The organism is Bradyrhizobium sp. CCBAU 21365 (assembly GCF_015291305.1).
Classification (GTDB): Bacteria; Pseudomonadota; Alphaproteobacteria; order Rhizobiales; family Xanthobacteraceae; genus Bradyrhizobium; species Bradyrhizobium elkanii.
The window spans coordinates 5,950,744-6,007,244 of the sequence record NZ_CP030036.1 but is presented as its reverse complement, the minus strand read 5'-3'; the positions used below and the strand labels follow the sequence as shown (position 1 = coordinate 6,007,244).

At 64.2% G+C, this 56,501-nt stretch carries 53 protein-coding genes, 1 tRNA gene, 1 pseudogene and 2 riboswitches (2 of these 57 only partly in view); of the genes and pseudogenes, 23 read left to right on the top strand and 32 right to left on the bottom strand.

Translation table 11 applies throughout. The features are described from left to right. On the top strand, positions 1-728 hold the end of the coding sequence (locus XI02_RS28255; RefSeq protein WP_018272381.1) for an AMP nucleosidase. Its footprint begins 769 nt before the window's first position; the window shows 728 of its 1,497 coding nt (coding positions 770-1,497); its start codon lies beyond the left edge, outside the window; the stop codon is at positions 726-728. A 23-nt stretch (positions 729-751) separates the two neighbouring features. On the opposite strand, the gene XI02_RS28250 is transcribed toward XI02_RS28255, so the two are convergent. After that, on the bottom strand, positions 752-1,345 hold the full coding sequence (locus XI02_RS28250) for a cysteine hydrolase family protein (RefSeq protein ID WP_018272380.1): 594 nt from the start codon (positions 1,343-1,345) through the stop codon (positions 752-754). Positions 1,346-1,468: 123 nt separating this feature from the next. On the opposite strand from XI02_RS28250, the gene XI02_RS28245 reads away from it, so the two are divergent. From XI02_RS28245 to XI02_RS28235, 3 genes are all read left to right on the top strand, one after another. After that, the gene (locus XI02_RS28245; RefSeq protein WP_172647712.1) at positions 1,469-2,308 is read left to right on the top strand and encodes a LysR family transcriptional regulator; all 840 of its coding nucleotides are present in this window, start codon (positions 1,469-1,471) and stop codon (positions 2,306-2,308) included. A 125-nt stretch (positions 2,309-2,433) separates the two neighbouring features. Further along, a complete protein-coding gene (locus XI02_RS28240; RefSeq protein ID WP_194483234.1) occupies positions 2,434-6,393 on the top strand; it encodes an adenylate/guanylate cyclase domain-containing protein in 3,960 nt (1,319 codons plus the stop codon). A gap of 337 nt (positions 6,394-6,730) precedes the next feature. Continuing rightward, the gene (locus tag XI02_RS28235) at positions 6,731-7,468 is read left to right on the top strand and encodes a Crp/Fnr family transcriptional regulator (protein WP_016840462.1); all 738 of its coding nucleotides are present in this window, start codon (positions 6,731-6,733) and stop codon (positions 7,466-7,468) included. A 17-nt stretch (positions 7,469-7,485) separates the two neighbouring features. On the opposite strand, the gene XI02_RS28230 is transcribed toward XI02_RS28235, so the two are convergent. The 4 genes from XI02_RS28230 to XI02_RS28215 form a co-directional block, all read right to left on the bottom strand. Beyond that, a complete protein-coding gene (locus tag XI02_RS28230) occupies positions 7,486-7,683 on the bottom strand; it encodes a hypothetical protein (protein WP_016840463.1) in 198 nt (65 codons plus the stop codon). Between the two features lie 40 nt (positions 7,684-7,723). Next, complete coding sequence (locus XI02_RS28225) at positions 7,724-7,939, bottom strand: hypothetical protein (protein WP_016840464.1); 216 nt, start codon at positions 7,937-7,939, stop codon at positions 7,724-7,726. Positions 7,940-8,640: 701 nt separating this feature from the next. Next, a complete protein-coding gene (groL, locus tag XI02_RS28220; protein WP_018272374.1) occupies positions 8,641-10,281 on the bottom strand; it encodes a chaperonin GroEL in 1,641 nt (546 codons plus the stop codon). Positions 10,282-10,326: 45 nt separating this feature from the next. Further along, positions 10,327-10,641: a co-chaperone GroES gene (locus XI02_RS28215; RefSeq protein WP_018272373.1), complete on the bottom strand. Its 315-nt coding sequence runs from the start codon at positions 10,639-10,641 to the stop codon at positions 10,327-10,329. A 395-nt stretch (positions 10,642-11,036) separates the two neighbouring features. On the opposite strand from XI02_RS28215, the gene XI02_RS28210 reads away from it, so the two are divergent. Together XI02_RS28210 and XI02_RS28205 are read left to right on the top strand one after the other, a co-directional pair. Continuing rightward, positions 11,037-11,327, top strand: a complete 291-nt coding sequence (locus XI02_RS28210) for an usg protein (RefSeq protein ID WP_026192965.1) — start codon at positions 11,037-11,039, stop codon at positions 11,325-11,327. A gap of 99 nt (positions 11,328-11,426) precedes the next feature. Then, entirely contained in the window at positions 11,427-11,993 is a 567-nt protein-coding gene (locus XI02_RS28205) for a cupin domain-containing protein (protein ID WP_018272372.1), read from the top strand. 304 nt (positions 11,994-12,297) lie between these two features. Here the strand turns inward: XI02_RS28205 and XI02_RS28200 are convergent, their stop codons facing one another. Next, positions 12,298-12,897 carry a hypothetical protein gene (locus tag XI02_RS28200; RefSeq protein WP_018272371.1) on the bottom strand — a complete coding sequence of 200 codons (600 nt, stop codon included), beginning with the start codon at positions 12,895-12,897 and terminating at the stop codon, positions 12,298-12,300. Between the two features lie 60 nt (positions 12,898-12,957). Between XI02_RS28200 and XI02_RS46445 the strand changes: the two genes are divergently transcribed. Next, a complete protein-coding gene (locus XI02_RS46445) occupies positions 12,958-13,506 on the top strand; it encodes an MGMT family protein (protein ID WP_085964837.1) in 549 nt (182 codons plus the stop codon). A gap of 380 nt (positions 13,507-13,886) precedes the next feature. Here the strand turns inward: XI02_RS46445 and XI02_RS28190 are convergent, their stop codons facing one another. The 3 genes from XI02_RS28190 to XI02_RS28180 all read right to left on the bottom strand — a co-directional run bounded on the left by XI02_RS28190 (position 13,887) and on the right by XI02_RS28180 (position 18,068). Continuing rightward, positions 13,887-15,377: a gamma-glutamylcyclotransferase family protein gene (locus tag XI02_RS28190; RefSeq protein ID WP_018272370.1), complete on the bottom strand. Its 1,491-nt coding sequence runs from the start codon at positions 15,375-15,377 to the stop codon at positions 13,887-13,889. A 234-nt stretch (positions 15,378-15,611) separates the two neighbouring features. Further along, positions 15,612-16,412: a hypothetical protein gene (locus tag XI02_RS28185; protein WP_198390637.1), complete on the bottom strand. Its 801-nt coding sequence runs from the start codon at positions 16,410-16,412 to the stop codon at positions 15,612-15,614. A 399-nt stretch (positions 16,413-16,811) separates the two neighbouring features. Further along, entirely contained in the window at positions 16,812-18,068 is a 1,257-nt protein-coding gene (locus XI02_RS28180; protein WP_018272368.1) for a NupC/NupG family nucleoside CNT transporter, read from the bottom strand. Positions 18,069-18,184: 116 nt separating this feature from the next. On the opposite strand from XI02_RS28180, the gene XI02_RS28175 reads away from it, so the two are divergent. Then, positions 18,185-19,408, top strand: a complete 1,224-nt coding sequence (locus tag XI02_RS28175; protein WP_018272367.1) for an MFS transporter — start codon at positions 18,185-18,187, stop codon at positions 19,406-19,408. Positions 19,409-19,814: 406 nt separating this feature from the next. Here the strand turns inward: XI02_RS28175 and XI02_RS28170 are convergent, their stop codons facing one another. Both XI02_RS28170 and XI02_RS28165 read right to left on the bottom strand, forming a co-directional pair. Beyond that, a complete protein-coding gene (locus XI02_RS28170) occupies positions 19,815-20,576 on the bottom strand; it encodes an SDR family oxidoreductase (RefSeq protein WP_016846385.1) in 762 nt (253 codons plus the stop codon). Between the two features lie 12 nt (positions 20,577-20,588). Continuing rightward, positions 20,589-21,350 (bottom strand): peptidase, encoded by a 762-nt coding sequence (locus XI02_RS28165; protein ID WP_018272366.1) that lies wholly within the window; start codon positions 21,348-21,350, stop codon positions 20,589-20,591. A gap of 310 nt (positions 21,351-21,660) precedes the next feature. On the opposite strand from XI02_RS28165, the gene XI02_RS28160 reads away from it, so the two are divergent. After that, complete coding sequence (locus XI02_RS28160; RefSeq protein ID WP_018272365.1) at positions 21,661-23,256, top strand: ABC transporter substrate-binding protein; 1,596 nt, start codon at positions 21,661-21,663, stop codon at positions 23,254-23,256. Between the two features lie 111 nt (positions 23,257-23,367). Here XI02_RS28160 and XI02_RS28155 read toward each other — a convergent pair whose 3' ends face one another. After that, positions 23,368-23,661, bottom strand: a complete 294-nt coding sequence (locus tag XI02_RS28155; RefSeq protein ID WP_026192964.1) for a GYD domain-containing protein — start codon at positions 23,659-23,661, stop codon at positions 23,368-23,370. A 349-nt stretch (positions 23,662-24,010) separates the two neighbouring features. Then, complete coding sequence (locus tag XI02_RS28150; protein WP_016846381.1) at positions 24,011-24,229, bottom strand: hypothetical protein; 219 nt, start codon at positions 24,227-24,229, stop codon at positions 24,011-24,013. A gap of 169 nt (positions 24,230-24,398) precedes the next feature. Here XI02_RS28150 and pdhA point away from each other — a divergent pair, with 169 nt between their 5' ends. The 3 genes from pdhA to XI02_RS28135 are packed head-to-tail and all read left to right on the top strand — an operon-like array spanning position 24,399 to position 27,587. Next, on the top strand, positions 24,399-25,496 hold the full coding sequence (pdhA, locus tag XI02_RS28145) for a pyruvate dehydrogenase (acetyl-transferring) E1 component subunit alpha (protein ID WP_129965125.1): 1,098 nt from the start codon (positions 24,399-24,401) through the stop codon (positions 25,494-25,496). Continuing rightward, on the top strand, positions 25,489-26,469 hold the full coding sequence (locus XI02_RS28140; protein ID WP_026192963.1) for an alpha-ketoacid dehydrogenase subunit beta: 981 nt from the start codon (positions 25,489-25,491) through the stop codon (positions 26,467-26,469). Before pdhA ends, XI02_RS28140 begins: the two co-directional genes overlap by 8 nt. A 20-nt stretch (positions 26,470-26,489) precedes the next feature. Beyond that, positions 26,490-27,587, top strand: a complete 1,098-nt coding sequence (locus XI02_RS28135) for a dihydrolipoamide acetyltransferase family protein (RefSeq protein ID WP_018272362.1) — start codon at positions 26,490-26,492, stop codon at positions 27,585-27,587. Between the two features lie 30 nt (positions 27,588-27,617). Here XI02_RS28135 and XI02_RS28130 read toward each other — a convergent pair whose 3' ends face one another. The 4 genes from XI02_RS28130 to XI02_RS28115 all read right to left on the bottom strand — a co-directional run bounded on the left by XI02_RS28130 (position 27,618) and on the right by XI02_RS28115 (position 31,773). Further along, positions 27,618-28,043, bottom strand: a complete 426-nt coding sequence (locus XI02_RS28130; RefSeq protein WP_018272361.1) for a carboxymuconolactone decarboxylase family protein — start codon at positions 28,041-28,043, stop codon at positions 27,618-27,620. Positions 28,044-28,230: 187 nt separating this feature from the next. Next, positions 28,231-29,076, bottom strand: coding sequence for a transglutaminase family protein (locus XI02_RS28125; protein ID WP_018272360.1), 846 nt, complete (start codon positions 29,074-29,076; stop codon positions 28,231-28,233). A 158-nt stretch (positions 29,077-29,234) separates the two neighbouring features. Further along, positions 29,235-30,179 carry an alpha-E domain-containing protein gene (locus tag XI02_RS28120; protein ID WP_018272359.1) on the bottom strand — a complete coding sequence of 315 codons (945 nt, stop codon included), beginning with the start codon at positions 30,177-30,179 and terminating at the stop codon, positions 29,235-29,237. 175 nt (positions 30,180-30,354) lie between these two features. Further along, positions 30,355-31,773: a circularly permuted type 2 ATP-grasp protein gene (locus tag XI02_RS28115; RefSeq protein ID WP_018272358.1), complete on the bottom strand. Its 1,419-nt coding sequence runs from the start codon at positions 31,771-31,773 to the stop codon at positions 30,355-30,357. A 225-nt stretch (positions 31,774-31,998) separates the two neighbouring features. On the opposite strand from XI02_RS28115, the gene XI02_RS28110 reads away from it, so the two are divergent. From XI02_RS28110 to XI02_RS28100, 3 genes are all read left to right on the top strand, one after another. Continuing rightward, entirely contained in the window at positions 31,999-32,751 is a 753-nt protein-coding gene (locus tag XI02_RS28110; protein ID WP_018272357.1) for a molybdopterin-binding protein, read from the top strand. Positions 32,752-32,757: 6 nt separating this feature from the next. Beyond that, positions 32,758-33,285: a xanthine phosphoribosyltransferase gene (gene gpt, locus XI02_RS28105; RefSeq protein ID WP_018272356.1), complete on the top strand. Its 528-nt coding sequence runs from the start codon at positions 32,758-32,760 to the stop codon at positions 33,283-33,285. A 177-nt stretch (positions 33,286-33,462) separates the two neighbouring features. Next, positions 33,463-34,086 carry a hypothetical protein gene (locus XI02_RS28100; RefSeq protein WP_172647714.1) on the top strand — a complete coding sequence of 208 codons (624 nt, stop codon included), beginning with the start codon at positions 33,463-33,465 and terminating at the stop codon, positions 34,084-34,086. A gap of 16 nt (positions 34,087-34,102) precedes the next feature. Here XI02_RS28100 and XI02_RS28095 read toward each other — a convergent pair whose 3' ends face one another. Next, positions 34,103-35,125, bottom strand: coding sequence for a methionine synthase (locus XI02_RS28095; RefSeq protein ID WP_069279979.1), 1,023 nt, complete (start codon positions 35,123-35,125; stop codon positions 34,103-34,105). 99 nt (positions 35,126-35,224) lie between these two features. Between XI02_RS28095 and XI02_RS28090 the strand changes: the two genes are divergently transcribed. The 5 genes and pseudogenes from XI02_RS28090 (at position 35,225) to XI02_RS46435 (ending at position 38,672) form a co-directional block, all read left to right on the top strand. After that, positions 35,225-35,929, top strand: a complete 705-nt coding sequence (locus XI02_RS28090; RefSeq protein ID WP_069279978.1) for a glutathione binding-like protein — start codon at positions 35,225-35,227, stop codon at positions 35,927-35,929. Between the two features lie 99 nt (positions 35,930-36,028). Then, a complete protein-coding gene (locus tag XI02_RS28085) occupies positions 36,029-36,640 on the top strand; it encodes a 2-hydroxychromene-2-carboxylate isomerase (RefSeq protein ID WP_038376289.1) in 612 nt (203 codons plus the stop codon). Then, a complete protein-coding gene (locus XI02_RS28080) occupies positions 36,640-37,617 on the top strand; it encodes an NADPH:quinone oxidoreductase family protein (protein ID WP_172647715.1) in 978 nt (325 codons plus the stop codon). Before XI02_RS28085 ends, XI02_RS28080 begins: the two co-directional genes overlap by 1 nt. Before the next feature lie 127 nt (positions 37,618-37,744). Then, positions 37,745-38,299 (top strand): annotated as a pseudogene (locus XI02_RS46440) (ketopantoate reductase family protein); the annotation flags it as partial. Then, positions 38,211-38,672, top strand: a complete 462-nt coding sequence (locus tag XI02_RS46435; protein ID WP_370144254.1) for a ketopantoate reductase family protein — start codon at positions 38,211-38,213, stop codon at positions 38,670-38,672. The pseudogene XI02_RS46440 and the gene XI02_RS46435, both read left to right, overlap by 89 nt. A 97-nt stretch (positions 38,673-38,769) precedes the next feature. Here the strand turns inward: XI02_RS46435 and XI02_RS28070 are convergent, their stop codons facing one another. The 10 genes from XI02_RS28070 to XI02_RS28025 all read right to left on the bottom strand — a co-directional run bounded on the left by XI02_RS28070 (position 38,770) and on the right by XI02_RS28025 (position 51,368). Then, on the bottom strand, positions 38,770-39,456 hold the full coding sequence (locus XI02_RS28070) for a triacylglycerol lipase (protein WP_172647716.1): 687 nt from the start codon (positions 39,454-39,456) through the stop codon (positions 38,770-38,772). Beyond that, a complete protein-coding gene (locus XI02_RS28065) occupies positions 39,453-40,343 on the bottom strand; it encodes a crotonase/enoyl-CoA hydratase family protein (RefSeq protein WP_172647717.1) in 891 nt (296 codons plus the stop codon). The genes XI02_RS28070 and XI02_RS28065 overlap by 4 nt, the downstream gene beginning before the upstream one ends. A gap of 142 nt (positions 40,344-40,485) precedes the next feature. Then, complete coding sequence (locus tag XI02_RS28060) at positions 40,486-41,904, bottom strand: amidase (RefSeq protein ID WP_172647718.1); 1,419 nt, start codon at positions 41,902-41,904, stop codon at positions 40,486-40,488. Further along, positions 41,897-43,069 carry a M20 aminoacylase family protein gene (locus tag XI02_RS28055; RefSeq protein ID WP_018272346.1) on the bottom strand — a complete coding sequence of 391 codons (1,173 nt, stop codon included), beginning with the start codon at positions 43,067-43,069 and terminating at the stop codon, positions 41,897-41,899. The genes XI02_RS28060 and XI02_RS28055 overlap by 8 nt, the downstream gene beginning before the upstream one ends. Before the next feature lie 7 nt (positions 43,070-43,076). Continuing rightward, a complete protein-coding gene (locus XI02_RS28050; protein ID WP_016846359.1) occupies positions 43,077-44,597 on the bottom strand; it encodes a M81 family metallopeptidase in 1,521 nt (506 codons plus the stop codon). A 245-nt stretch (positions 44,598-44,842) separates the two neighbouring features. Further along, entirely contained in the window at positions 44,843-46,507 is a 1,665-nt protein-coding gene (locus tag XI02_RS28045) for an ABC transporter ATP-binding protein (protein WP_018272345.1), read from the bottom strand. Then, positions 46,504-47,391, bottom strand: coding sequence for an ABC transporter permease (locus XI02_RS28040; RefSeq protein ID WP_018272344.1), 888 nt, complete (start codon positions 47,389-47,391; stop codon positions 46,504-46,506). The genes XI02_RS28045 and XI02_RS28040 overlap by 4 nt, the downstream gene beginning before the upstream one ends. Positions 47,392-47,394: 3 nt before the next feature. Then, positions 47,395-48,336: an ABC transporter permease gene (locus XI02_RS28035; protein WP_018272343.1), complete on the bottom strand. Its 942-nt coding sequence runs from the start codon at positions 48,334-48,336 to the stop codon at positions 47,395-47,397. Positions 48,337-48,496: 160 nt separating this feature from the next. Beyond that, positions 48,497-49,855, bottom strand: coding sequence for a D-amino acid dehydrogenase (locus XI02_RS28030; RefSeq protein ID WP_172647719.1), 1,359 nt, complete (start codon positions 49,853-49,855; stop codon positions 48,497-48,499). A gap of 66 nt (positions 49,856-49,921) precedes the next feature. Further along, positions 49,922-50,036: riboswitch (glycine riboswitch) on the bottom strand. Between the two features lie 3 nt (positions 50,037-50,039). Further along, positions 50,040-50,146: riboswitch (glycine riboswitch) on the bottom strand. Positions 50,147-50,237: 91 nt separating this feature from the next. Further along, on the bottom strand, positions 50,238-51,368 hold the full coding sequence (locus XI02_RS28025) for a M20/M25/M40 family metallo-hydrolase (RefSeq protein WP_026192961.1): 1,131 nt from the start codon (positions 51,366-51,368) through the stop codon (positions 50,238-50,240). Positions 51,369-51,633: 265 nt separating this feature from the next. On the opposite strand from XI02_RS28025, the gene XI02_RS28020 reads away from it, so the two are divergent. Continuing rightward, on the top strand, positions 51,634-53,253 hold the full coding sequence (locus XI02_RS28020) for an ABC transporter substrate-binding protein (RefSeq protein WP_172647720.1): 1,620 nt from the start codon (positions 51,634-51,636) through the stop codon (positions 53,251-53,253). Positions 53,254-53,528: 275 nt separating this feature from the next. On the opposite strand, the gene XI02_RS28015 is transcribed toward XI02_RS28020, so the two are convergent. Beyond that, a complete protein-coding gene (locus XI02_RS28015; RefSeq protein ID WP_172647721.1) occupies positions 53,529-53,849 on the bottom strand; it encodes a hypothetical protein in 321 nt (106 codons plus the stop codon). A gap of 169 nt (positions 53,850-54,018) precedes the next feature. Continuing rightward, positions 54,019-54,105: transfer RNA gene (locus tag XI02_RS28010), tRNA-Leu, on the bottom strand. Positions 54,106-54,328: 223 nt separating this feature from the next. Here XI02_RS28010 and XI02_RS28005 point away from each other — a divergent pair. Beyond that, positions 54,329-54,763, top strand: coding sequence for a twin-arginine translocation pathway signal (locus XI02_RS28005; protein WP_172647722.1), 435 nt, complete (start codon positions 54,329-54,331; stop codon positions 54,761-54,763). 34 nt (positions 54,764-54,797) lie between these two features. Here the strand turns inward: XI02_RS28005 and XI02_RS28000 are convergent, their stop codons facing one another. Both XI02_RS28000 and XI02_RS27995 read right to left on the bottom strand, forming a co-directional pair. After that, complete coding sequence (locus XI02_RS28000) at positions 54,798-56,000, bottom strand: FAD-dependent monooxygenase (RefSeq protein ID WP_172647723.1); 1,203 nt, start codon at positions 55,998-56,000, stop codon at positions 54,798-54,800. 7 nt (positions 56,001-56,007) lie between these two features. After that, on the bottom strand, positions 56,008-56,253 hold the full coding sequence (locus XI02_RS27995) for a zinc-finger domain-containing protein (RefSeq protein WP_018272338.1): 246 nt from the start codon (positions 56,251-56,253) through the stop codon (positions 56,008-56,010). Between the two features lie 234 nt (positions 56,254-56,487). Between XI02_RS27995 and XI02_RS27990 the strand changes: the two genes are divergently transcribed. After that, positions 56,488-56,501: the 5' portion of a hypothetical protein gene (locus XI02_RS27990; protein WP_172647724.1), read on the top strand. The gene runs 1,120 nt beyond the window's last position; only the first 14 of its 1,134 coding nucleotides appear in the window; the start codon lies at positions 56,488-56,490; its stop codon lies off the right edge, out of view.

Genomic DNA, 56,501 nt, shown 5'->3' with positions numbered 1-56,501 from the left:
GGCTCGGCGGCGGCAGCACCGGGACCCCGTCCGAACGCGTCCCGCAGATGCCGGCCTTTCATCTGGTCCGGCCCGGCTATCGCGGCATCACCCTGATCAATATCGGAATCGGTCCGTCCAATGCGCGCAACATCACCGATCACGTCGCGGTGCTGCGGCCGCATGCCTGGTTGATGATCGGGCACTGCGCCGGACTGCGCAACACGCAGCGGCTCGGCGATTATGTGCTTGCCCACGGCTATGTGCGCGACGACCACGTGCTCGATCACGAGCTGCCGCTCTGGGTGCCGATCCCGGCGCTGGCGGAAATGCAGGTCGCGCTCGAGGAAGCGGTCGGCGAGGTGACCGGGCTCTCCGGCTTCGAGCTCAAGCGGCTGATGCGCACCGGCACGGTCGCCAGCGTCGACAACCGCAACTGGGAGATCAGCGGGCCGCAGGTGATCCGGCGCATGTCGCAGTCGCGCGCGGTCGCGCTCGACATGGAATCGGCAGCGATCGCCGCCAACGGCTATCGCTTCCGCGTCCCCTACGGCACGCTGCTCTGCGTTTCCGACAAGCCGCTGCATGGCGAGATCAAGCTCGCCGGCATGGCCAGCGAATTCTACCGCCAGCGCGTCGGCCAGCACCTTGAGATCGGTCTCAAGGCGCTGGAGCGGCTCAAGCAGCAGGAATCCGAACGCCTGCATTCGCGCAAGCTGCGCAGCTTTGCCGAGGTCGCGTTTCAGTAGCGCAGCGCCGCGAGGATCAGCGCTCAGGCAAGCGCGTTGCCGCGGGCGATGATCGCGAAGCGGTCGGACAGTTCGGCGAGCGCGACGTCGTGAATGAGCCTTGCGGCAATCGTGCCGCCGACGCCGTCGGGCAGGTCGCGGGTGGCGCAGCTGTCGGCGTCGATCGTGGTGCGGAAGCCGAGATCGAGCGCGGCGCGGGCGGTCGAGCTCACGCACATATGCGTCATGAAGCCGGCGAGCACCAGCTCCTTGCGGCCGGTCGCGGCGAGCTGCGCGTTGAGGTCGGTGCCGGCGAACGCGTTCGGCAATTGCTTCTCGATCACGATCTCACCCGGCCGCGGCGCCAGCGGCGCGACGATCGCGCCACGCTCCGCGGTGCGGTCGAACAGGCTGCCCGGCTGGCCCTTGTGCGCGATGTGGATGATCGCGGCGCCGCTTTCCCGGGCGCGCGCGAGCAATGCGGCGGCGCGCGCAATCGCCGGCTTGGCGTCGGGCAGCGCCAACGGACCGGCAAGGTATTCGTTCTGGATGTCGATCAGCACCAGGCAGCTGTCGCCGAGGCGCGGCGGGGTGAGGTCGATACCGGCAAGCTGCATCAATGTCTTGGCTGATGTCATGGTCGTTCTCCAGCGGATGTGTCGCCGAAAACATAGCCCGGGTTCGGCCTGCTGTTATGCAGGGATATTGCAGCCGGTGGCTGCGTTATTGCAGGTGGCGGCCGCACGATGTAGCCTGCCGCCATGAACTGGGACGATCTTCGCATCATCGCAGCGGTCAGGGACGAGGGCACTTATGCGGGCGCCAGCGCGCGGCTGCGCATCGACGAGACCACGGTCGGGCGCAGGCTGGCGCGGATCGAGCGCGCGCTCGGCTTGCGCCTGTTCGAGGCCGTCGATGGCGTCCGCAAGCCGACCCGGCAGTGCGACATGGTGCTCGCGCATATTGAGGCGATGGCCGCGCATGCCGAGGAGATCGGCCGGATCGGCGAAAGCCTGCCTGGTCCGGTCGGGCGGCTGCGCATCGCCTCCACCAGTGCGATCGCCGAGGAGGTGCTGGCGCCGCGCGCAAGTGAATTCCTGCGCGCCCATCCGGGCCTGACGCTGCAGTTTCTGACGTCGAGCGACCACGTAAAATTCTCGCGCTGGGAGGCCGATCTCGCGATCCGCCTGCGCAAGCCCGACAAGGGCGACTTCGCGATCTCGAAGCTCGCCGAGGTCAGGTCGTATTTCTTCGAGCCGGCCGCGACAACGGCGGGAGAAGCGATGCTGTGCGCCTATCCTGACGAGCTCGGAGGGATTCCGGAAATGCAGTTCCTGCGCGCGAAGCGGCTTCGCGCGCGCTGCGTGACCGACAATGTGCGGATCATCCAAACGCTGATCCAGTCGCATCACGCGGTCGGCGTGTTGCCGGAGCACAGCTGTGCCGCCCTGCTGACCGACCGCCGTCTGCGCGCCACGCTGCTGCCGAAGCGACGCGACGTCTGGCTCCTGGTGCAGAACCATCTCAAGCGCGACGCGGCAACGCGCGTCACCATCGACTGGCTGCGCGCCTGCTTCCAGGATGCCGCGCAGAGGGGGTGACGCGCCCTCGCGATGACGGGACGTGCTGCGACGCCTGGGGCACAGCTCCGCCCCGTCATGAAAAAATCACGCGCAGCCCTCTTGCAACCCGGACGTGGCGGTGGCCGGCCAGCACGCTGGACGAGGTGCTGTCTGCGAAGACGGCGCTCGATACGGAGCTTCGCGACTTCGTCCGCGATCGTGTCGCGGACAGCGGCGTCGAGGTCACCGAGCTGGGCGTGAAGGACGTGATCCTGCCCGGCGAGATCCGCGAGCTGGTCAACAAGGTGGTGGAGGCGGAGCGGGTGGCGAAGGCCAACCTGATCCGCCGCCAGGAGGAGACCGCGGCGACGCGTTCGCTCCTGAACACCGCCAGGCTGATGGAGGAGAACCCTCTGCTGCTGCGGCTCAAGGAGCTGGAGTCGCTCGAGCGCCTGGTCGAGAAGGTCGGCCGCATCGACCCTCGATGCGCTGCTGACCAAGCTGGTCCGCCTCAAGGCGCCCGAGAGCGCGTAAGACAAGAAGGGCCGCCCACGGGCGGCCCTTCGCTTTTTGCGCCGGCACGGGCCGCTGGCATTCTTATGAATGTTAGCGTGCAGGACGGCTGTACCGGGGCACCGCTATGGGCGCAATTCGCATGTGCTGCTCCGGGCCGCAAAACAGAGGTGCCACCCCGGGCAGATTGCGATAACGTTTGCGCACCGTGGTCCATTCGGCCAGCCGTCAACCCGTCGGTGAAGCCAGTGCAGCAGATTGCGGAATGGCTCGAGAAGCTGGGACTTGGGCAATACGCGCTGCGTTTTGCCGAGAACGGGATCGACCTCGGCGTTCTTCCCGAATTGACGGATGAAGACTTCGACAGGCTCGGCGTCCTGCTCGGCCATCGCCGCAAGATGCTGCGTGCGATCGCCGATCTCAATCAAGCCGAACTGATCGCCGCGCCGGTTTCACCGCACGATGCCGAGCGCCGCCATCTCACCGTGATGTTCTGCGACCTGGTCGGCTCGACGGCCTTGTCGGCACGTCTCGATCCCGAGGACATGTGGGAGGTGATCCGCGCCTATCGCGCAGCCTGTGCGCAGGTGATCACGACATATGACGGCGCCGTTGCCAGATTTATCGGCGACGGGATCCTGGCTTATTTCGGCTATCCCCGCGCCCACGAGGACGATGCGGAGCGCGCGGTGCGCGCCGGCCTCGACGTCATTGCCGCAATCGGCAAGCTCGAGACCCGCGCGAAAGAGGGCGTTGCGGTTCGGATCGCGATCGCGAGCGGGCTTGTCGTGGTCGGCGACCTCGTCTCCGGCGGCGCGTCGGAGGAGCAGGCGCTGGTCGGCGATGCGCCGAACATCGCGGCGCGGCTGCAAAGCCTGGCGGAGCCGGGCGTGGTGGTCGTGGCGGCCTCGACCCGGCGGCTGCTCGGCAATCTGTTCACGCTGCGCAGCCTCGGCCGCCGCGAGGTCAAGGGCATCTCCGAGCCGATCGCGGTGTGGGCCGTCGAAGGCGAGCCGGCATCGGAAAGCCGTTTCGAGGCGGTGCGCACCGCGCGCTCGATCGGCTTCGTCGGCCGCAAGGCGGAGATCGAATTTGCGTTGTCGCGCCAGCAACTGGCGTGGCAGGGCCAGGGCCAGGCGGTGCTGATATCGGGCGAAGCGGGTATCGGCAAATCGCGCATCGTGGCGATGCTCTCCGACAGCCTGGCGCCCGGGACACACCGCCGTGTGCGGTATCAATGCTCGCCCTATCACACCAACAGCGCGCTGCACCCGTTTGTCGCCCAGCTCGAGCGTGCCGCCGGCATCAGGTCGGAGGATGCGCCGGAGCAGAAGTTGGACAAGCTTGAAGCCATGCTGGCGCTCGGCACGCAGCACGTGCCCACCGTGACACCGCTGATCGCAGCGCTGCTGTCGATCCCGACCGGCGAGCGCTATCCGCCGCTCGGCCTCAGCCCGGCGCAGCAGCGGCGGCAGACATTCGCAGCGCTGCTCGACCAGCTCGAGGGCCTTGCCCGGCAGCAGCCGGTGCTTGTCGTCTGTGAAGACGTGCACTGGGCCGATGCCACGTCGCTCGAACTGCTCGACCTCGCGGTCGACCGGATCAGGGGGCTGCCGATCCTCATGCTCATGACGTTCAGGCCGGAGTTCGAGCCGCCATGGGCGGGGCTCGCCAATGTCAGCCTGCTGCGGCTCGATCGGCTCGACCGGCAGGACACCCGCGCGCTGATCGAGCAGGTGACCGTCGGCCGGTTGCTGCCCGGCGAGATGATGACGCAGATCGTCGAGCGGACGGACGGTGTCCCGCTGTTCGTCGAGGAGCTGACCAAGATGGTCATGGAGTCGGGGCTGCTGGTCGAGACTGCCGGGCGCTATCGCCTCGACAATCCGCTGCCGCCGCTGGCGATCCCGGCGACGCTGCAGGATTCGCTGATGGCCCGGCTCGACCGGCTGGCCCCGGTCAAGGAGGTGGCGCAGATCGGCGCTGCGATCGGCCGTGAGTTCTCATATGCGCTGCTGCGCAGCGTGGCGGGGCGCGATGATCTGACGCTTGCCGCGGCGCTTGCCCAGCTCGAAGAGGCCGAGTTGCTGCTGCGCCGGGGCGTGCCGCCGGATGCAAGCTACAGCTTCAAGCATGCGTTGGTCCAGGAGGCGGCTTACGAGAGCTTGCTCAAGAGCCGCCGGCAATTGCTTCACAAGCATATCGGCGATGTGCTGCGCGACAAGTTTGCCGAGATGGCCGAGATCGAGCCGGAAGTCGTTGCCTACCATTTCACCGAGGCAGGGCTCGGCGAGACCGCGCTGGCGTGGTGGCGCAAGGCCGGTCAGCAGGCACTGAAGCGCTCGGCCTATTGCGAGGCGATCGCGCATCTCGGCAAGGCGGTCGCGATCGCCGATCAACTGCCCGACGAGCCGGCTCGGATGATCGGCCGGCTCCATCTGCAAATCGCCTACGGCCGCGCGCTGCGGGGCAGTCTTGGGCACAGCGCCCCCGAGACGGTGGCCGCCTGGACGCGCGCCCGGCAGTTCGCCTCGGATGTCGATGATCCAATCGAGCTGGCGCCGATCCAGTCGGGCTTCTTCAACGCCTGCTTGACCCACGGCGAGCTCGCGCCGATGCGAGAGCTGGCGGAGGCGATCATGGGCGCAGCAGAGCGGCATCCGGATTCGCCGGTGGCGGCAATCGTCGCGCGCTGGACCAGCGGGGTGACCGCCTGGTTCGCGGGCGAGTACCTGAACGCGGGCATCCATCTCGAACAGGCCTTCGCGGCCTATGCGACCGAGCCGGATCCGGCAACCTTCAAGGCCTCCACGCTCGACTTGCCGTTCGTCATCATGAGATTTCTCGCCCTGGTGCTTTGGCCGCGTGGCGAGATCGATCGGGCCCGGCAGCTCGCGGGCGCAGCGGTGAACGTCGCCGGGAAACAGCGCGCGCTCGCGCGCGCCAATGCGCTGGTTCACAAGGCCGTCTTCGACGGGCTGTGCGGCAGCAGGTTGCGCCAGACCGAGACGATCCTTGCCCTGGGCCTGGCGCAGGACCACACGATGCCGCTGTATGTCGCCGCCGGCACCTATCTCAATGGTCTGGAGAAGTGGCGTGCCGGCGACCGGGCCGCAGGTCTCGCGGAGATGCAGCGTGGCTGGACATTGCTTCACGAGAACGATTGCTACCTCTGTGAACCGTTCTGGGGATTGCACATTGCCGTGGCGCATGCGGAGGCCGGGCATGTCGATGCCGGGCTCGACATCATCGATGGGTTGATCGAGGCGACCGAGCAGTCCGGGCAGCACTGGCTGGATGCCGAGCTCTACCGCGTGCAGGGCGAACTGCGGTCGCGCCGCGTCAGCCCTGACATGTCCGGCGCCGAGGGCGCCTTCCGCCGCGCCCTCGAGATTGCGCGAAGGCAGCAGACCAGGACGTTCGAGCTGCGCGGCGCGCTGGGACTTGCACGTCTTTACAGCCGCAGCGGCCGGGCAGAGGAGATATCTCGATTGCTGGCGCCGGTGCTCGCCGGCTTCGATGCGGCGCTCGATCTTGCCGAAATCAAGGACGCGCAGGAACTGCTCGCGCAGGCGCATCAGTGGCCGGACCGCCACTCGCGCGCGTCTTGACGGGTGCCGCAGCGGAACGGTCACACCGCGTCCGCCACCTTCCTCCTCGCGCGGGTGGTGAAAGAGCAGGTTCGGATTTCGCGCGCGGCGCTTGCGAAGCGAAACTGGAACTGTTGGGTTCCCGAAGTTCTACGGTGGCGGCGATGCGCATTTTGCTATTGCGTCCGCTGGCGCATTTGCATCTACTTTAAAAAGCGCTGCTGCAGAGAATTCCGCCTTGCGGTCAAGCGTTTGGAATTTGTTTTTGATCCTGTGTTTGAGTGAGTATGCTGTGCGACCCTTGACGTTCCCGCAGGTGAGCATTTCCGGTGGAACTCGTAATCGCCTTCTCGCGACATTGTCGCCGGCGGATCTGGACCTCCTGAGACCCGAACTTGAGACCGTTGCGCTCGAACAGGATGCAGTCCTGGCGCGCGCCGGTGACGAGATCGACTACGTCTTCTTTCCTCACAGCGGCGCGATCCTGTTGATGATCGACATGGCGGATGGGCACACGGTCGCGACCGGTGTGGTTGGATGCGAAGGGGCGGTGGGCAGTCTTTCGGTGCTTGGAGCCTCGCCGTCAGGCATTACCGCCGTCGTTCGTGCGGCTGGTACCGCCTCGCGGGTTCCGGCGGCGCGCTTTCATGCTGCTTTCGGCCGCAGTCCCGGGATTCGGCAGGCAATCCAGAAGCATGTCAGATCGATGCTGATCCAGTTTCAGCTCGGCTCCGCCTGCAATGCGCTCCATCCGGTCGAGGCGCGGATGGCGCGCTGGCTGCTTCAGCTTCGCGACCGCGTCGACAGCGACGTCCTCCCGCTGACCCAGCACGCGCTGTCACAAATCCTCGGCGTGCGACGAACAACGGTGACCTTGCTGATGGGCAACCTGCGCAAGCGCGGCGCGATCAGGTCGGATCAACGAGGCCAGATCGAGATCGATCGGGCGCGGCTCTTGGCGGCGGCGTGCGAATGCCATCGCGTCATGCGTCTCGAAGCCGAGGAGATCTTCTCGGGCGACAAGGTTCGAACGCGAGGAATGGCGCCGGCCAACGATCCGCGCATCCCGGAAATCGAGGCGGACGACGCCGTGTGAGCGTGTCCCCGGTCGGATCAGCTTCCCGGCCGCCGATCAAGCTCCCGTGCGGGGGAGGATGCCCCTTCGAGCTTCGCAATCTCGCGCAGCACCTTTGCGGTCTCGCGCAACTCATTGCGCTTCAGACCGGGTTTCAGCCGTCGCGCTTCGTCGAGAAAGTCCTTGGCCTGCAGCAGCCAGGCAGACGTTTCCGTCGAGATCTGCACCTGCGCCATGGTGTCCCTCCATCGCGGTCGTCAAAAGTGGCGGCCATTTTCAGGCCGGCGAACCGCCGCCGCGGCGTCGCCGCACGCGGATGCTCGGCTCATCGACCCAGGCATCCCGCGCAAACCAGGCGTGATCCGCGCGGCAAAACGGACAGGGGGTGCGCGCGAAGAACACGGTGCTGCGTCGAAAGCTCTCGCGATCGGTTTTGATTCCGGTGGAAATCGCGTGTCCGGTTTGCGGACATCTGACCATCACCATGCCCATGAGCGCCTCCCTCCCATATTGTTGCCTTTTGCTTTTTGCCTTGCCGAAATAGTCCGGCCGGTTGGATTGGCCCCAGATCGGTGCGCGGGGTAGTTGGGGGGCATCGCGCACCTGCGGCGGTTGACGGAGCATCGGGCAGTGGGGGCTGCATGCTCGTCACTGGGCTTCTTCCAACCGGCCAGGTCCCTCCTTGAACGAATCTTCAATGTGACTTCAACGCCGCTTCTTCAGGCGGCTCGGCAGAAAACCTCTTCGCTTTCGCCCACCGTACAGCCTCCCTCGCAAGTGAAAGCATTCTCCGCAACGCTCGCCCGCGTCACGGGAGCTGACGCTCCGTGCTCGATTCGGATTTTTGAGAGTGAAGTTCGATCTCGTCCCGAGCTTACTGTGCGGGACGAAGATGACGCTGTCGGTTCGGTTTGCGACTCTCGCGCAAAATTTTTTTGAAATTGTCAACTCAGACCAACGTATGTTTACGGAGAGTGTTGTGCATAACGTGCATGCTGGGAGCCGCGTGAGGCTCCTGTCTCAGCGTGAGGTTGTGCAAAGTATCCGCATTGGCCGCGCTGCAGCAAGCGAGCTTGCCCAAACAAAAACCCCGGCATCGCTGCCGGGGTTCTGCATTTCGTTGTCGTTGAGCGAAATCCCGGCTCTGCGGTGCACCGCTTCGCGCTGCACCGCGTCCGGGACGACTTCGTCGCTTAGAAGTCCATGCCGCCCATGCCGCCGCCCGGAGGCATCGCGGGGCCGCCGGCGTTCTTCTTCGGCAGCTCGGCAACCATCGCTTCCGTGGTGATCAGGAGCGCGGCCACCGAGGCAGCGTTCTGGATCGCGGTGCGCACGACCTTGGTCGGGTCGATGATGCCCTTCTTGACGAGGTCGGCATAGTCGCCGGTCTGGGAGTCGAAGCCGTAGTTGTAGGCCTTGTTCTCCAGGATCTTGCCGACAATCACCGAACCGTCTTCACCGGCGTTGATCGCGATCTGGCGAGCGGGAGCCGACAGCGCCTTGCGCACGATCTCGACGCCGGTCTTCTGGTCGTCGTTCTTGGTGCGCAGGCCCTTGAGCTGCTCGGAGGCACGGAGCAGGGCGACGCCGCCGCCCGGGACGATGCCTTCCTCGACAGCCGCGCGGGTCGCGTGCATCGCGTCATCAACGCGATCCTTGCGCTCCTTCACCTCGACCTCGGTCGCGCCGCCGACGCGGATCACCGCGACGCCGCCTGCGAGCTTGGCGAGACGCTCCTGCAGCTTCTCACGGTCGTAGTCCGAGGTGGTCTCCTCGATCTGCGCCTTGATCTGGGCAACGCGGGCGTCGATGTCGGCCTTCTTGCCGGCGCCGTTGACGATCGTGGTGTTCTCCTTGTCGATCATCACCTTCTTGGCGCGACCGAGCATCTGCAGCGTGACGTTCTCGAGCTTGATGCCGAGGTCTTCCGAGATGGCCTGGCCGCCGGTCAGGATCGCGATGTCCTGCAGCATGGCCTTGCGGCGATCGCCGAAGCCCGGAGCCTTGACGGCCGCGACCTTCAGGCCGCCACGCAGGCGGTTGACGACGAGGGTGGCGAGGGCTTCGCCTTCGACGTCCTCGGCGACGATGACCAGCGGCTTGCCGGTCTGCACCACGGCCTCGAGCAGCGGCAGCAGCTCGTTCAGCGAGGAGAGCTTCTTCTCGTTGATGAGGATGTAGGCGTCGTCCATCTCAACGCGCATCTTGTCGGCGTTGGTGACGAAGTAGGGCGAGATGTAGCCGCGGTCGAACTGCATGCCCTCGACGACGTCGAGTTCGGTCTCGAGCGACTTGGCTTCCTCGACCGTGATCACGCCCTCGTTGCCGACCTTCTTCATGGCGTCGGAGAGGAACTTGCCGATCTCGGCATCGCCATTGGCCGAAATGGTGCCGACCTGGGCGATCTCCTCGTTCGAGGTGACCTTCTTCGAGTTCTTCTGGAGGTCCGCAACGACGGCTTCGACCGCGAGGTCGATACCGCGCTTCAGGTCCATCGGGTTCATGCCGGCGGCGACCGACTTGGCGCCTTCCTTCACGATCGCAGCCGCGAGCACGGTCGCGGTGGTGGTGCCGTCGCCGGCCGCGTCAGCGGACTTGGAGGCGACTTCGCGCACCATCTGGGCGCCCATGTTCTCGAACTTGTCCTCGAGCTCGATCTCCTTGGCGACGGTGACGCCGTCCTTGGTGATGCGGGGAGCGCCGAACGACTTTTCGAGCACCACGTTGCGGCCCTTCGGACCGAGGGTGACCTTCACCGCGTTGGCCAGGATGTCGACGCCGCGCAGCATCTTGTCGCGTGCCTCGACGGAGAATTTGACTTCTTTAGCTGCCATCTGAATTTTTCCTTGGAATGGTTTGCCTGGGGAGGGAGGAGGCGCTTAGGCCGCCTTCTTCTTGGAAGCGGGGACGTCGAGCACGCCCATGATGTCGCTTTCCTTCATGATCAGCAGGTCTTCACCGTCGATCTTGACCTCGGTGCCGGACCACTTGCCGAACAGGACGCGGTCGCCGACCTTGAGGTCGATCGGGATCAGCTTGCCAGCTTCGTCGCGGCCGCCCGGGCCAACGGCGATGACTTCGCCCTGCGAGGGCTTTTCCTTGGCACTGTCCGGAATGATGATGCCGCCAGCAGTCTTCTCTTCGGCGTCGATACGCTTGACCACGACGCGGTCGTGAAGCGGACGGAATTTCATGCAGTCCTCCTAAACATTTGTAGATGCTGTAGATTTTTGGAGAGTTAGCAGTCCAGCCCAGCGAGTGCCAGACTGACTAGGCAGGAGATAGGCCAAGCCTTGGCGGCGGGCAAGTGCCTCTAGCAGAAAAATTGGCACTCGTAAGTGCCGCCTGCCAAAGGGATGCCGAGATCATTTCGACATCCTTAATGCCGCCAGGGAGAGGGCGCGGGGGCTATTAGCAGATGCGGTAAGCTGCTGCCAACGCAAGAAATTTCAACAACCTATTAAACATTTAGGCTTGAGATGGGTTAGTCGCGTGCGTCACATTTCTCTCATGTGAGCGCATCCATTGCCGGTGGTCCGGCGGGGGAGGTCGGCCACCACGTGAATGCGCTCCGTCACAGGAGGTTGGCATGGTCTCGCGAGTTGGTGGGGTTGTTTCCGACGATTTCCGGAAGCAGTTGCTGGGGTACGGGCTGACGACGGCGCAAATCCTCTATCGGATGCCCGATCACCCCTCGTTGCTGCAGACCTATGTCTGGCAGAACTACGACCTGTTTCCGAAATTTCCGGCGCTGCAGGATTTCCTCGCGTTCTGGCAGGCGAAGCTCGAAGGCCCGCTGTTTTCGGTGACGGTGGCGCATTCGAAGCTGGTCAAGCCGGCCGAGCTGCGCGCCGTCGACGGCGTGTTCCGGCTGCACTGAGCGGGCAAGGGAGCAAAAGCGCGCTGTGCGCCTTTGCTCGCCTCGCGGCGCGCGACTTGTGTTAGCCTCTCTCCGTCACAAAAAGACGGGAGGCGAACAATGGCCAAGAAGACGGCATCAAGATCGGCAGCCAAGACCGCGGTGAAGAAGAAATGGTCGGGGCTCGGCGCCGGCACCAAGAAGACGTCCGCGAAATCGTCCGCGCGCAAGACCATCAAGTCGAAGGGACGCGTCTCGGCGGCGAAGAAGAGCGCAGCGAAAGCTGCAACCAAGGCGCGGCCGAAGCAGCGCGTCGCGATCAGCCATCACCGCGAAGAGGACTTCAAGGCCGACGGGCTGCGCGCCTATGCCAAGTACCGCGACCTCGGCATCGCCGCCGCCTCGCATGGCCTCGCGCAGGCACACGTCATCCGGCTGCAGGGACCGTGCAATCCCGATGAAGTGTCGAAGCTGCACTTCCACGATGTCGACTTCCAGATGGTCTACGTGCTCAAGGGCTGGGTGAAGACCTACATGGAAGGCGAGGGCGAGACCCTGATGCAGCAAGGCAGCGCCTGGACCCAGCCGCCGCGCATCCGGCACATGATCCTGGACTACTCCGACGACGTCGAACTGCTGGAGGTGATCCTGCCGGCCGAGTTCAAGACGGTGGAGTTGAAGGCGTAGGCTTTTCGCGGCCGTCATGGCCGGGCTTGACCCGGCCATCCATCCTGCTTCGCGAGATTCTCCTGGTCGATGGATGCCCGGGTCAAGCCCGGGCATGACGATTTTCTTGGCCGTGTACCCATAAAACCGTCGGCGTGACTCTACGTCCGCTTTGCCCCGATAGCGACCAAGTTCGTGCGGCAACGCAAGATGTCGCGATGGGCCAATTTCGGAAGTCCGCCAAATGTCATTTCTTGATCCTCGTAGAGTACCAAAGAAAGACCGCCTTGCGGCGGTCTCTCTGAGTCCAACCAGTGTGCTTTGATCAGGCAGCTCGCTTGAACGCGTCCCGTGCCGCCTCATTGGCGCGATCGAAGGCAGCACGCGTTTCCGTCAAAGCTGCCATAAGTGCGGACCATGACTGGGTCCCCGCCTGGTTCAACTTCTCAAGTTTTTTCTCCGCCTCGACTGCATCGGCGTTCATACGCTTCACGGCGGCGTCAATATCGCCCCGACGCTCAGAAGCGAATTTTTTGGCATCGCTGCCAAGTTTGTCGGCCGCTTCGCGCCACGCTTTCAATTGGGCATCGGCTTGAAGCTTAAACATCGCCTGCTGGTGCTCGATTTGCTTGCCGAAGCTCTCGACATATTTCCTGACCTCGGCCTCGAACGAGCGCCAGTCATCCTCTAGTTTTGCCTTCGCCTGGATCCAGGCGGCCTCGTTAGCTTCCGATTGCTTCTTCATGGTGTCCCGGAAGTCATCACGCTGCTTGCGCAGTTCAGCCAGAATCTTCTCAGCCTTGTCGCGGACATCGGCCTGCACCTCGGCTACCTTGCCTTCAAGCGATGTCACTGCGGCGTCCATTTCATCGAGACGCTCCTTGGCCCAAATTGTAAAGAAGTGGGGATTGCTTTGCGTCACCATTTGCTTATCTCCTCGTATGCCCCATTTTGCTGAGTAACATGCCGCGCCCACCTGTTTTTGATGCAAGTCAACATCAAACCCAGGAGTGATCCTCGGTCTGACCCGACTTCACCTAAGAAGTTGGGAGGTCCGAAATGGGTCATTCACGTCGAATCGCATCGGGCGGAGCCGCCGGTCGATGTCCGCAATGCTCCGTTTGCGTCCACGCCGGCACTGCGCGGTAAACGACGCCAGGGGCCAATAGCTGCCCACAATGTTAGGACGGCGACGCGCATTTCGAAACTAACACCGGCACGTCCGGTCGAATCTTCCGTGCCAGCGCGACGCGCTCGTTCCAACCGCAAGCAAAAAGAAATCTGCTACACTTCGCCTATGAAAACCTTTTCGGATAAGGCTCGCGACATCGTGCGCAAGATCCCAAAGGGGAAGACCATGTCGTACAAAGCTGTCGCTGCTAAGGCCGGCAATTCGAAAGCTGCACGCGCGGTTGGTGCCATAATGCGCACGAATTACGACCCATCGATCCCCTGTCATCGCGTTATTGCAAGCGACGGCTCAATGCGCGGCGACGTTCGTCCGCGCCGTCGACCGGCCCAACAACGATCCTGACAGGGAGCTTCACCGCGTCAGCACCGCCCCGGATTGTGCGGAGCCTGTCATCGGGCGCGCGTTCGCGCGACCCGTTGGCTCCATCCGGGCTACTGTGTCTACGGCTGCGTCAGCATCCCCACGATCGCGCCCATCAGGCAGGTCGTCAGCGTGCCTGATCGACTTCAGCCCGAGCGCGTTGATCTCGTCGCGCCGTACACAGCGCGTCCGGAGAACGTCCCGAAGGGCGGACGCGCCTTCCGCCGGTTGAACATAACTTTCAACACAATAGGCGTGCCCACTCACCAAGCGACTAACCACCGTAGTCCATTATGTCTGTGGAAATCGTCTCGGAGTTGCGCTGCCGGTCCGGATCGATAACGCGCGCCGAATTCGTAGCATCACAGCTCGGGACTTCCCAGCTTGGCCCGCTCATTCTTGTCGCGTGTCGCATTGGGGTCATCGATCGCTTCTACAGACTGGATATGCTTTTCAATATAGTCGGGCGGCAAGCCGTGTTCCCTAGCTCCGGAGAGGACAAAATCTTTGTACCAGCTGTAGGGCTTGAGGTTGTCGTCGATGTGCTCAGGGGTTGCGCGATAGGTAAGGACCTTTCGCCTGCGACCTTTCTCGTTGATGACCGTGACAATTGCGTGCTCGTAGCCGCTGCCGACGCCTTCCGCCGCATCTAGCGTGGCGCGCTCGGATGGATCGAAGCTGAAGAGGACCCCGATTACGTTGTCGTTGTTGCCACTAGCAAATGCGTTGCACTTTCCAGACTTGTCCCTGCTGCGCTTATGGAAGCGAAGCGTATGACCGGGCAGGGTAGCAATGCCGAGTGGCTTGCAGCTCGGCGTGCGCTCACGCAGCCGGGCGGTGCACATGTTGGATCCGTAGGCAAAATAGACGACCGGCTCCGGTGGCCCGGCTTCTCTCTTCTTTAGCGGCTCGATCGGCGGATCGCCGGGCCTAACAATCTTGCGCAGCGGAACTGTCATTATGCTGGGCTCTTCGGACTCTTCACCCTCGCGAGTGATAATCGGTTGTCCGTCCTCAAGATTGAGGAGTGGGATGGGCCTGCCGCTCCATCCGCAATCTGCGCAGTGCGGCCGTTCCCAGAGTATGTTGGGCGCGGCTGCGTTTTCTGCGTGTTGTGGTTCGAGATGCGGCAGGCCGCAGTTCGGGCATTCTTCAGGTACACCGCGCAATGCACGAATGATCAACCGAGCCGCCATTCCGCAGGCAAGCTGGATTAATACGTGCGCCATGTCGGCATCAAGCCAGGTAGCGGACTTTGAATGCGTCAGCCAGTTAGAGAACGTCCATGCGGACTCCAGCGCACTTTTGACCGCCCCACGACGCTCTTTGTTCGTGTCGCTCGGCAGAAGATCGTTGCAGATGATTTCTGTCCACGCGCGGAAGTTCGCACGCTGCGGTGGGTTGTCGGTCCACATTGCCGAATCTTGCGCGACGCCGATCAGTTCGAGTAGCGCTTCTCGGCAGCGGACGCCAACAGCCTGATAATCGGTGAGGCTCTGAGCTTGTGTCAAGGCGGCGCCGGCTTCTTCCATCTTCTCGAAGACCCGACCGAACGGTAGGATACGTAGGTCGTCCTCCTGTTGATCTTCCGTGCGCGGGACGCGGATGATCAGGCCAATATGGAAGGTCAGAGCAAGGTCCATACTTGGGAATTGCTCTTGAGAGTAAAGATTCGTGCCGCCAGTGATCACCCACCAGCGATCCTTGTTGGTATGGATATCCCACACGTCGTGACGGGTGTTCCCGACGGCCTCCGAGTAGACCTTCTGCATGAAAGTTACCTCGAGGTCCGGCGCTTGCCATTCAAAATATTCTCGGACTTCCTCGATCTCCTCCTCGGTAGCTTTCAACATGATCGTCACACAGCGATTTCGAAGGGGTTATGGAAGCCTCAACAATAGACCATACCGCGGAAACATCATCTGCCGCCTTCGCTGTGCAACCGGCGCAAATTGCTTGCGATTATGTCGCGAAGAAAAACAGACACACCATATGACTCGCCAATTCGCTTAGTTTTAACCCTCTATTGGCTTTCGGTGGCGTGCCATTATGCGCGCATCATCACCCCCGCAATTGAACAATAGAGCCTACGCGTCTGCGCCTATCGGTTTAGCCGATCTCTGCTTTGCTCTGGCTTTCTCAAGTTTTGCCGGGTCTTCCCTTTGGACAATATCGATGGTGTTCAACATTTTTGCTAGTTGCTGCTCATTCGTCCATTTCGCGCGAAGCGTCGGAAAAAAAGAGGCCAATATCTCAACCGGGATCGATATGACCAGAATGAATAACACCAGAAAGCCGACAAACATAATCGCACTGGATGAGTAGGGCATTCCAGCAACGATTGTCGCCAACACGCTTCCGTATTCTTGGTCTACCTCCTCTCCTAAAATAGGAAGGCGTTTGTTGTCATATACAGCGGAGATATTTTTGCTTACTGAATAGGGCCAACCGCTGATCACGCCATACACTTGAACAGACTCCAAAGGATCGATGGGCTGGACTATGATCTTTTTAGTCAGGCCCTTTGCGCCCGGTGTCGCTTGGCGCGAGTAGAGAAATGAATCGTCCTTCGCAATTACTTCAACTGGTTTCGAACGAACGCTGCTTACGTTGCTAATGGTAATGACGGCGACGCGCATTTCCCTCTCAAATCTAAACGGTCCGGAGAGAGGGCCAACTATGCCAAATGCTGTTGCGATCGATTTCTCTAGTTCGCCTACCGCCTTTCCGTCCATTCCGTACAACGGGTTTGGCACGGATACCCACCTCACGTTGGCCGCTAGAAAGCTGGCTTCGGGCGAGGTTACGTATTGCCAGATGACCGTGCCAATTCCGCCTACCATCATCAATATGAGAGGCACCACGAGTTTTTCTATCCAATACGTCATCATTTCTCACCAACCTGCGATGGGCGGGGCAAGAAGCTGCACCGGCTCACACGTTTCACTCAAGGTTGAGACTGGCTTTTCAAAAGGAATCTCTACTCGACTTTCGGCGGGGGGGGGACCGGCGGGAAAGTTGACGCAGCGGTACCCGCTAAGGTTCGCGCTGATCAGTCAGGCATTTGGCTTAATGGCAATGGCTAGTCGTTTGGTGAGTGAAAATCGGCAAACCCTGAAATTATTTGGCTTTTTGACTTGACTGGCGGAAGGGGTGGGATTCGTACCCACGGTACCCTTGCGGGCACGCCGGTTTCGTAGTCCGCATGGAGCGAAGCGAAATCCGGGACTCGTGCACATGGTCAGCACCGCCCCGGATTACGCAGCGCTCCATCCGGGCTACTGCGGCTACGGCTGCGTCAGCATCCCCACGACCGCGCCCATCAGGCAGGTCGTCAGCGTGCCTGAGACGATCGACTTCAGCCCGAGCGCGTTGATCTCGTGGCGCCGCTCGGGCGCCATGATGCCGAGGCCGCCGATCATGATGCCGAGGCTCGCGAAGTTGGCAAAGCCGCACATCGCGTAGAGCATGATCAGCCGCGAGCGCGGATCGAGCGTGTCGGGGCCGAGCTTCGACAGGTCGACATAGGCGATCAGCTCGTTCAGCACGGTCTTGGTGCCCATCAGGCTTCCCGCCGTAATCGCCTGCGGCCAGGGCAGGCCCATCAGCCAGCACACCGGCGCCATGACGTAACCAAGCAGCCGCTGCAGCGAAACCTTCGCGCCGCCGATCTCCGGCAGCAGGCCGATGATCGCGTTCGCCAGATACACCAGCGCGACCAGCACCAGCAGCATCGCGATGATGTTCATCAAGAGCTCGAGCCCGGCGGCCGTGCCCTTCACGATGGCGTCCATCGTCGACGACACCTGGATATCGGGATTGTCGAGCGATCCGCCGGTGCGCTTGTCCGAGGTTTCCGGCACCATGATCAGGCTCACCAAAATTGCGGCCGGCGCGCCGAGCACCGAGGCGATGACGAAATGCGCGGCCGCATCCGGGATCAGCGGCGCCAGCAGCGTGGCGTACAGCACCAGCACTGTGCCGGCGATCCCGGCCATGCCGCCGGTCATCACCAGAAACAATTCGCTGCGGGTGAGCTGCGCCAGATAGGGGCGGATGAAGAGCGGCGCTTCGACCATGCCGAGGAAGATATTGGCCGCAGTCGAGAGCCCGACCGCGCCGCCGACGCCGAGCGTGCGCTCGAGCAGCCAGGCCATGCCGCGCACAACAGGCGGCAGCACGCGCCAATAGAACAACAGCGTCGTCAGCACGCTCATGACCAGCACGATCGGCAGCGCCTGGAAGGCGAGGATGAAATCCGAGCCCGGCGCCTTGGGATCGAACGGCGCCGGGCCGCCGCCGACATAGCCGAACACGAAGGCGGTGCCGGCGCGCGTCGCGGCCGCGATCGTGCCGACCGCGTCATTGATCGCGCCGAAGGCCTGCGTCACCAGCGGCACCTTGATCAGCACCAGCGCCGTGACGAGCGTGACGACGAGCCCGATCGCCGCCTGGCGCAGCGACACCTTCAGGCGATTCTCGCTCAGCGCCCAGGCGATCAAGAGCAACGCCACCACGCCGAACGCCGATTGCAACTGCAGCATTACGCCCCCAAGAACACTCACGCGATTATGGGCAGGGGTCTCGCGCAGCGCAATGCTGTTGCGCGTTCATCTGGTCGCCATTGACAAGTTGCAGGCGCTCGGCCACGCAATCACCCATGTCCTCCGCCACGCCGGCCGGCGCCCGCGATCTGTTCGGCCACAGACCGTTCCTGTTCTTCTTGTCGTCGCGCAGCCTGTCGCGCTTCTCCAGCCAGATCGGCGCGGTGGCGATCGGCTGGCAGATCTATGATCTGACCGGCAGCGCATTCGACCTCGGCATGGTCGGACTGGTGCAGTTTCTGCCGACGGCGCTGTTGGTGTTCGTCGCCGGCCACGCCGCCGACCGCTTCGAGCGCAAGCGCGTGGTGCAGGCCTGCCAGATCGCGGAGGCGCTGACCGCATTGTTTCTCGCCGCGAGCACCTTTGCCGGCACCATCTCGGAGATCCAGATCTTCGTCGCGACCTTCGTGCTCGGGATCGCCGGCGCATTCGAGAGTCCGGCGACCGCCGCGCTGTTGCCGCTGATCGCGCCGCAAGGCTCGCTGCAGCGGGCGACCGCGATCTCGAGCGGCGCGGCGCAGGTCGCGACCATCACCGGACCCGCGCTCGGCGGCTTCGCCTATGCCCTGATGCCGAGCGCGCCCTACGGCATCATGATGGTGTTCTGGCTGTTCGGCGCGCTGCTCACCGGCGGCATCGGCCGGCTGCAGCAGGCGCCGGTGAAGAACGGCGGGTCGTCGGACGATCTGTTTGCCGGCGTCACCTTCGTGCGCAGCAATCCGGCGATCCTCGGCACCATCTCGCTCGACCTGTTCGCGGTGCTGTTCGGCGGCGTCACCGCGCTGCTGCCGATCTATGCGCGCGACATCCTGCAAGCCGGTCCGCTCGGCCTCGGAATCCTGCGCGCTGCGCCCGCGGTCGGCGCGCTGTTGATGACGATGGTGCTGGCGCGGCACACCATCAACCGCCGCGTCGGCATGCGCATGTTCCAGGCGGTGATCGTGTTCGGCGTTGCGACGGTGGTGTTCGCGCTGTCGCACTGGATGTGGCTGTCGGCGCTGGCGCTCGCGGTGCTCGGCGCCGCCGATACGATCAGCGTCGTGATCCGCTTCTCGCTGGTGCAGCTTGCCACCCCCGACGAGATGCGCGGCCGCGTCGGCGCGGTGAACTTCCTGTTCATCAACGCCTCGAACCAGCTCGGCCAGTTCGAGAGCGGCGTCACCGCGGCGCTGCTCGGCGCCGTGCCGTCGGCCGTGCTCGGCGGCGTCGCCACGGTCGCGGTCGCGCTGCTCTGGATGAAGCTGTTCCCGACGCTGCGGGACGTCGAGAAGCTGGAGTAGGGGAGTTCTGCATCCGCAGACACAGCCTCATCCTGAGAGGACGTGAGGCCATATCCTCGTCCACGCTGTCATCGCCCGGCCTGTGCGCAATTGCGCACATGGACCGGGCGATCCAGTACGCCGCAGCCTCTCGGCTCAAGCACTGCGGTCTCTGGAATACTGGATCACCCGCATGCGCGGGTGATGACACTGAGCAAGGTGAACGAGCGCCTACGCGATTTCGGAATAATGGAAAAATACCCCTGAGTTGCCCGACATGTCAAGTCGCCGCGTCGAGCGCCGGCAGCCTACTGGCTCCTTTGCATGGGTTGTTTTCGATATTTTGGCGGCGCGCCCCGGCGACGGTCGGCCGGGACAAGCCCGGCCGGCCGTCGTGATAGCCCTGCCGCAAGCAGGGATGAGAAGATCAGCCCCGGCCCACGAACGGCATCTTGGTCGCCATGACCGTCATGAACAGCACGTTGGCGTCGAGCGGCAGGCCGGCCATGTAGGCGACGGCATCGCCGACCGCCTTGGCGTCCATGCGCGGCTCGTGCTTGGTGGTGCCGTCCGGCTGCAGCACGCCGGGGCCGTTGACCATGCGGTCGGTCATCGGGGTCGCGGCGTTGCCGATATCGACCTGGCCGACCGCGATGTCATACATGCGCCCGTCGAGGTTGGAGGACTTGGTGAGGCCGGTGATGGCGTGCTTGGTCGAGGTGTAGGCGGCAGAGAACGGCCGCGGCGCGTGCGCCGAGATCGAGCCGTTGTTGATGATGCGGCCGCCGCGCGGCTTCTGGTCCTTCATGATGCGGAAGGCATGCTGGGTGCACAGGAACGGCGCGGTCAGGTTGGTGTTGACCACGGCCTGCCACTGCTCGAGCGGCAGGTCCTCGAAGTTCACCGGCGGCGCGCCCATGCCGGCGTTGTTGAACAGCACATCGAGCCGGCCATAGGTCGCCTTCACCTTGTCGAACAGCGCGGCGATCGCGGCCGGGTTGGCCATGTCGGCCGACACGCACAGGCTCTTGCCGGCGGGACCGAGCTTGGCGGTCTCTTCCAGCATCTCCATGCGGCGCCCGGCGAGCACCACGGTGTAGCCCTTGTCCATCAAAGCGAGCGACGCGGCGCGTCCGACGCCGGTGCCGGCGCCGGTCACGAGTGCGATCTTGCTGGTTGCCTCAGTCATCCGAGTTTCCTCTTACTTGGTTCTTGCTTCGGTTTCGTTCTTGTAGGGTGGGCGTGGAATGTTCTGGTGCGCCGCGCGGAGCGCCGCCGACCAGCGCGAGCGCAGGTCGTGGAAATAGGGCTCGCCGGCCTCGATGCGGTGGTTGAGATCGGCCTCGCAGGCATCGGTGCGCACCACCAAGACGTCGATCGGCAGGCCGACGCCGAGATTGGAGCGCATCGTCGAATCCATCGAGATCAGCCCCGTTTTGAGCGCCTCATAGAGCTCGACATCGTAATGCATGGCGCGGTCGAGCACCGGCTTGCCGTATTTGTGCTCGCCGATCTGCAGGTACGGCGTGTCGGTGGTGCACTCGATGAAGTTGCCGGCGGTGTAGACCATGAACAGGCGCATCCGCGAGCCCTTGATCTGGCCGCCGAACAGGAACGAGACGTCGAACGAGATGTCCTCGGCGCGCAGCGCATCGCCCTCGGTCGCGTGCACCGAGCGGATGGCGCGGCCGATCCGCTGCGCCGCCTGGAACATGGTCGGCGCGTTCATCAGCGTCTCGAGTTCGCCGGTGTCCGGATTTTCCATACCCTCGGTCAGGGTCGACAGCACCGACTGGCTGATCGCCAGATTGCCGGCGCTGGCGATCGCCATGATGCGCTCGCCGGGCTTTTCGAAGATGTGCAGCTTGCGGAAGGTCGAGACGTTGTCGAGGCCGGCATTGGTGCGGGTATCGGCGATCATGACGAGCCCGTCGCGCACCAGAATTCCGCAGCAATAGGTCATTTCAAGTCCTCAGACGGTCCGAGTTTCTCGGCGGGAAACTAGTAGCCAATTTCGCGGATGCATCCAACCCCAATTCCCCGTGACGGGACATTGCCGCAGCCCGTCAAAAGGGCCGGGTCCCGATCGCGGAAGCGGCCGGCCAGGGCGGTGTTCCGGCGTGGCCCGTCTCGAGGCGCCGGTGCGCGACCCGGTCTCGCTCTGCGCTGCGCGCAGCCGGCAATGATCTGCGCCTACTGTGATTGCGAGGCACATTGCGTTGTGGTCGACTGCCCGCAACCGACAACAAACAAAGAAATTCCGGGAGGCGAGAATGTCGCTCAAACTGTCTGCATTCGTCGCGGCACTGGGCATCGCGGCGATGGCCGCGAGCCCTGCATCGGCGCAGAAGAAGGGCGGCACGCTCCGACTCTATCACAACGACAATCCGCCCTCGACCTCGCTGCTCGAGGAATCCACCATCGCCTCGGTGATGCCGTTCGCGGCCGTCTTCAACAACCTCGTGGTGTTCGATCCGGCCAAGGTGCACGAATCGATCGACACCGTGATCCCCGATCTCGCCGAGAGCTGGTCGTGGGACCAGACCGACACAAAGCTCACTTTCAAGCTGCGGCACGGCGTGAAGTGGCATGACGGCCAGCCGTTCACCGCCAGGGACGTGCAGTGCACCTGGCGGATGCTGATCGGCAAGAGCGAGACCCAGGACTTCAAGCGCAACCCGCGCAAGGTCTGGTACTCGAAGCTCAGGGACGTCAGTATCAACGGCGACGATGAGGCGACCTTCGAGCTGACCGAACCGCAGCCCGGTCTTTTGGCGCTGCTCGCCAGCGCCTTCTCGGTGGTCTATCCCTGCCACGTGCCGCAGCAGGTGATGCGCACCAAACCGGTCGGCACCGGGCCGTTCAAGTTTGTCGAGTTCCGGCGCGGTGACTCTATTCGTCTCGTCCGCAATCCCGATTACTTCAAGAAGGACCGGCCGTATCTCGACGAGATCACGGTGCGCTCGATCGACAGCCGCGCCACGCGCATGCTGGCGTTCGCGACCGGCGACTACGACATCACCTTTCCGTCCGACGTCAGCATTCCCCTGATGAAGGACGTCAAGGCGCGGGCGCCGAACGCGATCTGCGAGATGACGTCGACCAATCTGCAGATCAATCTGCTGGTCAACCGGGTCAATCCGCCGTTCGACAATCCGGATATCCGCAAGGCGATGTCGCTGGCGCTGGATCGCAAGGCCTTCAACAGCATCCTGTTCGAGGGCAGCGGCCGGCTCGGCGGCGCGATGCAGGCCAAGCCCGAAGGCGAGTGGGGCATGCCGCCGGAGATCCTGTCGACGCTGATGGGTTACGGTCCCGATACCGGGAAGAACCTCGCCGAGGCGCAGGCGATCATGCAGAAGCTCGGCTACAGCGACGCCAAGCCGCTGTCGATCAAGATCCAGACCCGCAATCTGCCGACCTATCGCGACCCGGCGGTGATCCTCGCCGACCAGCTCAAGAAGATCTACATCACAGCCGAGCTCGACATCCTGGATACGCCGCGCTGGTACTCGCGGCTGCAGCGCAAGGATTATACCATTGGCCTCAATGTCACCGGCGTCAGCGTCGACGATCCCGACGGCAATCTGGTCGAGAACTATTCCTGCAACTCCGAGCGCAACTACACCCAGTACTGCAACGCCGAAGTCGACAAACTACTCGCCGCACAGTCGCGCGAGGTCGACAAGGACAAGCGCCGCAAGATCGTGTTCGACATCGAGCGCCTGCTGGTCGACGACGCCGCGCGGCCGGTCATCCTGCACTCATCGGCCGGCAATTGCTGGCAGCCTTACGTGAAGAATTTCCACCCGCACGACAACAGCCAGTACAACAATCTGCGTTTCGAGGATGTCTGGCTGGACAAGTAACGCGTGGTGGCCCGCGGGCGACGACGTGCGCCGTCGCCCTCGGACGCTTCGTCTTTGCGACGGCGCCCGTCAGTCAGGCCGCGTAGAGATCCATCGGGATATCCGACGTCGCTACGGGAGCTCGGATATCAGCTTGGTCCACTCCGCCTCGGGCCAGGCCCGTGAGGTGCAAGTCCGTATGTTTCCCAGAGAGCTGAGGGCAAGCGCGAGTTTTGTGATGTTGTCGCCGAGCGGTGCTTCGGCGAGGAGAAGGATGTCATGCTCGCCGGAGGTGAGATAGACCTCCTTGATTTCGACACCTAGCGTCTTGGCGAGTTCTTTCGCCGCTCGGCTGCGCTTGGGCGCTTCCTTGACATTACGAATTCCCTGGTCGGTCCAGTCGATCCTCAATATGAATGTCGCCATGTCGTCCTCCAAGGGTTAAGCACTGCCCTTGTCTGCCGCGCGCGCGGCAGGCCAACCTGCTTCATGTTGAAGTTGAGGGAGCGCCACATAAGGCAGGCGCTGCTTTCAGACTGCGATGCCCGCCGACGGCCTAACCGCTGCCCGTTCCTTCAAACGGCGACGTCGGCCCGTCCCGTAAGGGCAGCTTGCTGCAGATTACGCCATGTCCCTTGCTCGATAAAGAGGGCTCCCCGCGTTGTGATCGGGATCGCGGTGGCCTCGCGTAGCGAGGGCGCCGCGTCAAGATCGCACCCTCTGCGCAAGGATGTGGCCGCAGACCTTGGCGCGCCGGACAGTTATCCGATGCGAGTCAGGTGCGGGTGTAGTCACCGGGTTTCAGCCCGAGCGCCTTGACAGCTGCTTCGGGAAGCGGCCCCCACGCTTCAACCGTTTCATTCGGGGCCATCATGTCCGCAATAATTGCCGTGGCCTTTGCCGCGTCTCCTTCAGCCACGAAGAAAACCGAGCGAACAGGCGGGCCGCCGTCCAACGGCGCAGTTTTTACGAGGACAACCTGACCATTTGCCATGCGCTCTTATACCGCAGTCGCGGCGCTGTTTCACGGATCCTGTCGATCGATCCTCACGACCCGGCCGCTGACGCGCGCGCCAGGAGCGATGCTGCCACGCTATTGCATCGTCGCGGCCCGAACACCAAATATCTGAAGTGGGAGGCAGAACCGCTCCTGGAGTGAGCGCGTGGCCAGCAAAAGAGCGAACGAAGAGCTCCCCGTCATTGCGCGCTTTGAGGTGCGTCGCCGCAATTACCTCGCGCCCGACGGCTCGATAGAGCGGCCGCTTCCTGCCTTCGCCACCGATGCCAAGCTGCTGGTCGAACTTTACCGGTCGATGGTGCTCTTGCGGCTGTTCGACCGAAAGGCTGTTGCATTGCAGCGCACGGGTCGGCTGGGAACCTATGCCATTTCGCTCGGCCAGGAGGCGGTGTCGGTCGGCATCGCGAGTGCGATGCGGGAGGATGACGTTCTGTTGCCCTCCTATCGCGACAACGGCGCGTTGCTTTGGCGTGGCGTCAAGCTGGAGGAGATTCTGCTGTTCTGGGGCGGCGACGAGCGAGGCAATGACTTCTCCGGTCCGCGCCACGATTTCCCGTTCTGCGTTCCCGTCGGATCACAGGCGCCGCATGCCGCCGGCGTTGCCTATGCCCTGAAGTTGCGCAAGGAGCCGCGCGTGGCCGTCTGCATGTTCGGCGACGGCGCCACCTCGAAAGGCGATGTCTACGAGGCCATGAATTTCGCCGGCGTTCACAAACTGCCGCTCGTGTTCGTCGCCACCAACAATCAATGGGCCATATCGGTGCCGTTGCGTCTGCAGACGGGTTCCGAGACGCTAGCGCAGAAGGCCATCGGCGCAGGGTTCAGCGGCGAGCAGGTGGACGGGAGTGACGTGGTGGCGATGCGCGCCGCGGCCGAGGAGGCCATTGCCGCTGCCCGCGACGGCAAGGGCCCTCACTTCATCGAAGCGGTCACCTACCGGCTCGGCGATCACACGACGTCAGATGATGCATTGCGCTATCGTTCGGCCGAAGAAGTCCAGGCGCATTGGAAGGAAGAGCCGATCGCGCGCCTCAGGTCCTATCTTGTCGGTCGGAAGATGTGGACCAAGGCGGACGAGGAGCGGCTTGCCGCCGAGTGCCATGAGCGCATCGAGGCGGCGGTGGAGCGCTATCTGAAGACGCCGCCGCGCCGGGCAGAAACCATGTTCGACAACCTCTATGCCGATCTGCCCGAGGCGTATGCCGCGCAGCGTCGCGAACTCGCGGGAGAGGACGATGCCTGAGGTCACGTTGGTCGAAGCCATCAATCTGGCGCTCGGCCGCGCGATGGCGGATGATCCCGATGTGGTCGTGCTCGGCGAGGATGTCGGCGTCAATGGCGGCGTCTTCCGCGCGACCGTCGGCTTGCAGGAGCGCTTCGGTCCGGAGCGCGTCCTCGATACGCCGCTTGCCGAACTCCTGATCAGCGGGCTTTGCGTCGGCATGGCCGCGCAGGGACTGAAGCCGGTCGGCGAAATCCAGTTCATGGGATTTATCTATCCCTGTCTCGATCAGCTGGTGAACCACGCATCACGGATGCGCAACCGTACCCAGGGACGGCTCACTTGTCCGATGGTTCTGCGCACGCCGCATGGCGCCGGCATTCGAGCACCCGAGCATCATTCCGAGAGCACTGAGGCGATGCTGGCCCACATTCCGGGCTTGCGTGTCGTGATGCCTTCGTCGCCGGAGCGCGCCTATGGACTTCTCCTCGCCGCGATCCGCGATCCCGATCCGGTGGTGTTCCTGGAGCCGACGCGGTTGTACCGCGCCGTGAAAGGCGAGGTCGAGGACAACGGCGAAGCCCTGCCGACGGATCGCGCCTTTGTCGAGAGGGAAGGTCGCGACGTCACCCTGATCAGCTGGGGTGCGATGCTGAAGGAAACGATGGCCGCAGCGGACGCGCTCGCCGACGAGAGCATCGCTGCCGAGGTTATCGACCTCGCCACGCTCAAGCCCTACGATGAAAACACCGTGCTCAGGTCGGTCGCAAAGACCGGGCGCTGCGTCATCGTGCACGAGGCCGCGCACACGGGCGGATTTGGCGCGGAGATCGCAGCCATGATCGCCGAGCGCGGACTATCCTCGCTGCTCGCACCCGTGACCCGCGTCACCGGCTACGACACGATCATCCCGATGGCCCGCCTTGAGCAACGCTACATGCCGTCGGTCGGACGCATCGTGACCGCAGCCCGAAAGGCGTACCAGTACAACTGAACACCAACGGACCTTGTGCCATGCGCCAGTTCACGTTGCCGGACCTTGGTGAAGGTCTTGAAGAAGCTGAGATCGTCACCTGGTACGTCAACGAGGGCGATCACGTCGTGACCGATCAGCCGCTCGTTTCGGTCGAGACCGACAAGGCGGTGGTCGAGATACCGGCGCCGTCGAGCGGACGCATCGCGCGCCTGTTCGGTGCCAAGGGCGATATCGTGAAGGTCGGCGCGCCGCTCGTCGAGTTTGCCGAGGACGCCGGGCAGGACACCGGCACGATTGTGGGTGAACTCGACACCGGCGAGCAACCGCCGGCGCCAGCAACTGCCTCGCCGCCCGGCGGGCAGGGAGCCCAAGTGTTTCCGGCAGTACGCGCCCTTGCGCGCAAGCTTGACGTCGCGCTCGATCTCGTCGAGGCGACCGGGCCCGGCGGCACCATCACGCGGGCCGATGTCGAGAGGGCGGCGAAGCGGATGTCTCACAGCGGACCCGCCGAGCCGCTGCGCGGCTTGCGCCGCGCGATGGCCCAACGCATGACGGCAGCGCATGCGGAAATCGTCCCCGCGACGGTCACCGATGAAGCCGACATCGACGATTGGCGGCAGGGCGAGGACGTGACGATCCGGCTGGCGCGGGCGATCGCCGCTGCCTGCAAGGCAGAGCCCGCGCTCAATGCCTGGTATCATTCCGGTACGGGAGAACGGCGCCTGATCGAGCGCATCGATCTTGGCATCGCCGTCGACACCGGCGGCGGCCTGATCGTTCCCGTGCTGCGCAATGTCGCGGAGCGGAGCGTATCGGACTTGCGGGCCGGACTCGACCGTCTGCGAGCCGACGCAATCGCGCGCGCGATACCCCCGGAGGAACTGCGCGGTGCGACGATCACGTTGTCGAACTTCGGCATGATTGGAGGCCGGTTTGCTAATCTCATCATCGTGCCGCCGCAGACGGCGATCGTCGGCGCCGGGCGGATTTCGGAGCGCGTGGTCGCGCTTCGGGGGCAGGTTGCGGTCCGACGGACGCTGCCGCTATCGCTGACCTTCGATCATCGGGTGGTGACGGGCGGCGAAGCTGCCCGTTTCCTGGTTGTCCTCAAATCCGACGTTGAGCGCATTTCGTGACATCACTCATTAGCGAGACAGGCTGGGCCGTCAGGGCTCCTGGCTTCGTCCCGCAGATGCGTCGACGAGGAAGGCCTCGTCGACGGGCACGCCGAGCGCCGTGACCAGCCGGTTGGTTTCGGCGGCCATGCCGACGATGGCGAGCATTTCCTGATATTCGGCGTCGGTCATGCCCTTGGCGCGGGCGCTCGCGGTGTGCGAGTGAATGCAATAGCTGCAGCCGTGGGCTACCGAGACCGCAACATAGAGCATCTCCTTGACCTTCGGATCGAGCGCGCCCGGTGCCATCACCTCCTTGATGCTCTCCCAGGTCCGCCGCAGGGTCTTCGGATCATGCGCCAGCGCGCGCCAGAAATTGTTGATGAAGTCCGAGTTCCGCGTCTTGCGGATGTCGTCGAAGACGGCACGTGCCTCCGCCGGGAGTTCGTCGTCGGAAAGCAACTTTACGGTGGCCATGGCTTGTCTCGCTGGTGTGGTTTGAAGCAGCGATCATAGCACCCCTGCCGTCATTGCGAGGAGCGAAGCGACGAAGCAATCCTTGCCTCCGCAAACGGTCAGATGGATTGCTTCGCGGAGCCTGTCATCGGGCGCGCGTTCGCGCGGCCCGTGGGCTCGCAATGACAGACGCGGAGCGGGATCAGCCCTACGACTGCGTCTGGTGGCTCTGCCACTGTCCGGGGCGGCCGGCCTGGTCGACCTTGACCGCGACCGTCAGCGTCTCGTTGCCGCCGCCATAGCGGGTGCCGCGGACCGGGGCGGCGCCGAGATAGTCGAGGCCGATCGCGACGCGGGCATGGGCGTCGGTGGTGCAGATGCCGTTGGCGGCGTCGAAGCCGACCCAGCCGAGATCGGGCACGAAGGCCTCGGCCCAGGCGTGGCCGGCCTGCTGGTTGACCATGCCGTCGGAGCGCAGGAAGTGGCCGGAGACGAACCGCGCCGGAACACCGCCGGCGCGGGCGCAGGCGATCAGGATGTGAGCGTAGTCCTGGCAGACGCCGCGCTTCAGCGCGAACGCCTCGGCGGCCGAGGTGGCGCTGTTGGTCGGGTCCTCGTCGAAGGTCATGTGCTCGTAGATCTGCGCCATCAGCGCGTGCAGGAAGCCGAGCACGTCGCCGCCGGCCTCCGTGCGCAATTCGCGCACGACGGCCGTCATCGCCGGGTTGAGGTCGGTCAGTGGCGTCGCGCGCAGGAACAGGTTCGGCGGAAACCGCTCGTCGGTGCCCTTCAGGACGCCGCCGGTGTCTTGGGTCTCGATCAGGCCTTCGCAATGAATCGTGAGGTCACTGATCGAACCATGCGTCAGCACATGGGTGACGTTGCCGAAAGCATCCTCGTGGGTGTCGAGCCGGGAATCGGTCGAGACGTCGATCTGCCAATCCGCGACATACTGGCCGTCATGGCTGCCGGGCGTCATGCGCAGAATCTGGATTACGCCCGAGGCCGCCGGCTCGTAGCGATAGGTGGTGGTATGGGCTATCCGCAGGCGCATGGCTCAACCGGAGTTCAGTCGGTTTTTCGGGGCATGACGTCTTTCGTCCTAATCGGCCGCGAAAGCAAGACGTCGATGGCCGGGACACCCATGCGAAGACGCGCTTCGCGCTTTTGGCCCGCCATGACGACAATTTGAGCGTTTTTCGGCCGTATCGGTCAGATCAGGTACTGTTTGGTGATGATCTCACCCAGCCGTGAGTTGTCCGCGATGAATTCCTGGATGAATTCGTGCACGCCGTGCTGGAAGATATCGTCCATGTTGCTGTGCTCGAGCCGGTTCCTGATGCCGCGGGCATGGCGTTGCGAGGCGCCCTGGCGGCCATAGGCGACGCCGATCTGGTCGAGGTTGCGCACGAGGTTGCTGTAGCAGCTGGCAAGCGAGCGCGGCAGCGTGTCGTTGAGGATCAACAGGTCGGCGATCAGCCAGGGCTTCAGGGTTTCCCGGTAGACCCAGTGATAGGCAGTCGTTGCCGACACCGAGCGCAGGATCGAGGTCCACTGATAGTAGTCCAGCGGGCCGCCGACATGCTCCTCCTCGGGCAGGAGCATGTGATACTTCACGTCGAGAATCCGCGCGGTGTTGTCGGCGCGCTCGAGATGGACCCCGAGCCGCGAGAACCAGTAGGCGTCGTTGCGCAGCATGGTGCGGTAGGCCGAGCCGTCGAAGCGCAGCGAGGTTTCCTGCACGAAGCGCAGGAATTTGGCCAGCTCCTCGCGGTTGGCGGGACCCTTGTTCCAGACCGCCTGCAGTTCGATCCAGGCCGAGTTGATGGTGTCCCACATCTCCGACGTCAGTGCTGTCCGCACCGAGCGTGAATTGAGCCGCGCCGCCTCGATGCAGTTCTTGATCGAGGACGGATTTTCCGACGAGAAGGAGAGATATTCGATGACGTTCCGCTCGTTGGCTTCCTCATAGTGATCGTAGAAGCTCGCGCCGACGCCGGCGGTGAGCAGTGCGGAATCCCACTCATTGGTCTTGCCGACATAGGCCGCGGGCAGCGCGGTGACGCGCAGCGTCGCATCGATGGTGCGCGCCAGATATTCGGCGCGTTCGACATAACGGGCCAGCCAGAACAGGTTTTCGGCGGTGCGCGACAGCATGTGGAGGTCCTACAAAACGAAACGTGTTCTGAATTCACCTCCCCCTGCAAGGGGGAGGTCGGCGCGTAGCGCCGGGTGGGGGTCCTCTCTCCATTCGGCGTATGCGGCCGACCCCCACCCCGACCCTCCCCCTTGCAGGGGGAGGGGGTACTTCCGCGTCATGCTTCGATTCAAATCACTCACTCAGTATCCAGGTGTCCTTGGTGCCGCCGCCCTGGCTCGAATTGACGACGAGCGAGCCTTCCTTCAGGGCGACGCGGGTCAGCCCGCCGGGCACGATGGTGGTGTGGTTAGAGCCGGTCAGCACGAACGGGCGGAGGTCGACATGGCGCGGCGCCAGCCCCTTGTCGGTGCAGGTCGGACAGGTCGACAGCGCCAGCGTCGGCTGGGCGATGAAGCTCTCCGGCTCGCGCTTGAGCTTGTCGCGGAACGCCTCGATGGTCGCCTTGGTGGCGGCGGGGCCGATCAGCATGCCGTAGCCGCCGGAGCCGTGCACCTCCTTGACGACGAGGTCGTCGAGGTTGTCGAGCACATAGGACAGATCCTGCGGTTCGCGGCAGCGCCAGGTCTGCACGTTCTTCAGAATCGGCTCCTCGCTGAGGTAGAACTTCACGATGTCGGGCATGTAGGAATAGATCGCCTTGTCGTCGGCGATGCCGGTGCCGACCGCATTGGCGAGCGTGATGTTGCCGGCGGCGTAAGCCGACATCAGCCCGGGGACGCCGAGCGCGGAATCCGGCCGGAAGGTCAGGGGATCGAGAAAATCGTCGTCGACGCGGCGGTAGATCACGTCGACCCGCTTCAGCCCCTCGGTGGTGCGCATGAACACCTCGTCGTTCTTGACGATGAGGTCGCGCCCCTCGACCAGCTCGATGCCGAGCTTGTCGGCGAGGAAGGAGTGCTCGTAATAGGCCGAGTTGTAGACGCCCGGCGTCATCAGCGCGACCGTCGGCTCGGCGGAGGCGCTGTGCGGCGCGACCGAGCGCAGCGCCGACAGCAGCTCGTCCGGATAACGGTCCACCGGCGCGACGCGGTGCCGCGCGAACAGGTCCGGAAACAGCCGCATCATGATCTCGCGGTTTTCCAGCATGTAGGACACGCCGGATGGCGTGCGCGCATTGTCCTCCAGCACGATGAAATTATCGGGATCGGTGCGGATGATGTCGATGCCGGCGATGTGGACGTAGATGTCGTGCGGCACGTCCTGGCCGTTCATCTCCGGACGGAACACCGGGTTCTGGAAGATCAGGTCTTCGGGGATGACGTTGGCGCGCAGGATGTCGCGGCCGTGATAGATGTCCTTCAAGAACATGTTGAGCGCGAGCACGCGCTGCTTGAGACCCTTCTCCAGCAGCGTCCACTCGGTCGCCGACATGATGCGGGGGATGACGTCGAACGGGATCAGCCGCTCCTGGGCCTCGGCATCGCCATAGACCGCGAAGGTGATGCCGATCCGGCGGAACAAGAGCTCCGCTTCCTGGCGTCGATATTCGAGCGCATCCGGCGGCGTCTCTTTGAGCCAGCGGGAGAGCTCCTGGTAGGCCGGGCGGAGATCCTCGCCGAGGCCATTCATCTCATCGAACGCGACTGCCATATAGCCCGACTGCCCTCCCAAGCCATGTGACACAGTGCATGACTTGATGGGATGGTAGCAAGGGGCGGGCCAGCGCGATATGCATTGGCTTGCGGCATTTGCTATGGGTGAGGTGGAAGGCCTGCCCGAAAAACCGGCTGAGGTCTGCTTAATTCGGCGGCAAAACCCCGTGACATCAAGGCATTGGATCGGCAATGTCAGGGGATCAAGTTAGGGAATGAGACCATGAGCGAGATCGTCACGGCGGGGATATTGGTGATCGGCGACGAGATCCTGTCCGGCCGGACCAAGGACAAGAACATCGGCTTCATCGCCGAATACCTGACCAACATCGGCATCGACCTGAAGGAGGTCCGCGTCGTCGCCGATGACGAGGCCGACATCGTCTCCGCCCTTGATGCGCTGCGGCATAGGTACACCTACGTGTTCACCACCGGCGGCATCGGGCCGACCCATGACGACATCACCGCCGACAGCGTGGCGAAGGCGTTCGGGGTCGATATCCACCATCACCCCGAGGTGGTGGCGCGGTTCAGGGAGCGCTGGAGCGAGCAGGACCTCAACGAGGCGCGGCTCAGAATGGCCCGGGTGCCTGACGGCGCCGAGCTGATCCAGAGCGCGACCATCCTGGCGCCGGGCTTCAAGCTCGGCAATGTCATCGTGATGGCCGGCATCCCCAGCATCATGCAGGCGATGATGGACATCGTGGCGCCGAGCCTGAAGTCCGGCGTGCGGATGCTGTCGGACTCGGTCCGCGCCGATGCACGGGAAGGCGACATCGGCGGCCCGCTGCGGGCGATCGCGGAAGCCAATCCCGACACCATCATCGGCAGCTATCCGTTCCAGGACGAGAACCAGAAGCCGAACACCAATCTGGTGGTGCGCTCGCGCGATCCGGAAAAGCTCGCAGCGGCAATGGCCGCCGTGAAGGAGATGTTGAAGCAAGTGCAGGCCGCGCAGAAGAAACCGGCGGGTTGAGACGATATGGTTGAACGAAATTCTGAACCGAGTGCGCAGGAGCGGGCCGGCAGGCCGTTTCCGGTCTCGTGGGATCAATTCCACCGGGATTGCCGGGCGCTGACCTGGCGGCTCAATGAGGTCGGCCCGTTCCAAGCGGTGATCGCGATCACCCGCGGTGGGCTGGTGCCGGCGGCAATCGTGGCGCGCGAGCTCGGCTTGCGGGTGATCGATACCGTCTGCGTCGCCAGCTACGACCACGACAAGCAGGGCGATCTGAAAGTGCTCAAGGGCATTTCGGAGCAGACCGCCAAGCTCGGCGGCGGCACCGGCAAGGGACTGTTGATCGTCGACGACCTCGTCGATACCGGCAAGACCGGCAGGCTGGTGCGCGAGCTGCTTCCCGACGCGCATTTCGCAACCGTCTACGCCAAGCCGAAGGGACGCCCGCTGGTCGACACCTACATCACCGAGGTGTCGCAGGACACCTGGATCTTCTTCCCCTGGGACACCGCGCTGTCGTTCCAGCCGCCGATCCGTGACGGGGCGGCGTAGATCGTCACCTCGCCCCGCTTGCGGGGAGAGGTCGATCGCGGAGCGATCGGGTGAGGGGGACTCACGGCGAGTTCGTCTCTCACTATCTTTGCGGAAGCAGCCCCTCACCCCAACCCTCTAAGAGCGAGCTGCGCTTGTCTCGACCCCGCAAGAGCGGGGCGAGGGGGAAGGAAGACCATGCCCCTGCAAAATCGCGTCACGCCCACCGGCGACATCGTCGCGTCAGAACACCGCGGCACTTTCACCGGAAATCGCGGTATCATCCACGATCCCACGACGCGCACGCTGCTGAACAAGCGCTGGTCGAGCCCGGCGTGGCTCACCTGCGTCTGCGAGTTCAGGGGACGTCGGCGCGAGGTGATGAGCCGGCAGAGCTGGACCGAGCTGTTCTTCCTCGATGAGGCCACCGCGTTTGCGGCCGGACACCGGCCCTGCTTCTACTGCCGCCGTGACGATGCCAAGCGGTTTCGCGGCTGCTGGGAGCAGGGCAACGGCGTCAGCGATCTCAGCGCCAAGGCGATGGATGCGGTGCTGCATGCCGAGCGGATCGACCGCGGCAAGAAGCGGCTGCATCCGCTGCTGACGCGATTGCGCGACTTGCCCGACGGGACGATGGTGCAGGCGAGCGGCGAGAGCTACCTCGTCGCCGACGGCGCCACGTTGCGCTGGTCGTTCGCCGGTTACAGCCGGGCCGACGTACCCGAGCCGGCCATGCTGCTGACGCCGCCATCGACGGTGCGCGCCTTCCAGGCCGGCTACCGGCCCGTGTTGCATCCGAGCGCGATGGCCGTTCTAAGTTGATCTCCCGGCGTGGTCGTTACGCCAGCCGCTGCCGCGCCAGCTTGGCACCGGCGCCCAGCGCGATCAGCTTGGCTTCGGCGATGTCCCGCCGCATCGGCGCCATGCCGCAATTGGTGGTCGCGATGATGTTGCCCTTCGGCACGTGCTTGGCGACCGCCTCGATCACCTTGACGACGTCCTCGGCGGTCTCGATCTCGTCGCTGGCGACGTCGATCACGCCGGCCTGCACGATCTTGCCGGGGAGCGCCGCCAGCAGTTCGATCGGCACCTTCGAGTTGCGGCATTCGATCGCGACCTGCTGGATCGTGCTCTTGTCGATGACGGGGAAGGTCTCCTCGTATTGCCGCCACTCGCCGCCGAGCGTCTGCTTCCAGTCGGTGTTGGCCTTGATGCCGTAGCCGTAGCAGATGTGCACGGCGGTGGCGCAGCTCAGGCCTTCGGCGGCGCGCTCCAGCGCCTTGATGCCCCAGTCGCGCACTTGGTCCATGTAGACGTTGAAGGCGGGCTCGTCGAACTGGATCATGTCGACGCCGTCGGCCTCGAGCGCCTTCGCCTCCTGATTCAAAAGCTCCGCGAAAGCGAAGGCCATCTTCACGCGGTCGCCGTAATATTTGTCGGCGATGGTATCGATGATCGTCATCGGGCCGGGCATGGTGAATTTCAGCCGGTTCTTGGTGTGCGCGCGGGCCGCACGGGCCTCGCCCTCGTGGACGCGGCCCTTGAGCTGCAGCGGCGCGACCACCTGCGGCACCATCGCCTTATATCGGTCCTTGCGGATGCCCATCTCGACCTTGTGGGCGAAATCGATGCCCTCGATCCGCTCCAGGAAGCCGTGCACGAAATGCTGGCGCGCCTGCTCGCCCTCGGTGACGATGTCGACGCCGGCATCCTCCTGCAGCTTGATCGCCAGAATGGTGGCGTCGCGCTTGGCGCGGGCGAGCTCGGCGCCCTCCGACTTCCAGGGTGCCCACAGCATGTTCGGCTCGGCGAGCCATTCCGGCTTCGGCAGCGAGCCTGCGATCGTGGTTGGAAACAGCATGGGTGCCTCCTGTTGGGTTCTGATTGAGCGCCTGTGTGCCATGTCCTAAGGTGGAGGTACAGAACAACAAAAGTCTTTGTGATGGGGGATAGAACGCCGATGATCGATCTGCACTACGCGCCGACGCCGAACGGCTGGAAGATCTCGATCATGCTGGAGGAACTGGGGCTGCCCTACACGGTGATCCCGGTGAACATCCGCGCCGGCGAGCAGTTTCGGCCCGAGTTCCTGGCGATCAGCCCGAACAACCGCATCCCCGCCATCGTCGACCATGCGCCCGCCGACGGCGGCGGGCCGTTCTCGGTGTTCGAGACCGGCGCGATCCTGATCTATCTCGCCGACAAGGCCGGCCGTTTCCTGTCGCGGGAGTTGCGTGCGCGGTCGAACGTCATCCAATGGGTGATGTGGCAGATGGGCGGCCTCGGGCCGATGCTCGGCCAGCACGGCCATTTCGCGCTCTATGCGGCCGAGAAGATTCCCTACGCGATCGAACGCTACCGCGACGAGACCGCGCGGCTCTACGGCGTGCTCGACCGCCAGCTCGGCAAGACCGGCGCCTACATCGCCGGCGACGACTATTCGATCGCCGACATCGCCTGCTTCCCCTGGACCATGACCCATAAGGCGCAGGGTTTTACCCTCGACGATTTCCCGAACATCAAGCGCTGGTACGCGACGGTGCGCGCCCGCCCGCAGGTGCAGGCGGGGCTTGCGATCGGAAAATTCGTCAAGGAGCCGTTTGACGAGGAGTCACGCAAGAACATGTTCGGCCAGCGTGCGAAGGAATTGGTCGAGAAGAAATGATGCTTGTTATTCCGTGGCGCGACACAGTCGCGAGCTCTGCCGCTTGCGGCGCATCCCGGAATGACGAGAATGAATGTGGAATAGACAAAGGGAAACGCCATGATCGAATTCTTCTTCGACTGCTCCAGCCCGTGGACCTATCTCGCCTGGCACAACATCCAGCCGATCGCGAAGGAGTTCGACGCGCCGATCACCTGGCGGCCGATCCTGGTCGGCGGCATCTTCAACACCGTCAATCCGTCGGTCTACGCGCAGCGCGAGAAGCCGGTGCCGCTGAAGGCGCGCTACATGAAGAAGGACCTCGGCGACTGGGCGCGTTCGGCCGGCCTTGCGATCAAGATGCCGCCGACCGTATTCCCGGTGAACAGCGTCAAGGCGATGCGCGGCTGCATCCTTCTCGGTAACGAGAAAATGGTGCCGTTCGCGCGCGCCGTGTTCGAGGCCTATTGGGGTGACGACAAGGACATCTCGCAGGATGCGGTGCTGACCGAGATCTGCAGCAAGCTCGGGATCGATCCTGAAAAATTCCTGGCCGGCATCGGCGACCAGGCGATCAAGGATCAGCTCAAGGCCAACACCGAGGAGGTGATGGCGCGCGGCGGCTTCGGCTCGCCGACGATCTATCTCGACAAGACCGACATGTATTTCGGCAACGATCGCCTGCCGCTGATCCGCGAGGCGCTGGCGCGCCTCAAGGCGCGGGCCGCCTGATGCCGAAAGCCGTCGTTTGCCGCGAGCTCGGGCCGCCCGAACGTCTTCAACTTGAGAGCTTTGCCTCGGTGCCGTTGCAGCCGGGCCAGGTGCGGGTTGCGATCCGCGCCGCCGGGATCAACTTTCCCGACATCCTGATGGCCGCCGGAGAGTACCAGCTCAAGCCGCCGCTGCCGTTCACGCCGGGCTCGGAAGCGGCCGGCGATGTCGTCGAGGTCAATAACGCCGCCGGCGTCGCCGTCGGCGACAAGGTGATCGTCAAGATGCGCTTCGGCGCCTATTGCGACGAGACGGTTGCAACGCCGTCGCAACTCGTACCGGTGCCGCCAACCTTCGACTACGCGGAAGGCGCGACCTTCCTGGCCGCGCACGGCACCGCCTATCATGCGCTGATCGACCGCGGGCAGATCAAGCCGGGCGAGGTGCTGCTGGTGCATGGCGCCGGCGGCGGTGTCGGGCTTGCCGCGGTCGAGATCGGCAAGTTGCTCGGCGCCACGGTGATCGCCGCGGCTTCGAGCGAGGAGAAGCTTGCAATCGCCAGGGCGCGCGGCGCGGACCATCTCGTTCTCTATGCGCGCGAGCCGTTCCGCGATGCGGTCAAGCGCCTCACCGACGGTCGCGGCGCCGATGTCGTGTTCGATCCCGTCGGCGGCGAGGTGTTCGAGAATTCGATGCGCTGCATCAACTGGGGCGCGCGCATTCTCGTCGTCGGCTTCACCGGCGGCATCGGTCTTGCCCGCACCAATCTGTTGATGATCAAGGGTGCGAGCGTGCTCGGCGTTCGCGCCGGCGAGGCCGTGCGCAAGGATCCCGCGCTCGGCGAGGTCAGGTTCAAGGCGCTGAGCGAATGGGCCGAGGCCGGCCGGGTGCGGCCGAATATCTCGCACCGGCTGCCGCTGGAAGACTACGCGAAGGCGATGCGGCTGTTGATCGAGCGCAAGGCGATCGGGCGTGTGGCGCTGCTGACGAGGCCGTGAAACCACAGCGCTCAAATTCTGCAGTGCAGCCAAATGACGCGATGGGCCTGACGTCCAGGGAATCGAACCCGGGTCCGTCGCGTGATATCCTCTGCCGGCTGAGTGTCGTGGCAGCGTGGAGGATGACATGCGTATCGCTGTGATGGCGGCCGGTGCCCTCGGCGGTTATTTCGGAGCACGTATGGCTGCGGCAGGGCACGACGTGTTCTTCATCGCACGCGGTTCCAACCTCGAGGCGATCAGAAAAAACGGTCTCAAGGTCGAGAGCGTGCTTGGCAATCTTCATTTGCCCGAACCCAACGTGACCGATGATCCTGCCGCGGTCGGCCCGGTCGATATCGTTCTGTTCGCGGTCAAGCTTTGGGACAGCGAGACGGCAGCCAGGTTGTCTCTCCCCCTGGTCGGACCCGGCACCCGGGTGATCCCGTTGCAAAACGGCGTCGATAGCGCGGAGCGGATCGCCCCGATTCTCGGCGCCGACAATGTGGTCGCCGGAAGTGCCTATATTGCTACGGTGCTGTCCGCGCCTGGCGTCGTCACCCACACGAGCCAGTTCGCGCGCATGGTCTGCGGCAGGACCGACGGCAAGCCCGATGAGGGTCTCAAGGCCTTTGCCGACGCCGCCCAAGCGGCCGGGATCGACATCTCGGTGTCCGACGGGATTGACCGCGAGCGCTGGCAGAAATTCGTATTCCTCGTCGGACTATCAGGCGCGACCGCAACGACTCGCCAGCCGCTGGGGGCCGATCCTGGCCGACCCGGATACGCGAGCGTTCTTTTACAGCCTGATGAGCGAGGTGGTCGCGGTCGGCCGTGCCAGGGGCGTTCCGATTCCGGAGAATTTTGCCGAGGACAGAATGAAATTCGCAGAAACCTCGCCACCCACCTTCAAGGCTTCCATGCTGCACGATCTCGAACGCGGCAACCGGCTCGAACTCGACTGGCTCGCCGGAAAGGTGGTGGAGTTCGCCCGCCCGCTTGGCATTCCGACGCCAGCCAACAATGCGGTCTATGCCATGCTCAAGCTGCACAGGATGGGTAACGCCCGCGCCTAAAGCATGATCCGGAAAAGTGCGAAGCGGTTTTCCGAAAAGATCACGCTCAAACAAAGAGCTAAAGCGCGATGACGATTCAACCTAATCACATCGCGCTTTAGTCCACCTGACGATTTGTGCTGAATTTCCCCTCTTGCAAGAACGCGATGGTCTGCGCGATCGCCTCGGCGTTGCGCACCAGCCAGGGATGCGACGTGCGGATCACGATGTGATCGGCCATGCCGTCGAGCCTGGTGTTGGCGACCGACACCCGGCCGTCATGCGGCCGCGGCAGGCCGATGGAGGTGATCGGATAGACCGAGCGGTTGCCGGCGATGATGCCGGCGCAATAATCGATCGACGGCAGCAGCGCGCTGGTCGCCGCATCGCGGCGGGTGACGAGCTGCTGGCCGGCCGGACCGAAATAGGCGCGATAAGCCGCGAGGTTCTTCAGGCGGTCGGCGATCTCGCTGCCGCCGTTCGGTGTGCCCAGCATCACGATGCGGCCGAGCCGCGCCGGGCGATGCCTTGCCAGATAGACGCGCGCCAGAAGCCCGCCCATCGAATGGCAGACGAAATGCACGGAGCCGTCGAGGCTGCGCGCGAATTGATCGAGCGAAGGATGGATGTCCTCGGCCAGCGCGTCGAGACCCTTGCGCCGGCTGTCATAGTCGAGATTGAGGGTGGCAAAGCCGGCAGTCCTCAGGGCCAGCTCCATCCTGCGAAACGAGCGCGCCGTCCTGCTGATGCCGTGCAGCAGGACGACGCCGTCAAGCGTGGATGCCGCTTGACGCCGTTCGCTCACTTATAGTCGCGCTCTTGCCACCACGGGAAATAGTCGGGCATGTCCGACGAGACCTTGTTCTTGAACTGCGCGGGGCGCTTTTCCAGGAACGACACCACGCCTTCCTTGACGTCGTCGGAGCGGCCGCGGGCATAGATGCCGCGGCTGTCGACCTTGTGCGCCTCCATCGGATCGTCGGCGCTCATCATGCGCCACATCATCTGGCGGATCAGCGCCACCGACACCGGCGCGGTCTTGGCCGCGAACTCCTTGGCGAGCGCGCGCGCGGTCGGCAACAGGTCATCGGGCGGCACCACCTTGCTGACGAGCCGCCCGGCGAGCGCTTCCTGCGCCGGGAAGACGCGGCCGGAGTAGCACCATTCCAGCGCCTGCGAAATGCCGACGATGCGCGGCAGGAACCAGCTCGATGCGGCTTCCGGCACGATGCCGCGCTGGGAGAACACGAAGCCGAAGCGCGCGGCGTCGGAGGCGATGCGGATATCCATCGCAAGCTGCATGGTGACGCCGATGCCGACCGCCGGGCCGTTCACCGCGGCGATCACCGGCTTCAGGCACTTGAAGATCCGCAGCGTCACTTGCCCGCCGCCGTCGCGCACCTGCGGATCGCTGTAGTCGACGCTGCCGTCGGCATTGCGCTTGACCGGACCGCGCCGTGCATCGCGGTCGAACGTGTTGGCGCCGGAGGAGAGATCGGCGCCGGCGCAGAAGCCGCGGCCTGCACCCGTCACGATGATCGCCCTGACGTCGTCGTCCTTGTCGGCTTTGTCGAACGCGTCGATCAGCTCCTGCTGCATCGTGGCGTTGAAGGCGTTGAGCTTGTCGGGCCGGTTCAGCGTGATGGTCAGGATCTGCTCGGCGACCTCGTACTTGATCGTCTCATACGCCATGGGGATGATTTCCTCTCGGTTTTCTTGAATGAACGGCGCTGGCGCGCGTCTCCATCCAGTTAACCCGGCAATCATCCCTTGTGAAGAAGAGGGATGCGCAGGCTTGGCCCCCGCGCATCCTGACTTGCGTTGAGGCGCTGCTTTACTTCTTCGGCGGCGCGGGCCACGGCTTCTGCGGGCCGCGCAGGCCTTCGAACGCCTTGCCCATGCCGAGCACGCCGATGTCGTCGAAGCGGCGGCCGATGATCTGGACGCCGATCGGAAAGCCCTTCTTGTCGTAGCCGCCGTTGATCGACAGCGCCGGGTTCTCCGACATATTCCACGGCACGGTAAAGCAGATGTGCTCGAACGGCTTTGCGGGGTCGTTGAGCGGTGCGGCGAACTCGGCCGGGAAGTTCACCACCGGCGACACCGGCGAGATCACGTAGTCGACCTCGCAGAACAATTTCGCGGCGGCCGCGCGGATCGCCATCGTCTGGTTGAAGCCGCGCACCACATCGACGCCGGAGAGCTTTGCGCCGGCCTCTGCCCAGTTGAGGATGTAGGGCAGGGTCTTGCCGCGCTCGGCCTGCGACAGTTTCGACAGCTCGTCCCAGGTCCGGGCGCGCCAGAAATTGTCGAGCCCCTCAAGCATCTCGGGCGTCAGGATGCCGTCGATCTCGGTGATGACGGCGCCGGCGGATTCGAACGCCTTCGCCGCTTTCACGACGATCTCGCGAACCTCCTTCTCGACCTTCTGACCGGAGCCGGCGTCGAGCATCAGCCCGATGCGCAGCTTGCGCGGCGACTTCTCCAGCGCCTTCCAGTTCACCTCGAGCGCCGGCAGGCTCATGCCGTCGCGGCGGTCGGGACGCGACAGCACGCTCATCATCAGCGCGGCGTCGTCGACGGTGCGGGTCATCGGACCGGCGACACGGCCGACATAAGGCGGGTCGATCGGCACGCGGCCGAGGCTCGGCTTCAATGCGACGAGGCCGCACCAGTTGGCCGGCAGCCGCACCGAGCCGCCGATATCGGTGCCGAGATGCAAGGGACCGTAGCCGGCGGCACCTGCCGCGCCCGCGCCGGCGCTCGAGCCGCCGGGGTTCTTGCTGACATCCCAGGGATTGCGGGTCAGGGGATGGAACGACGACAGGCCCGACGACAGCATGCCGTAGTCCGGCATCGTGGTCTTGGAGAAGATCACGCAGCCGGCCTCGCGCAGCCGCGCCGCAGGCGGTGCATCCTTCTCCGCGGGCGCCAGCTTGACGCTCGCCGCGCCCAGCGGCACCGGCTGCCCCTTGGTCGCGACATTGTCCTTGATGGTGGCGGGAACGCCATCGAGCGTGCCGGCCGGCTCGGCCTGCTGCCAGCGCTCGGTCGAGGTCTTGGCGACCTTCCGCGCCCCTTCCGGGTCGTACAGATACAGCGCCTTGATGTGCGGCTCCCAGGTCGCGACCTGGGAGATGATTTCCTCCAGCACCTCGGACGGCGAGAACTGCTTGGCACGATAGCCGGCGAGCAGGTCGACGGCGGAGAGATCGTGCAGCGACGTGATGGCGTCCCCTTTGGGCTTATGCATGCGCACCTGCCGGCATGCGTTTCTCGATGATGCGGGCGAACATGCTGGCGCCGATCGGCAGGATCTTGTCGTCGAGAACGTAACCGGGATTGTGAACGGGCACGGAGCCGTCATGGCCGACCCAGAAATAGGCGCCGGGAATGGCCTGCATCATGTCGGCGAAATCCTCGCTGCCCATCTTCGGCGTCGAGCGCGTGATCACCTTGGCGGGGTCGACGACGGTGCGCGCGACTTCCTCGACCACGCGGGACTGTTCTTCCTGATTCACCAGCACGCTGAAGCCGTCGCGGATCTCGACCGAGATTTCGGCGCCGTATGCCGCCGCAAAGCCGGCGGAGATTTCGCGCATGCGCTTGCGGATCAGCTCACGGATCTCGTCGGAGAAGCAGCGCACCGTGCCGCACATCCAGGCTTCGCCGGGAATGACGTTGTACGCCGACCCGGAATGGATCTGCGTGATCGACAGCACCGCAGCCTGCAGCGGATCGACGTTGCGGCTGACGATCGACTGCAACGCCTGTCCGAGCGTCATGGCGATCACGACCGCGTCCTTGGAGCGCTCCGGCATCGCGCCATGGGCGCCGTAGCCCTGGATCCTGATGTCGAAGAAGTCGGCTGCGGCCATCGCCGGGCCCGGCAGGATCGCGATCTCGCCATGGTTCAGATCGGGCGCGTTGTGCAGGCCATAGACCTCGTCGCAGGGGAACTGCTTGAACAGGCCGTCCTTGATCATGGCGCGCGCGCCGCCGAGGCCTTCCTCGGCCGGCTGGAAGATGAAGTGCACGGTGCCGTCGAAATTGCGGGTCTCGGCGAGATAGCGTGCCGAGCCGAGCAGCATCGTGGTGTGGCCGTCATGGCCGCAGCCGTGGAAGCGGCCGGGAATTGTGGAGCGCCACTTCAGATTGGTGTTCTCCTCCATCGGCAGCGCGTCCATGTCGGCGCGCAGGCCGATCTTCTTGGTGCCGTTGCCCTTGCCCTTGAGCACGCCGACCACACCGGTGCCGCCGAGGCCGCGATGCACCTCGATGCCCCAGCTCGCGAGCTTGTCGGCGACGATGCCTGAGGTGCGGACCTCCTCGAAGCCGATCTCGGGATGCGCATGCAGATCCCGTCTGATGGCGGTGAGTTCGTCGGCAAAACTGTCGATGCGCTCAATGGTCGGCATGGTCTCTCTATCCGTTTGTGCGTGATGGGGAGGTGGGTGTGAAAGCGGGGCCGTTCGGCTTGATACGAATGCCGGGACGCAAATGTCTCCACGGCAGCGTGGCGGTATCGGCGGGCATCGCGCCGGGAGCGGCGCAAATCAGCAGCTTCTCGGCGATCGGCTCGAAATCGGCGCGGAAGTGCACCGAGCTCTTGTTGACCAAAATCTTCTGTGCCGTCGGCTCGATGCCGACGTAGCGGTACATCGCCTGGTCGGCAAGCTGGGCCTTGTAGGAGCCGACCACGACGCGGACGTCGCCGACCCGCAGGCAGGCCGAGGGGCCCATATCCATGTCGCGGCCGCCGAAATAGGGACCGGGAGCCACGAATTTTCCATCCGAGAGCTGTTCGACGACGAAAGTCTCCTTGTACGGCGCGTCGCCGGGGATACCGGACTTGCCGCCGAGCTCGAGCGTGACTGATGCCCCGACACCGGCGGTGTGCGCGGCCTTCGCGGATTGCGGGTCGTAGATCACGCCGGTTGCGGCGCTCGCTCTGTTGCGCACCAGCGCGCGCAGCATGCCTGTCGTGTCGGAATCGCCGCCGGCGCCGGGATTGTCCTGGGTATCGGCGATGATGATCGGCTTGCTGGCCGATTTCGCCAGTTCCATCGCCAGCCGTACGCCTTCGTCGGGCGAATAGATCCGGCCGTCGAAATCATCCTCATGGCTCTCGACCAGGGCGACGACCTTGTCGGCGGCGGCATCCGCTTCGGCCTGGGTCCGGCCATAGGCGAACACGCTCGGCCCGCAATCCCTGAAATCGGCGGCGGGGAAGCCCGGCGCAAACGACAGCGTCGGCACCGCGTCGCTCTCGAGCGCGGCGAGCTTTTGATAGATGCCTTTTGTGGGCTGGTCGTTGGTGCATTGCCAGCTGATCGGGATCAGGAACGGCAGTTGCCGGAATGCCTTGGCGAAGCGCTGCCTGGACTTGAGCATCAGCGCCAGATGCCGGGCGCAGGCGCGGCCGGTTTCGGCCATGTCGACATGCGGATAGGTGCGGTAGGCGATCAGCGCATCGGCATGTTCGATCATCTTCGGTGAAACGTTCGCATGCAGATCGAGGCTCGCCACCAGCGGCAGGTCGTTGCCGATCGCCTTGCGCACGCGGGCCAGCGTTTCGCCTTCACCATCGTCATAATGCTCGGTGACCATGGCGCCGTGCAGGTCGAGATAGACGGCGTCGATCGGTCCGGCCGCGGCGATGCCGTCGACCATTTCGGTCACGATCCGCTCATACGCGTCCTTGCTGACATGTGCCGACGGGCTCGCCGCGGCGAAGATCGTCGGCACCAGCTCCCAGCCGTTGGCTTCCGCCGCCTCGACAAAGCCGGCGAGGCCGACATTGATCTTGCGCATGACCTTGAGCACGTCTGTGCCATGCGTCATCGACGGCCAGCCGCCGCCATGCACGAAATCGTCATAGGTTGCCTTCGTCGGTGCGAAGGTATTGGTCTCGTGCAGGAAGCCGCCAACGGCAATGCGGGTCATCAAGTTGGTCTCGATACGTTTCTTCGATCATGATGCGATTGGAACGGTTCGCACCGCGATCTCGTCTCGTTGGTTGGAGCCTGATCTTTCGGGAGGATCGGTGTCCACCGTCCGGGCCATGCCCTAGCGCGCGACGTTAAGCGTGTCGTCGCGCCAAGCGCAAGCCGTGGAGCACTTCCGGATTTGCATGCCCTATGGGCGTATTGAAAGGCCCAAGGGTACGTCGTGAGGCTAAGGCTAAAGACTTAGGCCGTTGCCACGAGGCCTTCCGAAACCGGGCGGAAATTTGCAAAATCCCAGCCGCGTCCGGGTGCCGCATCGAGCAGCGCGCGGGTATAGGCCTGTTGCGGATTGGTCAGCACCTCGGCGGCCGGTCCCTGTTCCACGACGCGGCCATGTTGCATCACGGCGACGTCGTCGCAGATCTGTGCGGCGACGCGCAAATCATGCGTGATGAAGAGCAGCGCGATGCCCAGCCGGCGCTGGATTTCGTCGAGCAGGTCCAGGACCTGCGCCTGCACCGAGACGTCGAGTGCGGACACCGCCTCATCCGCGACGAGCACGTCGGGATCGAGCGCCAGCGCGCGCGCGATCGCGATGCGCTGGCGCTGGCCGCCGGAGAACTGGTGCGGATAGCGCGAGATCGCGTCGGGCGGCAAATGGACGAGCTCGAGCAGCTCGCGCGCGCGCGCCAGCGCATCCTTGCGCGGCATGCCGTAATTGACCGGGCCTTCCGCGATGCTCTCGCCGACGGTGACGCGCGGATTGAGCGAGCGGTAGGGGTCCTGGAAGATGATCTGGATCTTCTGGCGATGCGGCTGCAGCAGCCGGCGCGACAGGTCGGAGATCTCGCGGCCGGCGAGGCGCACCCCGCCCGAGGTCGGATCGATCAGGCGGACGATGCAGCGCGCGACCGTCGACTTGCCGGAACCGCTTTCGCCGACGATGCCGAGCGTGCGGCCCTTGCGCAAGGTGAGGGTAACGTTGCTGGCGGCGGCGACCTCGCGGGCTTTGCCGTACAGCGACCGCTCCCGGTAGACCTTGCTGAGCTCGTTGGCTTCCAGCACCACCGGCTCGGTCGTCTCCGGGCGCGGCGCGCGCGGCACCAGGCTCGGCACCGAGGACAACAGGTTGCGGGTGTACTCCATCTTCGGATTGCGCAGCACGTCCTGCAGCGGGCCGGTTTCGACCAGGCGGCCGTGTCGCATCACCGCGACGCGGTCTGCGATCTCGGCCACCACGCCCATGTCATGGGTGATGAACAGAACAGCGGTGCCGTGATCGCGTTGCAGGTCGCGGATCAAGGTGAGGATCTGCTTCTGCGTGGTGACGTCGAGCGCGGTGGTCGGCTCATCGGCGATCAGGAGCTTCGGCTCCAGAACCAATGCCATCGCGATCATGATGCGCTGGCGCTGACCGCCCGACAGGCGGTGCGGGTAGGAGGAGAAGATGCGCCCCACGTCCGGCAGCCGCACATGCTCCATCATCGCCAAAATCTTCTGGCGCCGCGCGCGGGCGTCGAGATCGGTGTGGGCGCGCAGCACCTCGTCGATCTGGCGGCCGACCGGCACCACGGGATTGAGCGCGGTCATCGGCTCCTGGAAGATCATCGCCATCCGCGTGGCGCGGAGCTGGCGCAGCCGCCGGTCGCTGGCGGTGAGCAGTTCCTCGCCGACCAGCTTGACGCTGCCGCCGGACGGCACCAGCGTGCCCTTCTGCAACAGGCCCATCACGGTGAGCGAGGTGACCGACTTCCCGGAGCCGCTTTCGCCGACCAGGCAGAGCGTCTCGCCTTCACGTACCTGCAGCGAGAGGTCGTCGATGATGCGATGTGCGTCCGTCTTGCGGCCGAGGCCGACGACGAGGTTGTTGATGTCGAGGACGACGTTGGAAGAGTTGGTATTGGTCACTTGCCCTCACGCTGCTTCATGCGGGGATCGAGCGCGTCGCGCGCGGCGTCGCCGATCAGGTTGACGCTGAGAATGGCGATCGAGAGCAGCAGCCCCGGCCAGAAGATCAGCGACGGCTTGACCTGGAAGTAGGCGCGGCCCTCGGCCATGATGTTGCCCCAGGTCGGCGTTTCCGGCGAGATGCCGGCGCCGAGGAACGACAGGATCGCCTCGGTCAGGATCGCGGACGCGCAGACATAGGTGCCTTGCACGATCAGGGGCGCGATGGTGTTCGGCATCAAATGCCGCCACATGATCTTCGGCAGGCTGGTGCCGAGCGAGATCGCGGCCTCGACATAAGGCTCCTCGCGTGCGGTCAGCACCACCGAGCGCACCAGCCGTGCCACGCGCGGGATCTCGGGGATGGTGATCGCGACCATCACGGTCCAGATGCTGGCGCCCGACAGCGACACCACGGCGATCGCGAGCAGGATGGCAGGGATCGCCATCAAGCCGTCCATCACGCGCATCAGCACCGCGTCGACCCAGCGGAAGAAGCCGGCGACGAGGCCGATCAGAAGCCCGATGGCGATCGAGCAGACGGCGGCGCCGAGCCCGATCACCAGCGAGATCCGTGCGCCGTAGATGATGCGCGACAACAGGTCGCGGCCATAGGCGTCGGTGCCGAGCAGATATTGCGCGCTCGACGGCTTCAGCCGCTGCGACGGCGTCAGTAGCAGGGGATCGTGCGGCGCAAGCAGCGGCGCGAAGATCGCCATCAGGATGATGAGGGCGAGGCAGATCGTCGCAACTGCGATGATCGGCGTCGACGTGAGGAAGCCGAACTTGACGCGGAACGGCCGGGTAACGGGAATAGAGGATTCGGGAAGGGTTTCGATCGCCATTGCTCAGTACCGGATACGAGGATCGAGCAGGGTGTAGGCGAGGTCGATCAACAGATTGACCGCGACATAGATACCCGACGTCAAGAGGATCATCGCCTGGATCACCGGATAGTCGCGCGCCAGCACCGCATCGACGGTGAGGCGGCCGATGCCGGGCAGGTTGAACACGCTTTCGGTGACGACGACCCCGGAGATCAACAGCGCGAAGCCGGAACCGATCACCGTGATGACCGGCACGGCCGCGTTGCGCAGCGCGTGGCGCAGCAGCACGCCGGTCTCGCCGATGCCCTTGGCCCGCGCGGTGCGCACGTAATCCTCTCCGAGCACGTCGAGCATCGAGGCCCGCGTCATGCGCGCGATCAGCGCGACGTAGATGAAGGAGAGGGTGCAGGTCGGCAGGATGATGCGCTCGAAGAACGGGCCGAAGCCGGCCGAGATGCTCTTGAAGCCCTGTACTGGAACCCAGCGCAGATCGATCGCAAAGATCTGGATCAGCACATAGCCGATCACGAATACCGGCACCGAGAAGCCGAGCACCGACAGTCCCATCACGAAGCGGTCGATCCAGGTGCCGTGTTTCCACGCCGCGATCACGCCGAGCGGCACCGCCACCAGGATCGAGAGGATGATGGTGGCCAGCGCGACCGAGATCGACGGCTCGAGACGCGGGCCGATCATCTCGAGGATCGGCTTGTTCGAGATCAGGGAGACGCCGAGGTCGCCGTGCAGCAACTTGGCGACCCAGGTATAGAACTGGATGTAGATCGGCTCGTTCAGACCAAGCGAGGTCCTGATACGTTCGAGCTGTTCGGGCGTCGCGTTGTCGCCGGCGAGGATGGCGGCCGGGTCGCCCGGCGTCAGCCGCAGCAACAGGAACACGAACAGAGCCACCACGCCCATCACGGGAATGGCGGCGAGGATGCGGCGAAGCAGATATCCGAGCAAATTTGATCCGTTGGGTTGTGGTCGATGAAGTCCCCGGCGGGACCGTTGCACACCAGACCGTAGCACAGATGGTAGCAGACTCACGGTAGAACTTGAGCAAGTCCCATGCCATCGGTGCTGCGGATTTTGCGGTGCAGCTAATCAGTCCTGTGGGCCGCGATTATTCCTCCGGTGAAGTTCGAAGCAGTCCACTGGAAGGTGGATTGATTTCAGTTTTGCGCGCGTTGGCAGGCACGTCGAGCCCGGCACCGAACGACGGCGCCATCGGCGGCGTGTCGAGGTCGCGCCAATCGTCGATAGCCTGGGCCACCATCTGCGCCGTCGCCGCCGACAGCGTCCAGCCGAGATGACCGTGGCCCGTGTTGTAGAACACGCCCGGAATCCGTCCGGCGCGAACCACCGGCATCATGTTCGGCATCATCGGGCGCAGGCCCGCCCAGGGCACGACTTTCGACGTATCGATCTTTGGGAAATGATGCCGCACCCAGTCCACCAGCGGTTGAATGCGGTCGGCGCGAATGTCGCGGTTGAAGCCGTTGAACTCGGCGGTGCCGGCGACGCGGAAGCGGTCGGCGCCGAGCCGGCTGGTGACGATCTTCGCAGCTTCATCGAGCAGGCTGACTGTTGGGGCCGCGTTCCGGCTTTGCGGCGCATCGAGCTGCACCGTGATCGAATAGCCCTTCACCGGATAGACATTGACGCGGTCGTTGAGCAGGCTGGCGAAGTGGCGGCTCGCCACGCCTGCGCAAATCACGATCCCGTCCGCTTGCAATTGATGCCGCGTCGCGACCGCAGCTTCATGTGAAGCAGCTTCGTTCCAGCCGATGCGGAAGCCGTCATCGCCGCGTGCGATCGTGTCGACGTCGGCTTCATGGACGAAGCTCGCGCCACGGCGGACGCAGGCGTCGGCGAGGCCGCGGGTGAACTTGTGGATATCGCCGGTTGCGTCCGACGGCGTGAAGAAGCCGCCATAGCAGGCCGTCTGCAGCGCGGGTTCGATGACGCGGATTTCGTCCGATGTCACCGGCCGGCGGTCGAGCCCGCCCTGCTGCAGCAGCGTGTTGACCTTGAGGCCCGCCTCGAACCCGGCCTTGTCGTGATAGACGTGCAGGATGCCGCGGCGTTCGAGATCGAAGGCGATGTTCTCGCGCTGTGCGATCGAGAACAGGTGCTTGCGCGCTTCGATTGCGAGCCGCGTGGTCTCGATGGTGTTGCTGCGATAGCGGGTGATGTGGCCTACGAACTCGCCGATCCAGGAGTATTTGTGCCAGCTCGGCTTCGGGTTCATCAGCAGCGGCGCGTCGCTTCTGAGCATCCAGCGCAGACCCTTGAGGATGGTCGCAGCACTGTTCCAGACCTCGGCATTGCTGGCGGAAAGCTGTCCGCCATTGGCGAACGAGGTTTCCATCGCGGCGTAGCGATGCCTGTCGAGGACAGTCACCTTGTAGCCGCGTTCAAGCAGGGCATAGGCCGTCGTTACGCCGGTGATGCCGGCGCCGATAATCGCGATATGTGGCATGATGGTCTTCAGGCTCCCGTGGGTTAGAGTCGCCGAACCACCGGTGAAACCGGCATTCGGCGCCCCATCTGTCACGGTACCTGAGAGCTTGATCCGCATCGGGCCGGGGCCGGAAGCGAACTATCCCCTTCGGTGGACGTCACGGCCCTTGATGTGCGGCCATGTTCGTCTCTCTCCAGATCGTCCTGACGATACAGTCCTTTTGCCTGAGAGTTTCCGGGGCGGTTGCTCCGTCGGCGCCGAAGGCAACAACACGAATGTTGTCGCTTCGATCTCTCCCGCATCGTCGCGTTGGACGGCCGGACCGTAGGCGAAGCCTTAAAAATGGACAAGGCTAAATTTCGATCCGGCAGTGCCAACGTGTTGTGCAGTGCAGTCGATGTCAGTCCAGCGTCGCCAGCAGTGCCGCCATCAGGCGGCCGCGTTCGGCGAGGCTGTCGACCTCGATGTGCTCGTTGAGCGTATGTGCATCGGCGCCGCGAACGCCGAGGCCGTCGAGCGTGGGGATGCCCATCGCGCCGGTGAAGTTGCCGTCCGAGCCGCCGCCGGCGCTGCCGTGCGGCAGATCGAGACCCATCGCTGCCGCAAGGCCTTTTGCCTTTTCATAGAGCGCCATGGTGCCCGCATCGGGCTCCCACACCGGGCGCGTGACGCCGCGCGTCACCTTGAAGGTCACGTCGTTGGCGGTGCCCGACAATGCCAGCATGCGCTCGACGCCACGGTCGAGATCGGCCTGGCGCTTGGCCATGCTGAGCGCTTCGCCGGTGCAGGTCGTCGCGACGCAATTGACCCACTGGCCGCCATGCACGATGCCGACCGAGAAGGTGCAGTCCTCGGTGGTCATGCCGTCGATGGCGATGATCTGCCGCGCCATCTCGCGGATCGCGGAGCGGCCGGAAGACAGCGTTGCGCCGGCATGGCTGGGCTTGCCGGTGGCTTCCAGATTGAAGCGCGCGATCGCATAGCGGCCGGTGACGACGCCGTTGTTCGGACGGCCGGGCTCCGGCACCAGCACGTACTTGTTGCGCGCGGCTTCCGCCTCGATGATGTCACGCGTCGACGGCGTGCCGACCTCTTCGTCGGGGGTGAACAGCACGGTGATCGGCAGCGGAGTCGTAAAGGAGGCGCGCGCCAATTGCCTGATCGCCTCGATCGACAGGTAGTTGCCGCCCTTCATGTCGAAGATGCCCGGCCCGAAGCACTTGTTGCCTTCGCGCCGCCACTTCAGCTTCTCGATGGTGCCGACGGGGTGAACGGTGTCCAGATGGCCGGCGATCAGGATGCCGGGCTGGCCTTGTTTCGGATGGGGGAAACGGGCGCGGACGCAGCCCGCGAAGCCCTGGCGTCCGGCGATGCGCTCGATCGTCGCACCCATGATCGCCATCTCGCGGGCGGCGAGATCGAGCATGCGTTCGACCGCGGCGGCGTCCCAGGTCGGGCTTTCGCATTCCACCCAGCTGCGCAGGCCCTGCAGCATCGTTTCGGAATCAAAGGGGAGATTGGCGGGGTTCATCGTTGTTCTCTCTTGTTGTTCTGACGGCGCCGGCATCGCGCGCGCGTTACGAAAATCTCAGCCGACGATTTTGTAAAGCCAAAATCTGGCGCGCGGCCTCATTCGTTTGTGTACGTCCGATGCGACCTGAAACCGATTGACGCGCTTGGCGCTTGGTGCAAGTCTCGATTTCACAAGCCATACAGCATGTTAGTTCGCCTAAATAACGAACCACATGCATAACGAATAAGCCGGCTTTGACCAGTTACACGTCAGGAGAGATTGCATGTTCCCTATCTCGCGTTGGAAACACCGCACGCTAGCGGCCGCGTTGACGGCGCTCGCGCTGTCGTTCGCGCCGCAGGAATTGTCATTCGCGCCGCCGGCGATGGCCGCGGGCAAGACCATCACCGCGGTGATGCACTCGGATCTGCGCGTCATCGATCCGATCATGACCACGGCCTACATCACCCGCGATCATGGCTACATGATCTATGACACGCTGCTGGCGACGGATTCCAATTTCAAGATCCAGCCGCAGATGGCGGACTGGAAGGTTTCCGACGACAAGCTGACCTACACGTTCACGCTGCGCGACGGTCTGAAGTGGCACGACGGCGCGCCGGTCACCGCGGAAGACTGCGTCGCCTCGCTGCAGCGTTGGGGCAAGGTCGACGGCATGGGCCAGAAGCTGATGGACTTCGTCGCGAGCCTGGAGGCGACCGACGCCAAGACCATCACGCTGAAGCTGAAGGAACCCTACGGCCTCGTGCTGGAATCGATCGGCAAGCCGTCGTCGCGCGTGCCGTTCATGATGCCGAAGCGTCTGGCCGAGACGCCGCCGGACAAGCCGATCCCGGAACAGATCGGCTCCGGACCGTTCAAATTCGTGCAGGCGGAATTCCAGCCGGGCGTGAAGGCGGTCTATGAGAAGAACAAGGACTACGTGCCGCGCAAGGAGCCGGCGAGCTGGACCGCGGGCGGCAAGGTCGTCAAGGTCGACCGCGTCGAGTGGGTCACGATGGCCGATGCGCAGACCGCGGTGAACGCGTTGCAATCCGGCGACATCGATTTCATGGAGAACCTTCCGTTCGACATGCTGCCGGTGCTCGAAGCCAATCCGGATCTCAAGATCGACGTCCTGAACAAGTTCGGCTTCCAGACCCTCGGACGCATGAACTTCCTCTATCCGCCGTTCGACAATCCGAAGGTGCGCCGGGCTGCGTTCCTGGCGATGAACCAGAAGGACGTGCTCGACGCGCTGGTCGGCAACGCCAAGTACCAGAGGATCTGCGGCGCCTTCTTCGTCTGCGGCACGCCGCTCGAGACGGACGTCGGGGCCGAAACGCTGGTGAAGGGCAACGGACTGGCGGAAGCCAAGAAGGCGCTTGCCGCATCCGGCTATGACGGCACTCCCGTGGTGATCATGGCGCCGGGCGACGTCACGACGTTGAAGGCCCAGCCGGTCGTGGCTGCGCAGCAGTTGCGCGAGGCCGGCTTCAAGGTCGACCTGCAGGCCACCGACTGGCAGACCGTGGTGACCCGCCGCGCCAGCCAGAAGCCGCCGAAGGAAGGCGGCTGGAACATGTTCTTCACCAACTGGGTCGCGGCCGACGTCTCCGATCCGATCGTCAACGCGTCGATCACCGGTCGCGGCAAGAATGGCGGCTGGTTCGGCTGGGCCGAAGACCCGAAGATCGAGGAGCTGCGTGACAAGTTCGCACGCGCCGGCTCGGCTGAGGAAAAGAAGAAGATCGCCGCGGAAATCCAGACCGAGGCCTACGATCAGGTGATCTACGTTCCGCTCGGCCAGTACACCATTCCGAGCGCGTGGCGGAAGTCGCTCACCGGCGTGCTCGACGGCCCGGCAACGCCGATCTTCTGGAACATCGACAAGTCCGAGTAAGCTTGCGGCTTGACGCAAAACGAATGGCCGGGACTTGTCCCGGCCATTTTTCTTTTCGCTATAGCTCGTCAGGTGTGGCTGTCGCGGAGCTGTTCCAGTCCGTCGCTGAGCGGTGGTCCGCCTTGTGGTGCGTGCTGCGGCGGGGAGGGGCGCTCCTTGCGCTGATCGGGTTGGTCGGTTGCGCGCTGCGCGGATGGATCGTCGTTCGGCATCGTCATGCTCCAATTGCGGCATGACAACGAATACGCAGTGCACGGGTTCCGAACCGGCGACCGCTAATCGCCGTGGTCTGATCTCATGCTGCTCGGGCTCGACAGGCTCGTGAGCTGTGTCGGTCCGATGCCGGTTCCGTTCATCCAGACCGCCGCTCCAGCGGCAAGCGCGAGTAGTCCGTACACCATGATCGCGCCGCGGATCCATCGCCGGTAGATCGCGCGGTCGTCGGGCGCAGCGTCGCGGAAATTCCGTGCATTGAGCCCGTTGCTGCAATGAGCCGCATCGTCGCCATGCTCGAGAGTAAAGGCACCATGATCGCGCGCCGTTTCGCTGGCAATCCGATTGCTCTTTGCAATCCGATTGCGCTTTGCAATCTCCATCGTCGATCTCCGACAAAAATTGATTTCGAAATGCAACAGCCGCGAAAATGCGCGGCCGGAATTTCCAATGCGGGTAAGACTACGACAGTCAGCGACCGCGGCGTGTGAACTGCGCCACAGCCGGAAAACACGACGCTGGGCCGCTCGGGTGCGCGTGGAATGCGAAGGTTGGTGCGGGCGGTGGGACTCGAACCCACACGACGTTGCCATCGAGGGATTTTAAGTCCCTTGCGTCTACCAGTTCCGCCACGTCCGCGTTGCGCCAGGCGCGCCGATTTCTAGCGCGTTTGGGCGCCGAGTGGAATTGTCATTATCCGGTGCTAACAGGTGAGCTTTCAAAGGCTTAAGCGGCGGCCGCAATTCCATTTGCCTCGGCGGCCGAGCATTGGGATAAGCAGCGCGCCGCCGCGATTGAGCCTCAATCCGGACACCGGTGGCTGCTTTAGGCAATCTCAACACTGTCCGGTTAAGAAAGCTGAATGTCTGTTCGTTTCCCACGCCGCCTGAAGCTGTCGCGCGCGGCGGCCGTCATTGCGCTGCTCGCCTCGGCCGCGGGCGTTTCCGGCTGCGCGCAGATCGGCGACACCGTGCCGTCGGCATTCGCCGATCCCGCCAAGTACGAGCTCTATGATTGCAAGCAGCTCGAGAACGAGCGCAGCAATCTCAAGACCCGCGCGGCGGATCAGGAAAAGTTGATGGCCAAGGCGGAGACCGGCGTCGGCGGTACTGTCGTCTCCGAGATGGTCTATCGCAACGAGCTGATCTCGATCCACTCCCAGCAGAAGCTGGCGGATGAGGCCTGGCGCAAGGGCAAGTGCCATGAAAGCACGCCGGACACGCCTGCGGCCGCGGCACCCGCTGCCCCGACGCCGGCGGCGAAGGGCCCGCGCGCGCCCCGGGGCGTCGTCCACTAGGCCGGCGTTTCCAGAACGAGACGGTTGGCCCAGTTCAGGCGCGCCAGTCGTAAATCCAGTCCTGCCGCGCCAGCATCCGCTCCGGACCGATGGCGCGGATCGCCAGATCGCGCGCGATCGCCGCCAGCCCGCGCAAATGATAGATGCGGCCCTGCTGCCGCGCCAGACGCTGCACTTTCAGCACGCGCCCGCGCCGCGCCCGTGCGTAGCGCTTCAACGCGGCGGGAATGCCCGCGGTGTGTTCCCCCGTGCTGTCGCTCAAGGCCTTGGCGAGCACGGCCGCATCCTCGATCGCCATGCCGGCGCCTTGCGCGGCAAACGGCAGCATCGCATGCGCGGCATCGCCGAGCAGCGTCACCGCGCCTTCGCTCCAGCGGCCGATGTCGGGTAGGGTGAACAGCGCCCATTTGCGCCAGCCGTCGACCGCGCCGATCAGCATCCGCGCCGTCGCGGGCCAGCGCGCGGTGGCGAATGCACGCTTGATCTCGTTGATGTCGCCGGGCTCGCTCCAGCCCGGCCGGTTCCAGGTGCCCGATACGATCGCGACCACGTTGATCTGCCGTCCGGCCGAGATGGGATAGGCGACGAGATGCGCGTCCGGTCCCATCCAGAGCTGCACGCGCGGTGCGGTGTATTCATGCGGCAGGGCGGTGGCGTCCAGCGTACCGCGCCAGGCGATCAGGCCGGAGAATTGCGGCTGTACATCCGGAAACAAATGCCCGCGCACCGACGACCAGATGCCGTCGGCGCCGATCAGCGCAACGGCCAATTCCTCCTGCCGTGAATTGCCGCGGCGTTGGACGACGGTAAGGCCTCGCGCATGCTTGGTCACGTCCTCGAACTGGCACCCGAGCCTCAGATCGATATCCGGATGGTCGCTCGCGGCGGCGTGCAGCGCGGCCTGCAAATCGGCGCGGTGGATCACCCAATAGGGTGCGCCGGCGCGGAACTCGGCGGCCTGGCCAAGCGGCATCCGTGCGATCTCGCCACCGGCCCGCGCGCTCAGGATGTTGACGGATTCAGGCGTGACCGCGCGCCGCGCAAGCGGTTCCTTGAGCCCGAGCTCGATCAGGATGCGGCTGGCATTGGGAGAGAGCTGGATGCCGGCGCCGGCCTCCTCGAGCCGTTCGGCCTTCTCCAGCACGACGACGCGAAAGCCCTGTGCCGCCAGTGTCAGCGACGCCGTCAGTCCTCCGATCCCGGCGCCTGCAACGATGACGGTTCGCGTCAGCGCCACGGAGCGGTCAGGCGACCTTGTCTTTCAGCACGCATTCCGGCGGCCGCGCTTCGCCGGCCGCGAGGTCGGACGCGAAGCGATAGAGCGTCGAGCAGTACGGGCAGATGATCTCGTTGTCGTTGCCGAGGTCGAGGAACACGTGCGGGTGGTCGAACGGCGGGTTGGCGCCGACGCACATGAACTCCTGCGATCCGATTTCGATCACCGAGACACCGGCATCGTTATGGAAGTGCGGGACGACGTGGTCGGACATATTCTCACCTTGATGGCAACGATGGGCAGACGCAATCAACAGCATGCGGCATCGCGAAATGCCGCGCACCATACTGGCGGGAACAGTTGATTCCTAGAGCCCCGATGGCTCATTTGCTCATGCAAATTCGACACAATCTTGTCGTCCCAGAGAAGCCCTCCTTTGGTCGGAGCCGTTGTGTCGCAAAAACGGCACACTATCTCCAAGGCGAATAAAACTAGAGGTTTTAGCGGAATGAATCGGGTGCG

Coding starts and splice junctions, on each gene's coding strand:
- XI02_RS28165 (WP_018272366.1), bottom strand. CDS start 21,350: ATGACCTATTGCTGCGGAATTCTGGTGCGCGACGGGCTCGTCATGATC.
- XI02_RS28040 (WP_018272344.1), bottom strand. CDS start 47,391: ATGGCGATCGAAACCCTTCCCGAATCCTCTATTCCCGTTACCCGGCCG.
- XI02_RS28020 (WP_172647720.1), top strand. CDS start 51,634: ATGTTCCCTATCTCGCGTTGGAAACACCGCACGCTAGCGGCCGCGTTG.
- gpt (WP_018272356.1), top strand. CDS start 32,758: ATGGTTGAACGAAATTCTGAACCGAGTGCGCAGGAGCGGGCCGGCAGG.
- XI02_RS28120 (WP_018272359.1), bottom strand. CDS start 30,179: ATGCTGTCGCGCACCGCCGAAAACCTGTTCTGGCTGGCCCGTTATGTC.
- XI02_RS28050 (WP_016846359.1), bottom strand. CDS start 44,597: ATGACCCGCATTGCCGTTGGCGGCTTCCTGCACGAGACCAATACCTTC.
- XI02_RS28085 (WP_038376289.1), top strand. CDS start 36,029: ATGATCGAATTCTTCTTCGACTGCTCCAGCCCGTGGACCTATCTCGCC.
- XI02_RS28245 (WP_172647712.1), top strand. CDS start 1,469: ATGAACTGGGACGATCTTCGCATCATCGCAGCGGTCAGGGACGAGGGC.
- XI02_RS46445 (WP_085964837.1), top strand. CDS start 12,958: ATGCAAGTCAACATCAAACCCAGGAGTGATCCTCGGTCTGACCCGACT.
- XI02_RS28180 (WP_018272368.1), bottom strand. CDS start 18,068: ATGCTGCAGTTGCAATCGGCGTTCGGCGTGGTGGCGTTGCTCTTGATC.
- XI02_RS28130 (WP_018272361.1), bottom strand. CDS start 28,043: ATGGCCACCGTAAAGTTGCTTTCCGACGACGAACTCCCGGCGGAGGCA.
- XI02_RS28015 (WP_172647721.1), bottom strand. CDS start 53,849: ATGGAGATTGCAAAGCGCAATCGGATTGCAAAGAGCAATCGGATTGCC.
- XI02_RS28155 (WP_026192964.1), bottom strand. CDS start 23,661: ATGGCGACATTCATATTGAGGATCGACTGGACCGACCAGGGAATTCGT.
- XI02_RS28005 (WP_172647722.1), top strand. CDS start 54,329: ATGTCTGTTCGTTTCCCACGCCGCCTGAAGCTGTCGCGCGCGGCGGCC.
- XI02_RS28215 (WP_018272373.1), bottom strand. CDS start 10,641: ATGAAATTCCGTCCGCTTCACGACCGCGTCGTGGTCAAGCGTATCGAC.
- XI02_RS28140 (WP_026192963.1), top strand. CDS start 25,489: ATGCCTGAGGTCACGTTGGTCGAAGCCATCAATCTGGCGCTCGGCCGC.
- XI02_RS28065 (WP_172647717.1), bottom strand. CDS start 40,343: ATGGCGTATGAGACGATCAAGTACGAGGTCGCCGAGCAGATCCTGACC.
- XI02_RS28095 (WP_069279979.1), bottom strand. CDS start 35,125: ATGCTGTTTCCAACCACGATCGCAGGCTCGCTGCCGAAGCCGGAATGG.
- XI02_RS28150 (WP_016846381.1), bottom strand. CDS start 24,229: ATGGCAAATGGTCAGGTTGTCCTCGTAAAAACTGCGCCGTTGGACGGC.
- XI02_RS28025 (WP_026192961.1), bottom strand. CDS start 51,368: ATGAACCCCGCCAATCTCCCCTTTGATTCCGAAACGATGCTGCAGGGC.
- XI02_RS28125 (WP_018272360.1), bottom strand. CDS start 29,076: ATGCGCCTGCGGATAGCCCATACCACCACCTATCGCTACGAGCCGGCG.
- XI02_RS28115 (WP_018272358.1), bottom strand. CDS start 31,773: ATGGCAGTCGCGTTCGATGAGATGAATGGCCTCGGCGAGGATCTCCGC.
- groL (WP_018272374.1), bottom strand. CDS start 10,281: ATGGCAGCTAAAGAAGTCAAATTCTCCGTCGAGGCACGCGACAAGATG.
- XI02_RS28080 (WP_172647715.1), top strand. CDS start 36,640: ATGCCGAAAGCCGTCGTTTGCCGCGAGCTCGGGCCGCCCGAACGTCTT.
- XI02_RS28250 (WP_018272380.1), bottom strand. CDS start 1,345: ATGACATCAGCCAAGACATTGATGCAGCTTGCCGGTATCGACCTCACC.
- XI02_RS28060 (WP_172647718.1), bottom strand. CDS start 41,904: ATGCATAAGCCCAAAGGGGACGCCATCACGTCGCTGCACGATCTCTCC.
- XI02_RS28110 (WP_018272357.1), top strand. CDS start 31,999: ATGAGCGAGATCGTCACGGCGGGGATATTGGTGATCGGCGACGAGATC.
- XI02_RS28230 (WP_016840463.1), bottom strand. CDS start 7,683: ATGGCGCAGGTGCAGATCTCGACGGAAACGTCTGCCTGGCTGCTGCAG.
- XI02_RS28185 (WP_198390637.1), bottom strand. CDS start 16,412: ATGACGTATTGGATAGAAAAACTCGTGGTGCCTCTCATATTGATGATG.
- XI02_RS28225 (WP_016840464.1), bottom strand. CDS start 7,939: ATGGGCATGGTGATGGTCAGATGTCCGCAAACCGGACACGCGATTTCC.
- XI02_RS28160 (WP_018272365.1), top strand. CDS start 21,661: ATGTCGCTCAAACTGTCTGCATTCGTCGCGGCACTGGGCATCGCGGCG.
- XI02_RS28100 (WP_172647714.1), top strand. CDS start 33,463: ATGCCCCTGCAAAATCGCGTCACGCCCACCGGCGACATCGTCGCGTCA.
- XI02_RS28210 (WP_026192965.1), top strand. CDS start 11,037: ATGGTCTCGCGAGTTGGTGGGGTTGTTTCCGACGATTTCCGGAAGCAG.
- XI02_RS28090 (WP_069279978.1), top strand. CDS start 35,225: ATGATCGATCTGCACTACGCGCCGACGCCGAACGGCTGGAAGATCTCG.
- XI02_RS28055 (WP_018272346.1), bottom strand. CDS start 43,069: ATGCCGACCATTGAGCGCATCGACAGTTTTGCCGACGAACTCACCGCC.
- XI02_RS46435 (WP_370144254.1), top strand. CDS start 38,211: ATGAGGGTCTCAAGGCCTTTGCCGACGCCGCCCAAGCGGCCGGGATCG.
- XI02_RS28200 (WP_018272371.1), bottom strand. CDS start 12,897: ATGGTGACGCAAAGCAATCCCCACTTCTTTACAATTTGGGCCAAGGAG.
- XI02_RS28190 (WP_018272370.1), bottom strand. CDS start 15,377: ATGTTGAAAGCTACCGAGGAGGAGATCGAGGAAGTCCGAGAATATTTT.
- XI02_RS28175 (WP_018272367.1), top strand. CDS start 18,185: ATGTCCTCCGCCACGCCGGCCGGCGCCCGCGATCTGTTCGGCCACAGA.
- XI02_RS28135 (WP_018272362.1), top strand. CDS start 26,490: ATGCGCCAGTTCACGTTGCCGGACCTTGGTGAAGGTCTTGAAGAAGCT.
- XI02_RS28170 (WP_016846385.1), bottom strand. CDS start 20,576: ATGACTGAGGCAACCAGCAAGATCGCACTCGTGACCGGCGCCGGCACC.
- XI02_RS27995 (WP_018272338.1), bottom strand. CDS start 56,253: ATGTCCGACCACGTCGTCCCGCACTTCCATAACGATGCCGGTGTCTCG.
- XI02_RS28030 (WP_172647719.1), bottom strand. CDS start 49,855: ATGCCACATATCGCGATTATCGGCGCCGGCATCACCGGCGTAACGACG.
- XI02_RS28205 (WP_018272372.1), top strand. CDS start 11,427: ATGGCCAAGAAGACGGCATCAAGATCGGCAGCCAAGACCGCGGTGAAG.